Source organism: Microbacterium sp. ARD31, assembly GCF_031844425.1.
Map to the genome: position 1 here is coordinate 1 of NZ_JAUZVE010000018.1, position 54,998 is coordinate 54,998.

Consider the following 54,998-nt stretch of genomic DNA (forward strand, 5'->3'; position numbering starts at 1 on the left):
ACGACGAACGAGCGGGTCACGAGCGCCGCGACACGCGCCGGAGCGAAGCGGAGGCGCCACCTAATACGTCTGGCGGAGCACCAGCACCGAGTGCGCCTGGAGCTCCAGCGACCCGCCCGCGACCACGGGGGTGCCGAGGGCCACGTCGGCGTTGGTGGAGAGCACGACCTCGCCGTGGTGGACCCACTTGTTGGCGGGCAGGGTCAGCTGGACGTCCTCGCCGCCGGCGTTGAGCCAGATCATGAACGACGTGTCGCGCACCTGCTCCCCGCGCGGGCCGGGGGAGCGCAGCGGCGAGCCGTTGAGGAACATCCCGACCGTGCGGCAGCCGTCGTCGTTCCAGTCGTCGGTCGACATCTCCCGGCCGCTCGGGTGCACCCAGACCACGTCCTTGATGCCGCCCTTGATCGTGGGGCGCCCCTCGAACCAGTGCCGCTGCCGCAGCACGGGGTGCTCGCGCCGCAGCCGGAGCGCGGTCTTGGTGATCTCGTAGACGTCGAGCCACGCGTCGTCGGGACGCCAGTCGATCCACGACGTCTCGTTGTCCTGGCCGTAGGCGTTGTTGTTGCCGCGCTGGGTGCGACCGCGCTCGTCACCCGCGGTGAGCATCGGCACGCCGCTGGAGAAGCACAGCGTGGCCATGAGGTTGGCGGCCTGCCGGCGGCGCACGGCGATGATCGCCTCGTCGTCGGTCTCGCCCTCGACGCCGCAGTTCCACGAGCGGTTGTTGTCGGTGCCGTCGCGGTTGTCCTCGCCGTTGGCCTCGTTGTGCTTGTCGTTGTAGGACACGAGGTCGCGCAGCGTGAAGCCGTCGTGGGCGGTGATGAAGTTGACCGAGGCGTACGGCGAACGGCCGTCGTCGGCGTACAGGTCGCTGGAGCCGGCGAGCCGGGTCGCCACGGTGCGCACGCCGTCGGACCGGCCGCGCCAGAAGTCGCGCATGGTGTCGCGGAACTGGTCGTTCCACTCGATCCACGGCGGCGGGAACTCGCCAACCCGGTAGCCGTCCATCGAGGCGTCCCACGGCTCCGCGATGAGCTTCACGTGGCGCAGGATCGGGTCCTGGCCGATGGCGGTGATGAGGTGGCTGCCCATGTCGACGACCTGGTCGGTGCGCGTCAGCGCGCTCATCAGGTCGAAGCGGAAGCCGTCGACGTGCATCTCGGTGACCCAGTAGCGCAGCGAGTCCAGGATCATCCGGAGGCTCTGGGTGTGGGTGGCGTCGACGGTGTTCCCGCAGCCGGTGACGTCCCAGTAGGTGTCGGGCATCGGGTCCTCGCCCGCGTCGGCCACCGGCGCCCGGACGACGCGCTGGTAGTAGCCGAGGTCGTCGAGGCCGCGGAAGCTGAGCGTCGGCCCGAGCGGTCCGGCCTCGGCGGTGTGGTTGTAGACCACGTCGAGGATGACCTCCAGGCCGGCGGCGTGGAAGTCCTTGACCATCTGCTTGAACTCGGTGACCTGCTGGCCGCGGTCGCCGGCATGGGCGTAGCCGTTGTGCGGGGCGAAGAAGGAGATGGAGTTGTAGCCCCAGTAGTTGACCAGCCCGCGCTCGGCCAGCGCCGGCTCGGAGACGAACTGGTGGACGGGGAGGAGCTCGACCGCTGTGATGCCGAGGTCCTTGAGGTAGTCGGTGACGGCCGGCGTGGCGAGGCCGGCGTACGTGCCGCGCAGCTCCTCGGGCACGCGGTCGTGCAGCTGGGTCATGCCCTTGACGTGCAGCTCGTAGATGACGGTGTCGCGCCAGCGGCGGCGCGGCGAGGTGTCCGCGCCCCACTGGAAGTCGTCGTAGACGACCACGCTGCGTGGCACGTACGGCGCCGAGTCGAGCTCGCTGATCGTGTCGGGGTCGCCCTTGGCGTAGCCGAAGATTGCGTCGTCCACGAGCAGGTCGCCCGACACGGCCTTGCCGTAGGGGTCGAGGAGCAGCTTGTTGGCGTTGAACCGCAGGCCGGCGTCGGGGTTCCATGGCCCGTGGGCCCGGTAGCCGTAGCGGGTGCCGGGGGAGACGCCGGGGAGCGCGCCGTGCCACACGCCCAGCGAGTGCTCGGTGAGCAGGTGGCGCACCTCGGTGCCCTCGTCGTCGAACAGGCAGACCCACACCTGCTCGGCCGCCGGGGCGTAGACCGCGAAATTCGTCGACTCGTGCGACCAGGTCGCGCCCAGGGGGTAGTGGCGACCCGGCCAGACCGTCATGGTCTCGCCGTCGTGGTTCCAGACAGAGGTCTCGGGGGGCGGTGTCACGCGGGTCATTGTCGTCGAGCCGGGCGCGCGCGGCACAATGCGGCATCCCACACGTGTGTCGCGCCGCCCACCGGCGCCGACCTGTTCTCGATGATGAGGAGCCACCCATGGAGTTCGTCTCGATCGACGTGACCGACGGGGTCGCGGTCCTGCGCCTCGACCGACCGAAGATGAACGCCATCAGCGTCCAGGTGCAGTCCGACCTGCGCGAGGCGGCCGCCGAGCTCACCGAGCGCGACGACGTGCGTGCCGTGGTCCTGTGGGGTGGTGAGCGGGTCTTCGCCGCTGGCAACGACGTCAAGGAGATGGCCGACCTGTCGTACGCCGACATGGTCAAGGTCTCCGGCTCGGTGAGCTCGGCGACGACCGCCATCGCCCGCATCCCCAAGCCGGTCATCGCCGCCGTCAACGGGTACGCCCTCGGCGGCGGGTGCGAGCTGGCGCTGTCCGCGGACCTCCGATTCGCCGCCGAGGACGCAGTCCTCGGGCAGCCCGAGGTGCTCCTCGGGATCATCCCCGGCGCCGGCGGCACCCAGCGCCTGGCCCGGCTCGTCGGCACCGCCCGCGCGAAGGACATCATCTTCACCGGCCGCTTCGTCAAGGCCGACGAGGCGCTGCGCATCGGCCTGGTGGACCGCGTGGTGCCTGCCGAGAAGGTGCTCGAGGAGTCCGTGGCCTACGCCGCGCAGTTCAGCGGCGCGGCGGCGCTGGCGATCCGGGCGGCCAAGGAGTGCATCGACCGGGGGAGCGAGGTCGACCTCGAGACCGGCCTGGAGATCGAGCGGCAGCAGTTCGCCGCCGTCTTCGCGACCGAGGACCGTACCCGCGGCATGACCTCGTTCGTTGAGAACGGGCCGGGCAAGGCGACCTTCGTGGGGCGCTGACACCGGGTACGCTCCGGCAGCCCGCCCGAGCGACCGCACGTCGCCGTGACGAACCGAAGGAGACCGACCAGTGGACAAGCTCCGGGGAACCCTGGCCCAGATCGTGTGGATCGTGAGCGCCCTCTCGGCGCTGCTGCTCGCCATGGGCGCGCTGCTGATCGCGCTCGAGGCCAACCGGTCCAACGACGCGGTCGACCTGATCCTGCGCGCGGCCAACGTCGTGGACCTCGACGTCTTCTCGCGCAGCGACGGGATCAAGCAGTTCCGCGGGGAGGGCGCCGACACCAAGAACGCGCTGTTCAACTGGGGCCTCGGGGCGATCGCCTGGCTGGTGGCCGGGCGGCTGGTGAGCAAGCTCATCAAGTCCTGAGGACGCGGGCCGGTCGCCCGGTGCGGTGACCGGGCTCGGTGAACATGCGTACCGCATCGTGGGACGGGGTGTACCTCAGTGTGTAACTGGATGTCACAGTTCCCGGGCGACCACCGGACCAGGGAGGGACGGTGGCGCTGACCCGATGTTCCTTGGGAGGGAATACGCATGCACCTGAAGTCCAGCCTCGCCGCACTCGGCATCGCCTCGCTCGTCGCCACCGGCCTCGGCGCCGTCCCCGCGGGCGCGGCCTCCGGCAACCTCGTCTTCGTCTGCAACACCGTGCTTGGTGACAAGGAGTTCATCACCACCGCCGACACCGACCTGCCCGCCACCCTCGCCACCGGTGCTTCCGCGCCCACCAACGTCACGGCGAAGGTGACGATCCCCGACGACGTCCGCAACGCGGTCTACACGATCTTCGGGGCCAGGAAGGTCGCCGGCACGGCCAAGATCAAGGCCACACAGAACGGCGCCGCCCTGCCGGAGATCGCCGCCACGGTGGCGAGCGCCGACCTCCCCGCGTCGGGCCCGGTCACCGTCACCGCGACCGGCGCCGGACCGACGTTCGCCCCGACCGCCGCCGGGACCTACGTCCTCAAGGCCGCCAGCTACACCGCCTCCTTGGTCTTCAAGAAGGAGGACGGGTCCGACGCGTACACCGCCGACGTCAGCTGCACGCCGAAGGCCACGACGCCCGCCCAGGACCTGACGGTCGACACCGTCACGGTCTCCGACACCGGTACGCCGCCGGTGCCCGGGACGCCCGCCGTGCAGGCGACCACCACCAAGGTGAGCGGGAAGTACTCCGCCAAGCAGTCGAAGATCGTGGCCAAGGTCAAGGTCGGCTCGGCCGACAACGCGGCCACCGGCAAGGCGAAGGTCAAGGTCACCCGCGGCACGAAGAAGGTCAAGAGCCTCCGGGTCGAGGTGAAGGCCGGCAAGGCCAAGGTCGTGGTCCCCAAGGTCACCAAGCCGGGCACGTACACGATCACCGTGTCCTACGCCGGTGACGCGACGCACGCGGCGTCGACGGGCAAGGCCAAGGTCAAGGTCCGCTGACGCAGGTCCGCTGACGCGTGACCCCCTGCCCGTGACCTACGCTCCGGGCAGGGGGTCCCACATGTCTCGAGCACTCGTGCGCCCGCGCAAGGCCCACGCGGCCGTCGCGGCTGCCCTCGGCATGGCGGTCGCCGCCGCGACGACGCACCCGGCGTCGGCCGCCCTGCCGTCGAGCACCCCGTCGAGCACCACCCTCGTGCTCGGCACGACCCAGTCGGCCTACGGCGAGCCGGTCACCGCCTCCGCCGCGGTGACCACGGCCTCGGGCCCGGCCCCGGGTGACGTGGTGGTCTCCGTCGACGGCGTCGCCTTCAGGACGACCCTTGGCGCGAACGGCACCGCCGCCCTCGTCCTTCCGCCTGTCGCGGCCGGGGCCCACGCCGTGCAGGCGACGTACCTGCCCCAGGACCCGCTGCTGCACGACGGCAGCACGTCGTCGACGGTGACCTGGCAGGTCACCCAGGCGCGCACCCGGCTCCGGGTGGACGTCACGGGCAAGCGCCGGCGCGCCCCGATCGCGGTCCGGGTGCGGGCCGCGGGCGAGCACGGCACCGCCCCGTCGGGCCGGGTGCGCATCGTCGTACGGCGTGCGGGCCGGACCGTGCGCGTCGCGCGAGGAGAGCTGGACCGCGGCGTCGTCGGCGGCCGGCTGTTCCTGGACCCCGGGCCGTCCCGCGCCGGCCGCTACCGCGTCGAGGTCGCCTACCGCGGCGACGCCGACCACCTGGCCGCCACCCGCAACGTCCGCTTCCGCATCCGCTGACGCGGTGGCCGAGGGAAGCCTCTCCGGCGGCTGCGGACCGTGACAGTGTCACTGTGACTGACCCCACCCGGGCGGCCATTCCGGTCGCGGGTGACCGGCTAGTAGCCTCACGAGCACATCCGAGTGCACAGGAGGGGCCGCGAGGCCACACCACCATGAACATTGTTGTCTGTGTGAAGTACGTGCCGGACGCCACGGCCGACCGCAAGTTCGAGGACGACAACACCGTCGACCGCGTCGGTGTCGACGGGCTGTTGTCCGAGCTGGACGAGTACGCCGTCGAGCAGGCGCTGCAGTTCCGCGAGAAGCGCGAGGGTGAGGAGATCACCGTCACCGCGCTGACCGTCGGGCCGGAGAAGGCCGTCGACGCGGTGCGCAAGGCGCTGCAGATGGGTGCCGACTCCGGCGTCCACGTCGTCGACGACGCGATCGCCGGCTCCGACTACCTCGGCACCTCGCTGGTGCTCGCGAAGGCCGTCGAGAAGATCAAGGCCGACTCCGGCGCCGACCTGGTCGTGTGCGGCATGGCCTCGACCGACGCCGCCGGCTCCGTCGTCCCGGCGATGCTCGCCGAGCGCCTCGGCCTGCCGCAGGTCACGCTCGCCTCCGTCGTGGAGTCGCAGGGCGACCAGGTCCGCATCAAGCGCGACAACGAGGGCTCGACCGAGGTCATCGGCGCGACGCTCCCGATCGTGCTGTCCGTGACCGACCAGTCGGGCGAGGCCCGCTACCCCTCGTTCAAGGGCATCATGGCGGCCAAGAAGAAGCCGCTCGAGACGTGGTCGCTGACCGACCTGGGCCTCGACGCCGACCAGGTCGGCCTCTCCGTGGCCTACACGCAGGTCGAGGAGACCACCGCCCGCCCGCCGCGCACGGCCGGCGAGATCGTCACCGACGAGGACGGCTCGGGCGCCACCGCGCTGGTCGACTTCCTCGCGTCCAAGAAGTTCATCTGAGGAGCCTGCGAGATGTCTGAAGTTCTTGTTGTGGTCGACCACGCCGACGGCGAGGTCAAGAAGCCGACCTACGAGCTGCTCACCATCGCCCGCCGCCTCGGCGAGCCGTCCGCGGTGTTCTTCGGCTCGCCCGAGCAGGGCGACGCCGTGGCCGAGAAGGTGAAGAAGTACGGCGCCGCGAAGGTCTACGTCGTCGACGACGCCCAGATCAAGGGCTTCCTCGTGGCGCCCAAGGCCGAGGCGCTGCAGCAGCTGGCCGAGAAGACCAGCCCCGCCGCGGTGCTGCTGCCCTCCACGTTCGAGAACAAGGAGGTCGCCGGTCGCCTGGCGATCAAGCTGGGCTCGGGCCTGATCACCGACGCCGTCGACGTCGCCGAGGGTGGCGTGACCACCCAGTCGGTCTTCGCCGGCAACTACACCGTGCAGGCGAAGGTCACCACGGGCACGCCGATCATCACCGTGAAGCCGAACTCTGCCGCCCCCGAGGAGGCCGAGGGCGCCGGTGCGGTCGAGGCGTTCGCCGCGACGATCTCCGACGCCGCCAAGGGCGCCCAGGTCGTGGCCACCCAGCCGCGCCAGTCCACCGGCCGCCCCGAGCTCACCGAGGCCGCGATCGTGGTCTCCGGCGGTCGTGGCACGGGCGGCAACTTCGAGCCGGTCGAGGGCTTCGCCGACAGCCTCGGTGCCGCCGTGGGTGCCTCGCGCGCCGCGGTCGACTCGGGCTGGATGCCGCACGCCTTCCAGGTCGGCCAGACCGGCAAGACGGTCTCGCCGCAGCTCTACGTCGCCAACGGCATCTCCGGCGCGATCCAGCACCGCGCCGGCATGCAGACCTCGAAGACGATCGTCGCGGTCAACAAGGACCCCGAGGCGCCGATCTTCGAGCTCGTCGACTTCGGTGTCGTGGGCGACCTCCACACCGTGCTGCCCGCCGCGACCGAGAAGGTCAAGGAGCGCAAGGGCTGACCTGCGCGCCACTCCGTACGACGAACGCCCCCGGCCGCTGCGGCCGGGGGCGTTCTGCCGTGCGGGGCTCAGTAGCGGCTGCGACGCACGGTCCACGCGCCATCGCGCCGGACGATCCGCACCGTGTAGCGGTGGTCGCGGCCGCCGGCGATCTCGAAGCGGTAGGGCAGGTCGTAGGTCGACGCGCGGGCAGCGGTGCAGGTGCGGGGCGGGGTCGGGAGGGACGTCCGGGACAGCCGGTACCACCCGTCGGCCGACGAGTGCTGCAGCACGGTCGGCCAGCCGCGGTGACGACCGGCCGAGGTGAGGAGCACGGCTCCGTTCGGGCCGTCCGGGACGACCACGTCGCAGCGACCGGGAACACCGCCGGCCAGCGTGACCACGCCCCGCTCGGGCGAGATGACGTAGGACCGGTCGCGCGCCGGAAGGGCGACGTACGTCCCGTCGGGCGACAGGCCGCGCCTGTTCCAGTCGCCGCGGACAGCTCGCCAGGTCACGCCGTCCTGCGTGGTGAGCACGACCTTGGCGCGACGACCGCACACGAGGCCGATGGCCAGCACGCCGAGGGGCTCCGCCGTCGAGCGGTCCGACCAGCTGCACCTGGCGCGGGCGGTGAAGATCGTCGACGGCGGACGCCAGGACTGCGACTGCGGCTCGTAGGACTGGGCCTGCACGGTCCGGCGGCTCGTCGACCCGAGGGCGACGAGGGGGAGCCCCGGCGCGCTGATGAGCTCCCGGTCGAGGGCGCGCCACGTCTGGTAGAGCCCCGGTGCGTCGATCGGGGCGACCTCCGTGACGGTCCACGTCGATGCAGCGTCGGGCCGGGAGACGACCGCTCGCCCGGCAGGATCGCCGAGGGTGCCCAACCAGACCGTGTCCGAGTCCACGTTGGCCAGCCCGGCCTCGGTGCAGGAGAAGGGGACCGCGACCTCCTGACGGAGCGGCGCGGCGTCCCCGGTGCGCGACAGCACCACGAGTCGGGACGGCCGACCCGCACACGTGCCGTACGCGAACGACACCTGCTCGCCGTCGGTGATCGTCGCGGTGACGCTGTACTCCTGGCCCTTCGCGCGCAGCGCGTGGTCGCTCCAGCCGGCCGGGGTGCGGGTGGTGTAGCGCTGGTGCATCGGCCACACGGCCTTCTGGCCGTCGGGCGAGATGCCGGGCTCCTCGTGGGCCTCGCCGTCGAGGGTGTACGACGACCACGTGACGCCGTCGGGCGACCACAGCGCCTGCGAGGAGACGGGCGCCGTGTCCTCGGACCAGCCACCGGTGTCGCACAGCGCGATGGCTGCGACGGCGCCGTTGGCGGTGCGCGCGTCGACGCTCCCGCAGCTCAGTTCCTTCTTCCGCACCACGTCGAGGCGCGGCCCCCACGTCCCCGTCGCCGCGTCCCAGCGCCGCGAGTGCACGGCGCGGTGGTCCGTCGCCGCCCAGATCCGCAGCCGGTCACCGTCGGCCATGGCGAGCTCGACGCCGCCCTCGATCTCCTCCGGCAGCTGGGTCGCTGGCGCAGCCAGCGGTGCGGGCTCGGCGCCCACCGTCGAGCCCGACAGGACAGCCGCTGCCGTCGCCAGCGCGACGACCACCCCCGTGATGCGAGACATGGGGCCACCCTAGGCCCGCCGGACCTAGGCTGAGAGGCATGAGCAGCGAGGATGCGGTCCGCGAGGTCGCCGGCCGGGCACGGACGGCGAGCCACGAGCTCGCCACGGCGACCCGGGCGACCAAGGACGCCGCGCTGCGCGCGATGGCCGACGCGCTGGTCGCCTCGGCCCCCGAGATCCTCGCCGCCAACGCCGAGGACGTCGCCCGTGCGGAGAGCGGCGGCACCCCGGCCAACATCGTCGACCGGCTCCGCCTCGACGACGCGCGGCTCGCGGCGATGGCGCAGGGGCTGCGCGACGTGGCCGGCCTTCCCGACCCCGTGGGGGAGGTGCTGCGGGGCAGCACGCTCGCCAACGGGCTCGAGCTGCGACAGGTGCGGGTGCCGTTCGGGGTCGTCGGGATGATCTACGAGGCGCGTCCCAACGTCACCGCCGACGCCGCGGGGATCTGCCTCAAGGCCGGCAACGCGGTCCTGCTGCGTGGGTCCTCCAGCGCCCGGTCGAGCAACGCCGCGATCGTGGCCGCGATGCGCGGCGCGCTGGCCGGCAGCGGCCTGCCGGAGGACGTCGTACAGCTGGTGCCGGGGGAGACGCACGACAGCGTCAAGGCGCTGATGCGGGCCCGGGGCCTCGTCGACGTGCTGATCCCGCGCGGCGGCGCCGGACTGATCCGCAGCGTCGTGGAGGAGTCGACGGTGCCGGTCATCGAGACCGGCGTGGGCAACTGCCACGTCTACGTCGACGCCTCGGCCGACCTCGAGCAGGCGCTCGCGATCGTGCTGAACGCCAAGACCCAGCGCACCAGCGTCTGCAACGCCGCCGAGTCGCTGCTCGTGCACGAGGACGTCGCCGACGAGTTCCTGCCGAGCGTGATCGAGGCGCTGCAGGGGGCCGGCGTCACCATCCACGGCGACCACGCCTTCGCAGAGTACGACGACGTGGTGGCCGCGACCGAGGAGGACCACGGCGCGGAGTTCCTCGCCCTCGAGATCTCCGCGGCGGTCGTGCCGGACGTCGAGGGTGCCATCGAGCACATCCGCCGCTACTCCTCCGGGCACACCGAGGCGATCGTGGCCCGCGACCAGGGGACGATCCGCCGCTTCGTCGCCGCGGTCGACTCCGCGGCGGTCGTCGTCAACGCGTCCACGCGCTTCACCGACGGGGGCGAGTTCGGCTTCGGCGCCGAGATCGGGATCTCCACCCAGAAGCTGCACGCGCGGGGCCCGATGGGCCTGCCCGAGATGACCTCGAGCAAGTACGTCGTCGTCGGAGACGGCCACGTGCGCTGACGCGCGCTGCCAGACGATAGGATCGCGCCCATGCTGAGCACCGTCACCACGCTTGCCGCCGAGACCGCCGAGCACGGCGAGCCTGCGCTCCACCCCTACGTCGTGGGTGGCATCGCGCTGGCCATCCTGCTCGTCCTGCTGCTGGCAGTGATCTCCTTCGGTGGCGGCCGCGAGCACAGCTGATCCCGTGCCGGACCGGAAGGCACCGCGCCGCATCGGCGTGATGGGTGGCACCTTCGACCCCATCCACCACGGACACCTCGTGGCGGCCTCGGAGGTGCAGGCCTGGTTCGACCTCGACGAGGTGCTCTTCGTCCCCACTGGCGACCCCTGGCAGAAGAGCGACCGCCAGGTGACCCCCGCCGAGCACCGCTACCTCATGACCGTCGTCGCGACGGCGGCCAACCCGCGCTTCAACGTCTCCCGCGTCGACATCGACCGCGCGGGCAAGACGTACACCATCGACACCCTCCGCGACCTGAAGGCCGAGATGCCCGACGCGGAGCTGTTCTTCATCACCGGCGCCGACGCGCTCGCCGACATCTTCACCTGGCGCGACGCCGAGGAGCTCTTCGAGCTCGCCAACTTCGTCGGGTGCACCCGGCCCGGCTACGCCATGGACCCCGAGGCGCTCGCGCGGATCCCGGCCGAGCGGGTCACCATGGTCGAGATCCCGGCCCTTGCGATCTCCTCGACCGACTGCCGCGAGCGCAAGCGGCGCGGCGAGCCGGTCTGGTACCTCGTCCCCGACGGCGTGGTCCAGTACATCGCCAAGCACGACCTCTACGCCGCCACCAGCACCACCACCAGCACCACCGCCAGCACCACCGCCAGCAAGGACTCCGCATGACTGCCACCGACCACGCCCTCGAGCTCGTCGCCGTCGCCGCCCAGGCCGCGCACGACAAGAAGGCCGACCAGGTGCTGGCCTTCGACGTGAGCGACCAGCTCGCGATCACCGACGCCTTCGTGCTGGCCAGCGCCAACAACGAGCGGGCCGTCGGCGCGATCGTCGACGAGGTGGAGGAGAAGCTCCGTGACGCCGGCGCCAAGCCGATCCGCCGGGAGGGCCACAAGGAGGGCCGCTGGGTGCTGATCGACTACGGCGAGATCGTCGTGCACGTCCAGCACGAGGAGGAGCGCTCCTTCTACGCCCTCGAGCGCCTGTGGAGCGACTGCCCGCTCATCCCGCTCGACCTGTCGTGAAGCGGCTGGTCCTGCTCCGGCACGGCCGGACCGAGTGGAACGACACGCGGCGCGCCCAGGGGCACGCCGACATCCCACTCGACGAGCAGGGCCGGGCCCAGTCCAAGGCGGTGGCGCCGGTGCTGGCCGCGATGGCGCCCGTCGCGGTGTGGAGCTCGGACCTCTCCCGGGCCGCGCAGACGGCGGCCCACGTCGCCGCGGAGGCGGGCCTCGAGCCCGTCCTCGACCCGCGCCTGCGTGAGTTCGACATCGGCCCGAACCGCACCGGCCTCACCAGCGAGGAGTACGCCGCCGCCCACCCCGAGGAGCACGCCCTGCTGCTCGCCGGCGACGACGCCGCGATCCCCGGCCGGGAGACCGACGACGACGTCCTCGCGCGCTTCCTGCCCGCCCTGACGTCGTACGCCGACGCGCTCGGCGAGGGCGAGACCGGCATCGTCGTCTCCCACGGCGCCGCGCTGCGGGTCTGCGTGCCGGCGTTCCTCGGGCTGGCCGACCCCGGCGAGGCCCTCGGCGTGCTGTCCAACTGCGGCTGGATCGAGCTCGAGCACGCGGCCTCCACCTGGACGGGCGGCGTGGAGCGCTGGCGCCTCACCGCGTGGAACCGCGTGGTGCTGTGAGCGACCGGGCCCGCGAGGTCGACCTGCGGCTCAGCCGGCAGCTGGCCCGGGTGATGGACGACGCGGTGACGGTGCCCGGCACCCGCTTCGGCGTCGGGCTCGATGCCGTGCTCGGCCTGCTGCCCGGCATCGGCGACGCCGTCGGCAGCGCGCTGTCGACCGTCATCGTGCGCGACGCGATCCTGGCCCGGGTGCCGATGACCGTGCTCGCCCGGATGGCGCTCAACCTCGTCGTCGACGCCCTCCTCGGACTGGTCCCAGGGGTGGGCGACCTCCTCGACGTCGCCCACCGCGCCAACCGCAAGAACCTCCACCTGCTGCTCCGCGAGGTCGAGAAGCAGCCGCTGCGCGAGCCCCCCACCGCGGCCTACGTGGCTGGTGCCGTCGCCCTCACGGTCGTCCCCGTGCTCGCGGGCGTGGCCGTCGCGATCCTCTCGATCTGGCTCCTGGTGCGCTGGATCAGCTGAGGGGGGGCCCCGATTTCACGTCGGCAGGACTGTCGGCTAGTGTTCTCGGCTGTTGGGGCTGTGGCGCAGCTGGTAGCGCATCTGCATGGCATGCAGAGGGTCAGGGGTTCGAGTCCCCTCAGCTCCACCAACCAGGAGGCCGGATCCGCGAGGGTCCGGCCTCCTGTCATCTCAGGGTGCGCGCCGCAGCGCCTCCACGACGGCCGCCATGTCGTCGGCGCCGAAGCCGAGGGCGGAGGAGCGGGTGTACAGCTCGTGGCTCTGGCGGGTCATGGGGGCGCGCGCACCTGCCTGCTCGGCGAGGTCGAGGACCAGCCGGCAGTTGCGTGCGACGTCGTCGATCGCGGTCTGCGGCGCGTAGTCGTGCCCGAGCATGGCGGCGAGGCGCAGCCTGGACACGGCGCTGGCCATCGGGCCGGAGTCGAGCACGCGGTGGAGCACCTCGAGGTCGACCCCGCTGCTCTCGGCGAGGTGGACGGACTCGGCGAGGGCAGCGACCAGGCTGACGAGGAAGGCGTTGACCGAGAGCTTGGTGGCGGTGGCGGCCGGCACCGCCCCGCACCGTACGACGTCCCGGCTGGTGGGGGAGAGCAACCGCTCGACGGCGTCGAGGTCGCCGTCGCCCGCCAGCATGACCACCAGCTCGCCGCGCTGGGCTGGCACGCGCGACCCTGACACCGGCGCCTCGACGTAGCGCCCGCCCGCCTCCCGGACCCGCTGGTGGAACGCCACAGCGGCGCTGGTCGAGACCGTGCCGAGGTTGACGATGGTGCGCACCTCGAGGGGATGGGCGAACCCCGTGCCGTCCCAGCCGAGGACCTCCTCCAGGGCGGTCGCGTCCGCGAGCATGAACAGCACCATGTCGCACCGGTCCAGGACCTCCCCGACGTCACCTGCGCCCTCGGCCCCGGCACGCACCAGGTCGGCCACCCGCGCCGGGCGCCGCGTCCACACCACGAGCCGTTCCCCGGCCCCCAGCAGGTTCCGTGCGATCGGCTCACCCATGTGCCCCAGCCCGACGAACCCGACCGGCTTCGCGTCGACCATCGTGTGCCTCCCTCGCAGGTGTCGAGTCGATGACACCAGCACCCGCAGGCGCTTGTCGCTGGCCACCTCGACGACAGTGGCTTCCTCGCTTCGGCGGAAACGACGGGGCGGTGGCACCATGTGCCCATGACCGCGACTGACCTCTCCATCAGCACCACCACGGCCGCCCACATCGAGGCGACCGAGCGCTACGCCGCCCACAACTACCACCCCCTCCCGGTGGTGCTGGCCGAGGGCGACGGCGCGTGGGTCATCGACGTCGACGGCAAGCGCTACCTCGACTGCCTCGCGGGCTACTCCGCGCTCAACTTCGGCCACTCCAACGAGCGCCTCGTCGCGGTCGCGCGCGAGCAGCTCGGCAGGCTGACGCTGACCAGCCGGGCGTTCTTCAACGACAAGCTCAGCGGCTTCGCCGAGGCGCTGTGCCGCCTGACCGGCAAGGACATGATCCTGCCGATGAACTCCGGCGCGGAGGCCGTCGAGACCGCGATCAAGGTGAGCCGCAAGTGGGGCTACGAGGTCAAGGGCGTCCCCGCCGGGCAGGCCTCGATCATCACCATGGAGGGCAACTTCCACGGTCGCACCACCACGATCGTCAGCTTCTCCGACGACGACGTCGCCACCTCCGGCTACGCCCCGTTCACCACGGGCTTCCGCAGCGTGAAGTACGGCGACATCGCCTCGATCGCCGCGGCCATCGACGAGACCACGGTCGCGGTGCTCTTCGAGCCGATCCAGGGCGAGGGCGGCGTGGTCATGCCGCCGAAGGGCTTCCTGCGCGAGCTGCGCGAGCTGTGCACCGAGCGCAACGTGCTGATGGTCGCCGACGAGATCCAGTCCGGGCTGGCCCGCTCCGGGAAGACGTTCGCCTGCGACCACGAGGACGTCGTCCCCGACATCTACATCATGGGCAAGGCCCTGGGCGGCGGCATCTACCCCGTCTCCGCGATCGCGGCCGACCACGCCGTCATGGACGTCATCACGCCCGGCTCGCACGGCTCGACCTTCGGCGGCAACCCGCTCGCCGCGGCCATCGGCACCGAGGTCGTCGCGATGCTCGAGGAGGGCACCTTCCAGGCCCGCTCCGCCGAGATCGGCGTCCTGCTGGATGAGGGCTTCCGCCCGCTCGTCGGCAACGGCCTGTCCGACGTCCGCGTCCGCGGGGCGTGGGCCGGCATCGACATCGACCCGACCCTGATGTCCGGGCGCCAGATGTCCGAGGCCCTCATGGCGCGCGGCATCCTCGCCAAGGACACGCACGGCTCGACCGTCCGCTTCGCCCCGCCGCTGGTGGCCAGCGACGAGGACATCGCCGGGCTGGTCCGCGCGGTCACCGAGATCCTCGCGGGCTGACCCCGCCCGCCACGTGGCCGCCCGCTTCGACCACCTCGTCGTCGCCGTCGAGGACCTCGACGAGGCGGCGGCGCGCTGGCGCGCGGCCGGCCTCTCCGCCGAGCGCGGGGGAGCACACCCCGTCGGGACAGAGAACGTGCTCGTCCGCGGTCCGCGACCGGCGTACGTCGAGCTGATCGCCGCGGGTCGTGAGGAGTCGAACCCCTGGCTGGACCGGGTCCGCGACGCCCGCGGCCTGATCTCGTGGGCGGTCGCGGTCGACGACGTCGAGGCCGCCCGCGCGGCACTCGTCGCGGCCGGCTTCGACCCGGCGCCCGCCGTCCCGGGCTCGCGACGCACGCCCGACGGCCACCTGGTGGAGTGGAAGGTCTGCGACGTCGACGACGGCCCGTACGACGACGGGCTGCCGTTCCTCATCGAGTGGACCGCGCCGATGCCGCCCGGTCCGGCCGACGGTCCGGTCCTCGAGTCGGTGTCCCTGACCCCGCCGGACCCCGACCGGGTGGCCGACCTGCTGGTTGCGCTCGGCTTCATCGCCGACCAGCACTTCCCGCGGCGGGTCTTCTCCGAACCCGGCGGGCTCCTCTCGGTCATGCTGGCGCCGTTGGGTGACCCCGTCCCCGACGAGGGCGTCACGTGGGTGTCCTTCAGCACCGATGCCGTCGCGCAGCCGACCTCGATCAGCTTCTCGACACCCGGTGGTGGGGGCACGGTCGTCCTCGACGGGATGGACGTCTCGACCCGTCCGGACCGGCGCAGGTTCGCCGCGTCGACGCTGCTGCCCGCGGTCGACGAGGCGTTCGCCCGACTGCGCGGCGACCTCGCGGACTGGCCCAACCCCCATCCCGGCGGACGGCAGCCGCTGATGGAGGAGTACTCCCGCTGCCTCGACCCGGAGAAGTACCGGCTCCTCGCGGTCCGCACCGACGCGTGGGTCGAGGCCATCGTCACGGCGGGCCTCGGGACGGCCGAGTCGGTCGAGCCGTCGTCCCTCACGTGGCAGGGCGAGCCCGTGCTCGAACCCACCCGCGTCACGGTGGTGCGTGGCGGGCCCGGGACCCAGCCGGTCGTCGTGGGCGTGGCTGCGTCGCAGTCCGCCGAGGAGGCCTTCGTCCAGGTCGGCGTCGGGGAGCCCGCCGAGGTCCTCGAGCGACAGCCGGACTGCGGCTGCGACGCCTGCGACACCGGGTCGGCCGACCTGCTGGAGACCATCGACGACGCCTTCGTGCTGGCCCTGTCAGGCGGTGTCTACGCCGTGCGGGAGGGCGCGCACGTCGTCAGGCGGCACCTCGACGGCTGGGGCGCCAGCGGCGTGTCCGACGCGGAGCGCTGGTTGGACGAGGCGGCGGACGGACGTCGTACGGACGGGGTCGTCGCGGGCGAGCCCTGGCTCAGCTGAGCCGGTCGACGACCGCCGTCAGGCCCGCTGCGCGGGCCGCCTCCAGCGGCGTCATGCCCTCCAGCGGGGAGACCAGGGTGGGTGACGCCCCACGGTCGAGGAGCAGCACGGCGACCTCGGAGCGCCGCTCCTCGATCGCCGCGACCAGTGCGGTCGACTGGAGCTCGGGGTGCACGAAGTCCACATCGACGCCGGCGTCGAGGTGGTGCTCGACCAGCGCCACGTCGCCGGAACAGGCCGCGGCGAAGAACGCCTTGTAGTCCCCGTGGGACATCAGGCGATGGTGAGGCCGCCGTCGACCGGGATCATCTGCCCCGTGACGTAGCCGGCCGCGTCGGAGGCCAGCCAGACCGCGGTCGCGGCCAGCTCGCGGGGGTCGCCCTTGCGACCGGCCGGCACGCGCTGCATGGCCAGGTCGAGGTAGCCCTCGGGGTAGGTGTCGGTCATCTCGGAGGCGAAGAAGCCCGGGGCGAGCGCGTTGACGCGGATGCCCTTGCGGCCCGTCCACTGCTGCGCCAGGTCGCGGGTCAGGCCGCCGAGGCCGGCCTTCGAGGCGGAGTACGCCGCCTGCGGCAGGCCGCCGGTGGTGATGCCGAGGATCGAGGAGATGTTGATGATGCTCGAGCCGGGCTGCATCACCCGCCCGCACGCCTGCGCCATCCAGTAGCAGCCGTTGAGGTTGACGTCGATGACCGAGCGGAACTGCTCGGGCGTCTCCCGGGTGGCAGGCACGGCGGTCCCGACGCCAGCGTTGTTGACGAGCACGTCGACCCGCCCGAACTTGGTCATCGCCTCGTCCACGAGCCGCTGGCACTGGTCGGGGTCGGCCACGTCGGTCTCGACGGTGTGCACCCGGCGGCCGGTGGAGCGCACGGAGCCGGCCACCCGCTCCAGCTTCTCCACGCGCCGCGCGCCGAGGACGAGATCGGCGCCCGCCTCGGCGAAGCAGTGGGCGAACGCGACGCCCAGCCCGCTGGAGGCTCCGGTGACGATGACGACCTTGTCGTCGAGGCGGAACAGGTCCATGACTCCCATGCGGGGACCCTACGGCGTGGCGCTCGTCACCGACTCGCTCGGGGTGACCGGGACGCGCTGGAGCGCGCGGACCGAGCGGGAGCACAGCACCAGCCCCACGACGACGACGTACGCCACCGCTGAGGCGACCAGGACCTCCTCGAAGCCGAAGGCGAGGGCGAGCGGTCCGAAGGCGAGCTGGCCGAGCGGGAGCGCGATGAACGAGCCGAGCGCGTCGTAGGAGTAGGCGCGCGAGAGCATGGAGTCGTCGATGTTCTCCTGCATGGCGAGGTTCCAGCCCATGCCGAACACCTCCGTGCCGACCCCGGCGAGGAAGGCGGTCACCACGAGTGCGACCACGTGGGGCGACACGCCGAGGACGAGGATGGGCAGGGCCATCATCGCCATCCCCAGCATGCCGAGGAGCAGCGGTCGTTCCAGGCGCACCCGCAGCAGCACCAGGGTCATGACCAGCAGCCCGATCGCCTCCGCGGACAGCACGTAGCCCCACCCCTGGCGGCCGATCGTGTCGTCGGCGACGGCGGGGCCGAGCGTGAACCACGCGCCGGCGTGGATGAAGTTGAGGACGCCGAAGCCGACGACGACCGCCCACAGCCACGGCGTCGCCCAGAAGAAGCTCCAGCCCTCCCGGAGCTCGCGGACCGTGTCGGCGGGCTCCGCGCTCGGCGTCCGCGGCGGCAGGGCGACGGGCAGCAGCAGGAGGGCGGCGACCAGCCACGTGGCCGCGTCGACGGCCAGCGCCCAGCCGGAGCCGACGGTCACGACGAGCAGGGCGCCGGCAGTCGGGCCGAGCACCGCCATGCCGTTGCGGGTCAGCGAGATGAGGGCGTTGGCGGGCTGGAGGTGCTCACGCGGCACCAGCTGCGGCAGGACGCTGGCCATCGCCGGGAACCCGATGCCGGAGACGGCACCGTGGGCGACGCTGAGCACCACGAGCATCCAGATCTCCGCGTGGCCGCCCAGCACCAGCAACGCGATCGCGCCCTGGCTGAGGGCCGAGGCGAAGTTGGAGAACTGCAGCACCAGCGTGCGGGGGAACCGGTCTGCGATGACACCGCCGTAGAGCAGCAGCGCGACCATCGGGATGGTGTGCGCCGCCAGCACCTGGCCCAGGGCCGTGGGGGAGTCGGTGATGTCGAGGACGGCGAAGGCGAGCGCGATGCTCGCCATCATGTTGCCGAGCGTGTTCACGAAGCGCGAGGCGAAGTACCAGGCGAAGTTGCGGTTGCGCAGCGGCGCCAGCGCGTGCTGCCAGGTCATGAGGGCTCCTCGGGGTCCGGGTTCCAGCGGGACGCCTCGCCGGTGAGGCCGCCCGCCATCGTGAAGGCGGTGTGGGTGGCGCTGACGTGCACCGTGTCCGGCGTACCGGCGGGGAGGGCCTCGGCGTGGAGCAGCCGGGAGGCCTCGTGGAGGAGGTCCACGGCGCGCCGCCAGGTCTGCGGGCTGACCCACGTCTCGAGGTCGCTCGAGGTTCCGGCGCCCGGGGCCGCGTCGAGCAGTCGCCGCTCCACCTCGGCCGCGTTGGCCCGGGCGAAGGCGATGCGGTCCTCGACCGCCGGGCCGCGGTCGGCGACCTCGCGGGTGGCGTCGTACCGGTAGCGCTTGGCCACGCCGCCGCGGATCCTCTCCTCGCCCTCCACCACCAGCTTGCCGACGTCGTGCAGGACCCGGAGGTGGTACGACGCGTTGGCGTGCGTGGTGCCGAGGGCGCGCGCCACCTCGGCGGCGCTCATCGCCTCGCCCGTGAGCAGCGAGAGGATCCGCAGCCGCAACGGGTGCGCGGTGGCGCGCAGCCGCGCGACCGCCTCGGCGTCCTCGTCCATCCACCCTCCCGGAGTCGTCGGGAGATCCTGACGCCGGAGCCCGGCCACTGTCAAACACTTCTTGGGGGGTCGCAGGGCGAGGGCTCCCGGAACCGCCCCTGACGCGACCCTGAGTGCACCCCGAACGAGGTGAAATCGCCCCGGCGACGTGCTTGGCTGGTGTCAGCAGAGGCCGCCAGGGCCCGCCGAGGAGTGAGAGAGATGTCCGACCAGTACCCGACCAACCCGCAGGCCGACCCGACGCAGGGCTATCCGGCACCCGGCTACGGGCAGCAGCCCCAGTCCGCCTACCGCGCCGCCCCGGCGACGATGTCGCCCGAGGACGAGCGCACGTGGGGGGCCATCAGCCACGCCGGCGCCGTCGTCGCGATGATCTGCTCGGCCGGCTTCCTGGGCTTCCTCGCCTCGATCGCCGTCTACGTGATCCACAAGGACCGCGGCCCGTTCGTCCGCTCCCACGCCGCCAACTCGATCAACATCCAGATCACCATGTTCATCTGGCTGGTCGTGCTGGGCATCCTCACCATCCCGATCGCCATCTTCACGCTGGGCCTGGGGCTCGTCGTGATGCTGCCGGCCCTCGCCGCCGCCTTCGTGGTGGCGGGCATCCTCCACGTGATCGGGGCCGTGAAGGCCTACAACGGCGAGTGGTGGACCCCGCCGCTCACCCCGCAGTTCGTCAAGTGAGCCTCATCCGCTGAGGTCGCGCAGGACCTCGTCCTGCCACGCGAACGCTGCCCGGGTCCGGACCGCCAGGTCCGGCCCGGGCAGCAGTGCTTCCACCCGCTCCGCCATCCCGGTGGGCAGGTCGGTGCGCAGGTAGCGCAGCCCGAAGTCGTGCCGGGCCGGGCAGTGCTGGATCCGCAGCAGCCGCACCAGGGGCTCCACGGCGAGGCGCAGGTGCAACGACGTCGCCTCGGCCAGGTCGCCGCGCGCGATCGCCCGCTCGACCAGCCAGGCGCCGGTCTGGCGCCGCGCCGCGGCCTGCTCGACCGCCTGTCGCCGCGCGGCCTCCAGCTCCGCCTCGTCGTCGTCCTCGAGCAGCAGGAGGCCGTCGGGGTCGTGCAGCACGATCGGTACGCCGTGGCGGCGGGTGTCCAGGGTGAGCCGCCCGGGCGTCGTCTGGATGACGACGTCGACCAGGCGGGTGGGCCGGCTCAGGTCGGCGGCGTCGGGCTGCAGGTGGATGAAGCACTGCCGGCCGGTGGGCCAGGTGGCCTCGGGGAGCTCCCAGACGTGGTCGACCGCGAACCGCTCGCGCGCGAGCGCCAGCACTGCGTCGTACGTCGGGTCGGCGTCGCCGCGGCACCAGGCCTCGACGTCGAGGTCGGAGTGCTCGTCCCACCCGCCCGTCACGGCGGACCCGTTGACCACCACCACCTGCAGCGCGGGCACCTCGTCGGGGAGGGCGGCGAGGAACGCCAGCCAGTCGTCGTACCTGCTCAGGTCAGCGGCCATGCAGTGCAGTATCGCCGGGGAGTATGATGTCTCCCGTGCACGAGCAGCTCCTTCTTCGACAGCCGCGCTGATCGGGACCTCCCACCCACGGAGACCGACACGCGGCCACCCCTCCATGTGAGGGGTTTTTTCATGCCCGACCCATGTTCGATCCCAGCACCACCCGCACCTGCAGAGGACACGCCATGAGCAGCCCAGACCACGCAGACACCGGAGCCGTCCGGGAGACGGCGGCCGAGCGCGCGACGTACGACATCGCCGCGACCGAGACGAAGTGGCAGCGTGTCTGGGAGGACCTCCAGCCCTTCCGGGCCGACGACGACAGCCCGCGCGAGAAGCGCTACGCACTGACGATGTTCCCCTACCCGAGCGGTGACCTGCACATGGGCCACGCCGAGGTGTTCGCGCTGCACGACGTGGTGGCGCGCTACTGGTGGCAGCGCGGCTACGAGGTGCTGAACCCGATGGGCTTCGACTCCTTCGGCCTGCCCGCGGAGAACGCCGCGATCCGCCACGACGAGCACCCCGACACCTACACGCGTGCCAACATCGCCAAGTCGATCGAGTCGTGCCAGCGCTACGCCGCCTCCTTCGACTGGTCGCGCACCTTCAACACCAGCGACCCGGAGTACTACCGCTGGACGCAGTGGCTGTTCCTGAAGTTCTACGAGCGCGGCCTGGCCTACCGCAAGAACAGCCCCGTCAACTGGTGCCCCAACGACCAGACCGTGCTGGCCAACGAGCAGGTCGTGGGCGGCGTCTGCGACCGGTGCGGGGCGGAGGTGACCAAGAAGGAGCTGACCCAGTGGTACTTCAAGATCACCGACTACGCGCAGGAGCTGCTGGACGGCCTGGACGAGCTGGAGGACACCTGGCCGGACCGCGTCGTCACCGCGCAGCGCAACTGGATCGGCCGCTCCGAGGGCGCCCACGTCACGTTCACCCTGCACACCGCCGGCGGTGAGCGCGACGTCGAGGTCTACACGACCCGCCCCGACACGCTCTACGGCGCGACGTTCATGGTGGTCGCCGCCGACGCAGCGCTGGCGAGCGAGATCGTGCACCCCGACCGCGCGCAGGCGCTGGAGGACTACCTCGTCGAGGTCCGCAAGGCCTCCGACATCGACCGGCTGGCCACCGACCGGCCCAAGACCGGCGTGGACCTGGGCATCACCGCGACCAACCCGGTCTCCGGCGAGGAGATCCCGGTCTGGGCGAGCGACTACGTCCTGGCCGACTACGGCACCGGCGCGATCATGGCCGTGCCCGCGCACGACCAGCGCGACCTGGACTTCGCCCGTGCGATGGGCCTGCCGGTGCGGCGCGTCATCGACGTACCCGGCGAGGACGACCCGGAGGTCTCCGGGGTCGCGACGTCCGGCGACGGGGCCTACGTCAACAGCGGCGACCTGGACGGCCTGGCCGACAAGGCCTCCGGCATCCGGGCGATCATCGAGCGGCTGGAGGCCGACGGGCGCGGCTCGGGGGCGGTGAACTACCGGCTGCGCGACTGGCTGCTGAGCCGTCAGCGCTACTGGGGCGCCCCGATCCCGATCATCCACTGCCCGGTCGACGGCGAGGTCCCGGTGCCCGAGGACCAGCTGCCGGTGACGCTGCCGATGCTGAAGGGCGCGGACCTGAAGCCCAAGGGCACCTCGCCACTGGGCGGGGCGACCGAGTGGGTCGAGGTCGCGTGCCCGCGCTGCGGCGGCCCGGCCACGCGCGACACCGACACCATGGACACCTTCGTGGACTCGTCCTGGTACATGTTCCGCTACTGCTCCCCGCACGAGACCGACCGGCCGTTCGACAGCGCCAAGGTCGACGCGTGGATGCCGGCCAACCTGTACGTCGGAGGCGTCGAGCACGCCGTGCTGCACCTGCTGTACGGCCGGTTCTTCACCAAGGTCCTCAACGACATGGGCTTGGTCGGCTTCCGGGAGCCGTGGTCGGCGCAGCTGAACCAGGGCTTCGTGATCAACCAGGGCAAGAAGATGAGCAAGTCGCTGGGCAACGGCGTCAACCTGGGCGAGCAGCTGGCCGCCTTCGGCGTCGACGCCGTGCGGCTGACCCTGGTCTTCGCGGGGCCGCCGGAGGACGACATCGACTGGGCCAACATGTCGCCCGACGGGTCGCTGCGCTTCCTGCAGCGCGCCTGGCGGCTGTCCGGCGACGTCACCTCGGCGCCGGGGGTGGACGTCTCGACCGGCGACGGGGCCCTGCGGCGTACGACGGCGCGGACGGTGCACGACGCGGCCGAGCTGGTCGAGACCTACCGCTTCAACGTGATGGTCGCGCGGGTGATGGAGCTGGTGAACGCCACCCGCAAGGCCATCGACTCCGGTTGCGGTCCCGACGACCCCGCCGTGCGCGAGGCGACGGAGGCGGTGGCGATCCTGCTGTCGCTGGTCGCGCCCTACACGGCCGAGGAGATGTGGGAGCGGCTGGGCCACGAGCCCACCGTCGTACGTGCCGGGTGGCCCGCGGTCGACGAGGCGCTGCTGGTCGAGGACACCGTCACCGCGGTCGTCCAGGTCAAGGGCAAGGTCCGTGCGCGGCTGGAGGTCTCCCCGGACATCTCGGAGGCCGACCTGGAGGCCGCCGCGATGGCCGACGAGGGCGTCCAGCGGGCGATCGACGGGGCGACGGTGCGCAAGGTTGTCGTGCGTGCGCCCAAGCTCGTGAACATCGTCGTCTGAGCTCGTCCCCGGACAGTAAGGTCCCTCCATGTCCCGCGTCGTCGTGGTCACCGACTCGACCGCGAGCCTGCCCGCCGACGTGGCGGAGGCCCGCGGGATCCGGGTCGTGCCGCTGCAGGTGGTGATCGGCGCGAAGGTGCTCGACGAGGGGCCCGACGGGGCGACGCCGGAGGTGGTGGCGCAGGCGCTGCGCGACTTCGTGCCGGTGAGCACCTCGCGCCCGGCGCCGGCGCTGTTCGCCGAGGTCTACCGCTCGCTGCAGGGCGACGGGGTCGAGGAGATCGTCTCGGTCCACCTCTCCGGGGAGATGAGCGGCACCTTCGAGTCCGCGCAGCTCGCGGCGCTGGAGGTCGACCTGCCCGTGCACGTCGTGGACTCCGGACAGGTCGGCATCGCGACGGGGTACGCAGCGCTGACCGCCGTCGACGTGCTCGAGTCGGGCGGCTCGGCGCAGGAGGCGGCCGAGGCCGCCCTCGCCCGCGGCCGGGCCGCCTCGTCGCTGTTCTACGTCGACACCCTGGAGTACCTCCGACGAGGAGGCCGGATCGGTGCCGCGGCCGCGCTGTTCGGCAGCGCGCTGGCGGTCAAGCCCCTGCTGCAGATCGAGGACGGGCGGGTCGTGCCGCGCGAACGCGTCCGGACCGCCTCGCGCGCGCTCGCGCGGCTGGCCGACCTCGCCGTCGAGATCGCGGGGGAGCAGCAGGTCGACGTGTGCGTCTCCCACCTCGCCAACGCCGACCGCGCCGAGGAGCTGGCGACCATCCTCGCTGAGCGCCTGGCCCCCGGCCTCGACGGCCGCGAGGTGATGTGCGGCGAGCTCGGTGCGGTCCTCGGCGCCCACGTCGGGCCGGGCATGGTCGCTGTCTGCGTCTCGCCGCGACCATAGCCCCACTCGAGCGGACACATGGCCGCCCGGCAGGCCGTACGCCGTCGCCCAGGCGGCCGTATGTCCGCTCGAGTCAGGAGTTGGACGCTGTCCACAGATCGCCCGGCACCCCTGTCGGAGGGCCGTACGCCGTTCCTAGCGTGGAGGCATGCGCCGATCCCCGTCCTCGTCCGAGCACGCCGAGGCGGTCTCGCGACGCCTGGCGACGCTGAGCGCCGAGCTGGCCGCCGTACGCAGCGAGCCCGACGCCTCGACGCACACCCGGGTGCGGCCCACCGAGGAGCCACCCGCTCCGGTCGTGCTGCCGGTGCCGGGGCGGCACGCGTCGCGCCGGCTGCGGATCGGGCGGCTGCAGCTCGGTCCGGTGCACCTGGCCGTCGTCGCCGTGGTGGCCGCCGTCGCCGTGGGCCTCGCGGCGTGGTGGGTGGTGCGCGACCAGGCGGAGGCCGTGCCGCTGACGCCGGTGGAGCCGGCGACGTCGACCCTGGCCGAGCTGCCGGGCGGCGAGGAGCCGGCGTCCTCGCCACCGGGGTCGTCGGAGCCGTCGGGTGACCTCGTCGTCGACGTCGCCGGGAAGGTGCGCCGGCCCGGCATCGCCGTGCTGCCCGCGGGCTCGAGGGTGGTCGACGCGCTCGAGGCGGCCGGGGGTGCGCGTCGCGGCGTCGACCTCACCTCGCTGAACCTCGCGCGCCCCGTGGTCGACGGCGAGCAGATCCTCGTCGGGGTGGCGCCGGCGGCAGGAGTGGCCGGCAGCCTCGGCTCGCCCACCCCCTCGGGGACGACGCTGGTCAACCTCAACACCGCCGACCAGGCCGCGCTGGACACGCTGCCGGGTGTCGGCCCGGTCACCGCCGAGGCGATCCTCGGGTGGCGCAGCGAGCACGGCGGCTTCACCTCGGTCGACGAGCTGCTGGAGGTCGACGGCATCGGTGAGGCCACGCTGGCCGACCTCGCCCCGCTCGTGACGCTCTGAGCGTGCCCGACCTGCGCGCCGTCGCGCTGGGCGTGGGTGCGTGGGCGGGCGCGCTGGTGGTGCTGGTGCTGCCGGGCCGGGTGGCACTGGCGTGCGTGCTCGGCGCGCTCGCCCTCGTGCTGGTCGGTGCGGTCCGCAGATGGTGGTCCGCGGCGTGGCTCGGTCCGCTGGGGGCCCTGGTGGCCGTGGCCGGGGTCGCCGCGCTCCAGCAGGCGGTCGTCGCGACGTCGCCGGTGACGGCGCTGGCCACCGACCGCGCGGTCGCCACGCTCCGGCTCGACCTCACCTCGGACACCCGCGTGGTGGCCGGGCAGCACGGCGACCTGCAGGTGGTCCGGGCCCGGGTGACCCGGGTCGAGGGGCGGGGGAGCGCGTGGGCGCTCGACGTCCCGGTCGTGGTGATGGCCGACGCCGACTGGCCGCGGCACCCGCTCGGGACGACGCTCGACACCGCGGCGCGGCTGGTTCCCGGGGACGGTGACGTGGCGGCGCTCGTCCGTCCGGTCGGCGAGCCGCGGGTGGTTGCCGAGCCGGGCGTCTGGTGGGACGCCGCCGCAGCCGTACGCCGCTCGGTGCGCGCCGCGGTGGCCGACCGTGACGCCGACGCGCGCGAGCTGGTGCCGGCCCTGGTGGTCGGCGACGACGGCGGCCTCGACCCCGACCTCGCCGACGACTTCCGGACGACCGGGCTGACCCACCTGCTCGCGGTGAGCGGGACCAACCTGACCCTGGTCGTGGGGTTCCTGCTGGTCCTGGGGCGCTGGGTCGGCGTACGCGGCCGGTGGCTGCACGTGCTGGCCGGGGTGGGGATCGCGGGCTTCGTCGTCACGGCCCGCGCCGAGCCCAGCGTGGTGCGCGCCGCCGCGATGGGCACCGTCGCGCTCGTCGGGATGGGCGGCAACGGGCGTGCGCGCGGCACCCGCACGCTGGGCGTCGCGGTGCTGCTGCTCCTGCTCGTCTGGCCGCGGCTGGCGGTCACCGCGGGGTTCGCGCTCTCCGTCCTCGCCACGGCCGGCATCCTGCTGCTGGCGCCCGTGTGGCGCGACGCGCTGACGCGGTGGACCCCACGCTGGGTCGCCGAGGCGGTCTCGGTGCCGCTCGCCGCGCAGGTGGCGTGCACGCCGGTCGTCGCGGCGCTGTCCGGGCAGGTCAGCCTGGTCGCAGTCGCGGCCAACCTGCTGGCGGCCCCAGCCGTGGCGCCGGCGACGGTCCTGGGGCTCGCAGGCGGCCTGATCGGGCTGGTGTGGGGTCCTGCGGGCGAGCTGGTCGCTGCGCCTGCGGCGTGGTCGGCGAGCTGGATCATCGCGGTCGCGCGCTGGGGCGCCGGCATCCCGACCGCGGCCGTCGCGTGGGGGACCGGCCCGCTGGCGCTCGCCGTCCTCGTGTCGCTCTGCCTCGCGATGGTCGTGCTCGCCCCGCGGGTGCTGAGGCACCCGGCCACCTCGCTGGCCTGCGCCGGGCTGCTCGTGGTCGTGATGCTCGTCCGGCCGCCGTCCCCGGGATGGCCGCCTGCGGGCTGGGTGCTCGCGATGTGCGACGTGGGTCAGGGGGACGGCCTGGTGCTGCGTGCGGGCGCGCGCGCCGCGGTGGTGGTCGACGCCGGACCGGACCCCATGGCGATCGACGCCTGCCTCGACCGGCTCGAGGTCACCGCGGTGCCGCTGCTGGTGCTCACCCACTTCCACGCCGACCACGTCGACGGCGTCGCCGGCGTGCTCGAGGGCCGGCACGTCGGCGACGTGGAGGGGACGTCGCTCCTCGATCCGGTGGGCGGGGTGCACGCGGTCGGGTCCGCGCTCGGTCGCGCGCCCGCGCCGCCGGCGTACGGCGTCGCCCGGACGGTCGGCGACGTGACGCTCCAGGAGGTCTGGCCGCGACCCGGCGCGTCCCTCGACGGCTCGGGGGAGAGCGCGCCGAACAACGCCAGCGTCGTGGTGCTCGCGCAGGTGCGGGGACTCCGCGTGCTGCTGACCGGTGACGTCGAGCCGTCGGCCCAGTCCGCGCTCCGGCGCGACCTGGCCGGCCTGCAGGTCGACGTGCTCAAGGTGCCGCACCACGGCAGCCGCCACCAGGACCTCGACTGGCTCACCGGTCTCGGTGCCGCCGTCGCGCTGGTGTCGGTGGGGGAGGACAACGACTACGGGCACCCGGCTCCCGACGTGGTCGCCGCGCTCACGGCCGCGGGCGCGCAGGTGTGGCGCACCGACCTCTCCGGCGACGTGGCCGTCGTCGTGCGGGAGGGCGGGGCCGGTGTCGTCGCCCGCGGATAGGATCGCCGCACCATGGCACGCACCCCCTCCGCCGCGCAGGTCCTCGGCCACGTCGTCCTCGTGACCGGCAAGGAGGAGTACCTCTCCTCGCGCACGGTCGCCTCCGTCCGCGAGGCCGTGCGGGCCCACGACCCGGAGGCCGAGCTCGCCGAGTCGGCGGCCGGGGAGCTGACCCTGGCCGCGCTCGGGGAGATGGCGGCGCCGTCGTTGTTCTCGTCCATCCGGTGCGTGATCGTCCGCGGTTTGGAGGACCTGCCCGACGAGTCCGTCGACGGGCTGCTCGACTACTGCGCGAGCCCGGCCGACGACGTCGCGCTGGTGCTGGTGCACTCGGGCGGCCAGAAGGGCAGCGGCGTGCTGACCAAGCTGCGCAAGCTGCCCGCGGTGACCGAGGTGAAGTCCGAGGAGGTCAAGCCGAGCGAGATGCACGGCTTCGTCACCTCGGAGGTGGCCTCCCACGGCGCGCGGATCGACTCCGAGGCGGCGACCTTCCTGGTGCAGGCGGTCGGGACCGACCTGCGCTCGCTGGCGGCTGCCGCCGACCAGCTCACCAACGACTTCCCCGGGGAGCCGCTGACCATCGAGCGCGTCCAGCGCTACTTCGGCGGCCGCGCCGAGGCCAAGTCGTTCACCGTCGCCGACGCCGCCTTCGCGGGCAAGCGGGCGCTCGCGCTGGAGGAGCTGCGCTGGGCGCTCGACTCTGGCACCGCGTCGGTGCTGGTGACCTCGGCGATGGCGGCCTCGGCGCGCAGCATCGCCCGCTACCTCGGCGCCCCGCGTGGCGCTCGCGACGCCGACCTCGCCCGCGACCTCGGAGTGCCGCCGTGGAAGGTGCGCACGGTCCGCGACCAGTCGCGGGCCTGGAGCCCCGAGGCGATCGCCGCCGCGGTCCGCGCCGTGGCGCACGCCGACGCCGACATCAAGGGGCAGGCGCACGACGCGTCGTACACCCTCGAGCGGCTGGTGCTCACCGTCGCCGGCCTGCGCGACGGGCGCTGAGCCGACCCCGAAATGCGAAACACCCGCCACGTGGGCGGGTGCTCAGCAGGAAGGCTGCGCTCAGAGAGCGGCGGTCTTCTTGGCGATCGAGGACTTGCGGTTGGCAGCCTGGTTGGCGTGGATGACGCCCTTCGAGGCGGCCTTGTCGAGCGCCTTCATGGCGTCGCGACCGGCAGCCGTGGCGGCGTCCTTGTCGCCCGCGTCGGCCAGCTCGCGGAACTTGCGGACGGCGGTCTTCAGGCGCGACTTCACGGCCTGGTTGCGCTGACGGCGCAGCTCGTTCTGCTTGTTGCGCTTGATCTGGGACTTGATGTTCGCCACGTGTGGATCCTCGGAGCTAGAACTGGTCTGGAATGGAAGTCTGGTGCTTGTCGGCTGCCTGGCAACCCCGGGTAGAGGGTCGGGTGCCGGACATGCAGGGAGGAACTCTACCGGCAGGCCTCGTGCGCGCCCAAATCGCCTGGGGCCTCGCACACGCCTCAGCGGCCGGTACGGCGAGCCACCGCTCCCAGCATGCGTCGCGACTCCCGGATCCGGAAATCCTTGAGCGTCGGGAGGTTCACGTCGACCGCGAGCACCGAGCGGACGGCGAGGTGGGCGCCGAAGCCGGCCAGGAACGCCGTGACGACCTCGTCGCCGGCCTCGCGGAGGGCCGGGGAGGTGGTGATCGAGTCGTCGAACCACGCCTCGTCGACCCGTTCGAGCCGGGCCAGGAGCGGGTCGGCCCAGGCCGGCCCGCGGGCGGCCGCGCCCCAGTCCACGAAGACGAGGTCCCCGCCCGGCCGGCGCAGCAGGTTGTCCACCCGGATGTCCCAGTGCACGACGTGCGGCATCGGGCGGTCGGCGTGCTCGCGGAGGACGTCGGCCCAGCCGAAGGGGTCCGCGCGCAGCCAGGCGGGGACGGGCGCCTCGGCGGGTGCGTCGTCCAGCGTGGCGAGGCAGTCGGCCCACTTGCGCAGGACGAACGCGACGTCGACGAGGTCGACCGTCTCGGGGACGTCCCGCTCCTGGAGCACGGCGGAGAGCCGGTCGGTCCCGGCGAGCACCGCCTCGAGCTCGGCGGTGTCGGTGAAGTCGGGGTGGCGGCCCTCGACGTCCTCGATCAGCAGGGCGACCCACTCCCCGTCGTCGTACGACGCCAGCAGCCGCGCCCACAGCTCGTGCTCGCCGATGGCGTCGAGCACACCGACCTCGCGCCGGAACAGGCCGGGGGTGTCGGGGTTGAGCCCGGTGCCGACCGCCTTCACGAAGGCACGGGTGCCGTCGGCGCACGTCAGCCGGGTGGCGCAGCCCGGCGACATGCCGCCCACCTGCTCGCTGGTCGCCACGACCGGTGAGCCCAGCTCGTGCTCGACCCAGGCGTGCACGGCCGCGGGCACCGAGCCGTAGGGCAGGCGCACGCCCACCGCGCGAGGCGCGGTCACGACCAGCCGCGGCGCTCGGCGAGCCACTGCCAGCAGACCTCGCCCTGCCAGCGCTGGTGGTCGCGGAGGTAGGGCGAGGTCGGCGGCACCGGGAGCTCCGCCTGGGCGAGGAAGTAGCCGACGTAGAGGGCGAGGTTGATGTCGAAGGTCTCCGGCGGCACGTCGCTGAGCAGCCGGCGCTCGGCCATGACGGCCTCGACGTCGACCCCCTCCCCGCGGGGGGCGATGAGGAGGGCGAAGGAGTCGAACCACGCGGCCCCGCGGACCGGCCAGTTCCAGTCGCAGAGGAGGGCGCGGCCCTCCGGGTCGATGAGCACGTTGTCGGAGCGCACGTCGGTGTGCACGAGCGTGTCGCCGCCGACGACCTCGGCGTAGCGCCGGGCCAGCGCCTCGGCCTCGGCGAGGTGGGCGGGGTCGAGGTCGCTGCGGGACTCGCGGATCCCGGTCCAGCCGTCGAGCAGCGGTGCGAAGTCGTCCTCGGCGGTGTCGAGGTCGAGCTCGGCCGGCGGGGGCGTCAGCGCGTCGGCCGCCTGCTCCAGCGCGTCGAGGGCGGCGTCGAGGTCCTCGCGCTCCCAGGGCCGGCGCGGCGCGCGTGCGGCGACGTACTCGATGCCGAGCACGACCCACTCGTCGTCGAGGTGCCACAGCAGGCGCGGCGCTGGGACCCCGGCCGGGAGCGCGGCGAGCTTGCGGGCCTCCTCACGGTAGGAGTCGGCGAACGTCCGCTGGGCCTTGACCGAGGCGGCCTTCACGAAGTGCCGGGACCCGTCCTCGCAGACCAGGACGGACGCGAAGCCGGGGGTGAAGCCGCTGGTCTGCGAGATCGCCGACACGACGGGCGAGCCGCACTTGCGCTCGATCCAGGCCCGCAGGTTCGGCGGGAGGAACGGCCACTCCAGGCGCCGGGCGGTGTTGTCGTGCGGAGCGGGGTAGGGCGCGACGGGCGCGGTGCGGGACATGGGGCGCATCCTTCCCCACGCGGTCCGCCACCACGAGCGATATCCGAGGTGGGCGGATATCCGATGGAGCGGGCTGCGGGGCCGACGGTACAAATGGGTCATGCCCGAGCTCGTCCTGCCGACCATGTCCGTCCAGCGCTCCTTCCTCGAGGCGATGGACGAGTTCGTCGCCGAGGGCGCCGAGAACACCCAGACCACTGCGTGGATCGAGCACAACGCGCCGGGCTGGACGGACCCCGAGGTGTTCGGACGGTTCGTCGCCGCGGTGCGCGCGGACGCCGAGGAGGACACCCCGCGGCCGGACTTCCACGTGCCGTGCACGACGCTGTGGTGGGTCGACGGCCAGGACTACCTCGGGCGGATCGCGATTCGGCACCGGCTCAACGACTTCCTGCTCGAGGTGGGCGGCCACATCGGGTACGACGTCCGCCCCTCGCGGCGCCGTGAGGGTCACGCGACGGCCATGCTGCAGCACGCCCTGCCGTGGGCGCTCGGCTTGGGGATCGACCCCGCGCTGGTCACGTGCGACGTCGACAACCACGGGTCGATCCGGGTGATCGAGGCCGCCGGGGGCGAGCTCGAGGACGTCCGCGGCGTCAAGCGCCGCTACTGGGTCCCGACCTCGGCGTAGTCCGCTGCTGGGCCGCCGGCGGAGGATCGCTCTCCCGCCGGTCGTGCACCAGGAAGGCAGTTCGGGTCGATCGCTGTCGTCCCCACGCTCAGCGTGGATGCTCCGCACGCGAACTGCCTGCATGGTGCTCGTCACCGGTCGGTGGGACAGGAACGGTCACCGGGCGCGTGCGGGTCGCCGCGCCGACGCCGACGACCGCCACGACCAGCCCCACCAGCTGCGTCGCGGTCAGCGTCTCGTCGAGCACCAGCCACGCCATCACTGCGGTGACGGGCGGGCTGAGGAAGAAGAGGCTGGCGGCGGCGCCGGAGCCGCCGCGAAGCACCAGCAGCGACAGCAGGACCAGTCCGACGATGGAGTTCACGACCGCCAGGAGCAGCACGGACACCACCGCCTGGGACGTGTCCGTGACGGGCCACGGGCCTTCGGTCGCCCAGCCCAGCACCAGCATCGGGGGAGCGGACACCGCGAACTGGACCGCCGCCGACCACAGGAGGTCGGGCTGGGCGCCGATCCACCGCTGGCCGAGGGTGCCGAGGCTGAGGGTGAGCATGCTCAGGCACCCGATGAGGACCGCGACCGGTCCGCCCGCGTGGCCGAGGTCGGACCCGAGGACCAGCAGCACGCCGACCACGCCGACGGCGAACCCGGCGACCTGGAGCACCGAGACGCGCTCGCCGAGGAGGCCGGCCGCGAGGATCGCGGTGAGGACGGGGCTGAGCGCGTGGAAGAGCGAGGCGAGCGTCGCGCCGAGCCCGAGGTCGAAGGCGACGTACATCAGGCCGAACTGCAGGCCGTTCATGACCAGCCCGACGAGCGCCACCCGTCCGACGGTGGCGCGGTCCATCCGGGTGGGTCGGCGCATCGCGAGGGCCAGGCCGGCACCGATCAGGGCGGCCAGCACGAAGCGCCAGCCGAGGACGGTGAACGGGGCGGCAGCGTGCACGGCGGCCGGACCCGAGATGTAGCCCGACGACCAGACGAGGACGAAGGCGGCTGCGGGGAGGAGGGGCAGGTGTCGCACCGATCCGGTCCCGTGGGTCACTGCTGCACGTTAGCGTCCGCCCATGGGCCACGAGACGGGGGTGACGACGGCGCTGCGCCGGACGTGGATCGTGGGCGCGGTCTGCCTGGCCGTCGCCCTGGTCGACTTTCCGCTGCTGCACCTCGGACTCGTGCTCGTGCCGGAGATCGGGCTCCTGCTGCTCGCCGTCGCGGCTGGGACCACCGCGGCCCGGGGCGATGCGGTCGGGCGCGCCTGGTTCGTCCTGGCGCTGGCCGTCCCGGTGCTTCCCCTCGTCGCGGGTCTCGCGGTCCTGGCGTGGCTGACCGAGATTGACGCCGACCCGCTCGCGCTCGTGCTGCTGCTCACGATCGGCGGGTTCGCGGTCCTCTCGGTGTGGGCCGCCTTCGTGATCGCGCTGGTCGTGGATCTGGCCCGGCGGCGCCGTCGCCGGTTCGGCGTGCCCCCGGGTGCGTGGAACAATGACCCGAGCCCGCCGTCGTACTCCTGAAAGCAGTCCGTGAGCCTCAAGAACGCGCCCCAGCCTGGCTCGACCGACCCGTCGATCATCCGCAACTTCTGCATCATCGCGCACATCGACCACGGCAAGTCGACACTGGCCGACCGGATGCTGCAGCTGACCGGTGTGGTCGACGAGCGTGCGGCGCGGGCGCAGTACCTCGACCGGATGGACATCGAGCGCGAGCGCGGCATCACGATCAAGAGCCAGGCCGTGCGGATGCCGTGGACGGTCAAGGACGACAACGCCGCCGGCGCGAAGCCGGGCACCTACGTCCTCAACATGATCGACACGCCGGGTCACGTCGACTTCACCTACGAGGTCTCCCGCAGCCTCGAGGCGTGCGAGGCCGCAATCCTGCTCGTCGACGCCGCCCAGGGCATCGAGGCCCAGACGCTGGCCAACCTCTACCTCGCGATGGGCGCCGACCTCCACATCATCCCGGTGCTCAACAAGATCGACCTGCCGAGCGCCAATGTGGAGAAGTACGCCGCGGAGCTCGCCGGCCTCGTCGGCTGCGAGCCCGAGGAGGTGCTGCTGACCAGCGCCAAGACGGGTGTCGGCGTTGAGGCGCTCCTCGACGAGATCGTCAAGCAGACCCCGCCCCCGGTGGGCGACGCCGACGCACCGGCCCGTGCGCTGATCTTCGACTCGGTCTACGACACCTACCGCGGCGTGGTCACCTACGTCCGGGTGGTCGACGGCAAGCTCAGCCACCGCGACCGGATCAAGATGATGTCGACCAACGCGGTCCACGAGATGCTCGAGGTCGGCGTGATCAGCCCGGAGCCGGTGAAGGCGGGGGAGATCGGCGTCGGCGAGGTCGGCTACCTCATCACGGGCGTGAAGGACGTACGCCAGTCGCGCGTGGGCGACACGGTCACCTCGCAGCACCACGGCGCGACCGAGCCGCTCGGCGGCTACAAGCACCCCAACCCCATGGTCTACGCCGGCCTCTACCCGATCGACGGCGACGACTACCCGGGCCTGCGCGACGCCCTGGAGAAGCTCCAGCTCAACGACGCCGCCCTCACCTACGAGCCGGAGACGTCCGGCGCGCTCGGCTTCGGCTTCCGCTGCGGCTTCCTGGGCCTGCTCCACATGGAGATCACCCGCGACCGCCTCGAGCGGGAGTTCGGCCTCGACCTCATCTCGACCGCGCCCAACGTGGTCTACGAGGTCGTCATGGAGGACGGCCGGCAGATCGAGGTGACCAACCCGAGCGAGTACCCCGACGGCAAGGTCGCCGAGGTCCGCGAGCCGGTGGTCAAGGCGACGATCCTGGCGCCGTCCGACTTCATCGGCACGATCATGGAGCTCTGCCAGACCAAGCGCGGCAGCCTGCAGGGGATGGACTACCTCTCCGAGGACCGCGTCGAGATGCGCTACACGCTGCCGATGGGCGAGATCGTCTTCGACTTCTTCGACCAGCTGAAGTCGCGCACCAAGGGCTACGCCTCGCTCGACTACGAGCGCGCCGGCGAGCAGGCCGCCGACCTCGTCAAGGTCGACATCCTGCTGCAGGGCGAGCCGGTCGACGCGTTCAGCGCGATCGTGCACCGCGAGGCGGCCTACTCCTACGGCGTGATGATGGCCGCGAAGCTCAAGGACCTCATCCCGCGCCAGCAGTTCGAGGTGCCGATCCAGGCCGCGATCGGCGCACGCGTCATCGCCCGCGAGACGATCCGCGCGATCCGCAAGGACGTCCTGGCCAAGTGCTACGGCGGCGACATCAGCCGCAAGCGCAAGCTGCTGGAGAAGCAGAAGGCGGGCAAGAAGCGGATGAAGAACATCGGCTCGGTCGAGGTTCCTCCGGAGGCGTTCGTCGCGGCGCTCGCCACGACGCAGCCCTCGGACAAGTCCGGCAAGAAGTAGCGGGGCGCCGGTGGCGAAGGTCGTGCGGTCCGAGGAGGTCGCGCCACAGCCGTGGGCCAACGGCGGTGGCACGACCCGCGAGCTGCTGGTCGCCGACGACAGCTCCTGGCGGATCAGCCTGGCCGACGTCTCCCGCGGCGGGCCGTTCTCGTCGTTCCCCGGCCGCCGGCGGCTGCTGACCGTCGTCGACGGGCCGGTGCTCGCCCTCGTCGTCGACGGCGTGGACCACGTGGTCGAGCCGCACCGGCCGTTCGCGTTCTCCGGCGACGCCGTCGTCGAGGCCGCGGTGCCGGAGGGGCCGGTGCGCGCGCTCAACGTCGTCGCCGACCCAGCCGTCTCGCCGCACGTGACCGTCCTCGAGCTCGGGCGTACGTCGGCCCTGCCGCTCGCGGACGACCAGGCGGCGTTCGTGCTGAAGGGCGGCTCGGAGGAGGCCGGGGCCGGGAGCCTCGTCGTCGGGCCGGGCGAGGTCACCGGACGGTCGACGGTCGCGGTCGTCTCCCTCGACCGCGGCTAGACCTGCTCGCGGGTGAGGGTCACGTCGGTGACGGTGATCCCGAGCCCGGCCTCGAGCGCCCGGACCGGCGCGTCGAGCTCGGCCTTGCGGGGCTTGCGGGTCCCGGCGAACCACACGACCTCCAGGGGCCGACGTCGAGCGGAGCCGGTGGCGCGCCAGTAGCCGGTGATCCGCCCGTCGACGAGCAGCGGCGGCAGCACCAGTCCGTTGGCGCCCGTCCAGAGCCGGTCCAGGTGGTGCTGGGCGGCGAAGCGGACGCGGGCGGCCGGGTCGTAGCCGCACATCAGCGCGTCGAACTCGGGCAGCAGCCGGACTCCTTCGAGCGTCCGCGGCGCCGGCGCGTTGGGCAGGGAGACGTAGGTCCGGCCGTCGGGGCCGTCATCGCCGACGAGTCCGTCGAGGTCTGCCAGCACCTCGTCGACGACCCGCAGCCCGAGGCCGGACCACCAGGCCAGGTCGTGGCGGGAGGAAGGCCCGTGGCTGCGCAGGTGGACCAGCACGGCGTCGGTCAGTCTGGGCGCCACGACGGGCGGGAGCGTGCGGTACTCCGGCGCGCCCTGCCCGGCCCAGTCCCCGTTGGCCGGCCGCCGCACGAGACCCCCGTGGCCGAAGGCGAGGTAGCGCCCGGCGCCGCTGCCGGTCACGTCGTCGCGGCCCTCGTGCGCGACCAGCCACCGGTGCAGGTGGTCCTGGAGGTCGCCTGGCGTGCGCCAGTCCGCGGCGAAGTCCTCGGTGGCGGACCACAGGTCCTCCAGGGTGGCGTGCTGGAGCCGGAGCAGGCGCTGCCACAGCGTGCGCTGCCCGACCCGGGTCGCGGCGCCGAGGGCGGCGTACTGCTCGGGGGTCGCGGTGTGGACGGTGCCGCGGATCGTGCTGCCCCGCACGATCGCGCCCGACTCGTAGGCCGCGTCGACCTCCGCGCGCGTGGTGCCGGGGAAGCGGGCGGCGAGGGCGAGGAACGGCGAGCGGGCGGTCTGGGCCTGGACCGGCCCGACCTGGGTGAGCCGGCTCGCGACGTCGGGCGCGGGGTCGGGGAACTGCCGCGCCAGCGCTGCGCCGGCGAGGTCGTCCCAGGAGAGCGGCACGCGTCAGCCCCGCATCGGGCCGCCGGGACGGCCGTAGGACTCGGCGACGATCTCCGCCACGACGGAGAGGGCGATCTCGCCCGGGCCCTTCCCGCCCAGGTCGTGGCCCGCCGGGACGTGCAGCGTCGAGACGTCGACGCCCTCGCGGCCCAGCTCCTCGAGCAGGCCGGCCGCCCGACGCCGGCTCGCCATCATCGCGACGTACGACGCCGGCGAGGCCAGAGCCGTGCGCAGCACCGCGGGGGCGTCCGGCGCGTCGTGGTCGCACAGCACGACCGCGTCGCCGGCCGACGGAGACAGCCCCGGCCCGCCGTCGTCGTCGGGCTGGACGACCACGTCGCGACCGACCGCGGCGCCGACCACCGCGATCGCGCGCGCGATCGGGTTGTCCGTGAGGACCAGGATCCGCCCGTGCGACGGCCGGTCGTCGGACCACGGCTGCTCACGCACACGCTCGCCCATGCGCGTCAGCCTAGGCTCGCGGCATGCCCGTCACCATCCCGGAAGGACTGCTGGAGCAGCGGGCGCTGGGGGAGGACTGGGGACGCTGGCTGGACCTGCTGCCGAGGCGGACGGGGGACCTCCTCGACGAGTGGCACCTCACTCCGGTCGCCTCGCCTCTGCACGGCTTCTGCTCCATCGTCGTGCCGGTCACCGACGACGACGGGGTGCGCGCCGCGCTGAAGGTGTCGTTCGACGGCGACGAGGAGTCGCTGCACGAGGGGCTCGTCCTCCAGCGCTGGGGCGGGCGCGGCGCCGTACGGCTGCTGCGGGCCGACCCGCGGCGGCGGGCGCTGCTGCTCGACTGGCTCCCCGGGCCCGACCTGGGTGATGCCTGGGACGTCGAGGCCTGCGAGATCGTCGGCACGCTCTACGGTCGGCTGCACGTCCCGGCCCTGCCGCAGCTGGCCAGCGTGGCGTCGTACGTCGAGCGGTGGCTGCACGAGCTCGACGAGCTCGGCCGTGACCTTCCGGTCCCGCGGCGCTACGTCGAGCAGGCCCTGTCGCTGGGCCGCGACCTCCTGGCGGACGACCGGCCGCAGGTCGTGGTGCACGGCGACCTCCACTACGCCAACGTGATGGCGGACGGGGCGGGCGAGTGGCTGGCCATCGACCCCAAGCCGATGGCCGGCGACCCGCACTACGAGCCGGCGCCGATGCTGTGGAACCGCATGGACGAGCTGAGCGGGCCGCTCGCCGTCGGGTCGGTCCGCGACGGCCTCCGACGCCGCTTCCACGCGCTGGTCGATGCCGCCGGGCTCGACGAGGGCAGGGCCCGCGACTGGGTCGTCGTCCGGATGGTGCTCAACGCCGGCTGGACCGTGCAGGACGCACAGCGTGCCGGTCGCCGGCTCGACGCCGAGGAGCAGGACTGGATCACCCGCTGCATCGCGATCACCAAGGCCGTGCAGGACTGACGCCACGTCCGGCCGGGCGCTGGTGCGACGCTCATCACGGTCCGTGGTCCGGACAACTTGGGCGGTTTGCTACCACCCGGTAAACAGAGTGATCTAGGTTACAGGCCAGTCAGCCTTGCCCCCGCTGCACGGCGCCGCCGCGCCGTGCTCCGACGAATGAGTAGGTAACAGATGCCGATCACCATCGACACGGCCTTTCTCGACACCATGCCGGCCAACGTGGCCGTCCAGTTCTTCGACCGCGTCAGCGCCACCCCGGACGCCGAGGCGTTCCGGTTCCCGCGCGGCGAGGCCTGGGAGTCGGTCACCTGGAAGCAGGCCGGCGACAAGGTCGAGGCCCTCGCGGCCGGACTGATCGCGCTGGGCGTGCAGCCCGAGCAGCGCGTCGGCATCGCCTCCGGCACCCGCTACGAGTGGATCCTGGCCGACCTGGCGATCATGTGCGCCGCCGGGGCGACCACCACCGTCTACCCGACCACCAACGCCGAGGACACGACGTACATCCTCGGCGACTCCGAGAGCCGGGTCGTCTTCGCCGAGGACGACGAGCAGCTCGCCAAGCTCACCGCGCACCGCGCCGAGCTGCCCCACGTCAGCAAGGTGGTGACGTTCGAGGGCAAGGCCGACGGCGACTGGATCATCACCCTCGACGACCTCGCGGCGCTCGGCACGACGCTCCTCGCCGAGCAGCCCGACGTGGTGCGCACGACCTCGCAGGCGATCCGGCCCGACCAGCTCGCCACCCTCATCTACACCTCCGGCACCACCGGCCGCCCCAAGGGCGTGCGGCTGCGCCACTCCTCGTGGGTCTACGAGGGGGAGGCGATCCGCGCGCAGGGCATCCTCGGGCCCGACGACCTCGAGTTCCGCTGGCTGCCGATGGCCCACTCCTTCGGCAAGGTGCTGATGTCGACGCAGATGGCCTGCGGCTTCGCGGCGGCCATCGACGGACGCGTCGAGAAGATCGTCGACAACCTGGGCGTGGTGAAGCCGACCTTCATGGGTGCGGCGCCGCGCATCTTCGAGAAGGCCCACGGTCGCATCGTCACCATGCAGGCGGCCGAGGGCGGCGCCAAGGAGAAGATCTTCAAGAAGGCGTTCGAGGTCGGTCTGGAGGTCGAGCGGCTCAAGCGCGAGGGCAAGTCCGTCCCGCTGGGCCTGAAGGTCCAGCACGGCCTGTTCGACAAGCTCGTCTTCTCCAAGATCCGCGACCGCTTCGGTGGCAACGTCCGCTTCTTCATCTCCGGCGCCGCGGCGCTCAACCGCGACATCGCCGAGTGGTTCGGCGCGGCCGGCATCAAGATCCTCGAGGGCTACGGCCTGACCGAGACCTCCGCCGGCTCGTTCGTCAACCACCCCGACCAGAACAAGTTCGGCACGGTCGGCCCGGTCTTCCCCGGCAGCGAGGTCAAGCTGGGCGAGAACGACGAGATCATGATCAAGGGTCCCGGCGTGATGGACGGCTACCACAACCTGCCCGAGGAGACGGCGCGCACGCTCACCTCCGACGGCTGGCTGCACACCGGCGACAAGGGCGCGCTCGACGAGGACGGTCACCTCGTCATCACCGGCCGCATCAAGGAGCTCTTCAAGACCTCGGGGGGCAAGTACATCGCCCCGCCGGCGATCGAGTCGAAGTTCAAGGCCGTGTGCCCCTACGCCAGCCAGTTCATGGTGTTCGGCAACGAGCGCAACTACTGCGTCGCGCTCGTCACCCTCGACCCGGACGCCATGGCGGGCTGGGCCGAGGAGAACGGCATGAGCGGCGCGTCCTACACCGAGATCGTGCAGTCCGACGCGGTGCACAAGATGGTCGGCGAGTACGTCGACGAGCTCAACAGCCACCTCAACCGCTGGGAGACCATCAAGAAGTGGAAGCTGCTCGACCACGACCTCACCGTCGAGTCCGGTGAGCTGACCCCCTCGATGAAGGTCAAGCGCAACGTCGTCGAGGACAACCACAAGGCCCTCATCGACGAGATGTACGCCTAGCGCGCAGGCGCGCACGAGCACCGACGAACGGGTGCCGGGGGACACCCCGGCACCCGTTCGCCGTCGGTGGGGCCAGGACGCGGCCCGGTGCGTGGTTGGATACCGACGTGTCCCCCGCACAGCCCGACGGCGACGTCGCCCCCGAGGACGGCCTGCTCCCCGAGGAGGCCAGGGCCGAGTTCGGCAGCAAGCCCTTCGGGCTCTACGTCCACGTCCCGTTCTGCAGCGTGCGGTGCGGCTACTGCGACTTCAACACCTACACCGCCCACGAGCTCGGCGACGAGGTCGGCGCCAGCCGGTCGTCGTACGCCGAGGCGGCGATCCGCGAGATCCGCTTCGCCCGCCACGTGCTCGGGCACCGCGACGTGCCGATCGACACGATCTTCTTCGGCGGCGGCACGCCGACGCTGCTGAAGCCGGCGGACCTCGGGGCGATCGTCGCCAGCGCGGCCGCGGAGTTCGGACTGGCCCACGACGTGGAGATCACCACCGAGGCGAACCCCGACAGCGTCGCCGCCTGGGACCTCGAGGAGCTGCGCACGGCCGGCTTCAACCGGATCAGCTTCGGCATGCAGTCCGCGGTCGACCACGTGCTCCGCACCCTCGACCGCACCCACGACCCGATGCGGGTGCCGGCCGTCGTCGACTGGGCCCGCCAGGCCGGGTTCGACGACGTCAGCCTGGACCTGATCTACGGCACGCCGGGGGAGTCGCTCGCCGACTGGGAGACCTCCGTCGACGCGGCCCTCGCCTGCGGGCCCGACCACGTGTCGGCGTACTCCCTCATCGTCGAGGAGGGCACGGCGATGGCCCGACAGGTGTCCCGCGGCGAGCTGCCGATGCCCGACGAGGACGACCTCGCCGACAAGTACCACCTCGCCGACGAGCGCTTCGCCGCAGCCGGGATGAGCTGGTACGAGGTGTCGAACTGGGCCACCTCGCCCGACCACTGGTGCCGGCACAACCTGCTGTACTGGACCGGCGGCCACTGGTGGGGTGTCGGACCGGGCGCCCACTCCCACGTCGGCGGGGTGCGCTGGTGGAACGTCAAGCACCCGGCGGCGTACGCCGAGCGGCTCGGGCGCGGCGTCTCACCCGCCCTCGCGCGCGAGGTGCTCGGCTGGAAGAGCCAGCGGATGGAGCGGATCCTGCTCGAGGTCCGGCTCGTCGAGGGCCTTCCGGTCAGCGCCCTCGAGGCCACCGGCCGTGCCCAGGTCGCGCGCCTGGTCGCCGACGGGCTCGTCGAGCTCGCCGCCGAGCGCCTCGTCCTCACCCAGCGCGGTCGGCTCCTCGCCGATGCGGTCGTGAGAGATCTGGTCGACTAGGCCAGCCCCGGCTGCTGCAGGCTGGGGACGGTGCTGTTGGCGCTCGCTCGCTCGTCAGTCCAGACGCCGTCGGGCGCCTAGCGCCGCGACATGCGAGCGGAGCGAGCAAGTGTCACTGGGTCGTGAAGTCGATGAGCTCCTCGACCCGGCCGAGGAGGGCGGGCTCGAGGTCGGCGTAGGAGGTCACCCGGCCGAGGATGTGCTTCCAGGCGCGGGCGATGTCGGCCTGGTCGCGGTGCGGCCAGCCGAGCTGCTGGCAGGTGCCGGACTTCCAGTCGATGCCCTTGGGGACCGAGGGCCAACGCGGGATGCCGAGTCGGTCGGGCTTGACCGCCTGCCAGATGTCGATGAAGGGGTGGCCGACGACGAGCACGTGCTTGCCGACGGGGGAGCGGGCGATGTTCGCGGCGATGCGCGCCTCCTTCGAGCCGGGCACGAGGTGGTCGACCAGGACGCCGACGCGGCGCTGCGGACCCGGCTTGAAGTCGCGGAGGTGCTCAGCGAGGTCGTCGACACCGCCGAGGTACTCCACGACGACGCCCTCGATGCGCAGGTCGTCGCCCCAGACCTTCTCGACGAGCTCGGCGTCGTGGCGGCCCTCCACGAAGATCCGGCTGGCTCGCGCGACGCGGGCACGGGCGTGGGGCACGGCGACGGAGCCGGACGCCGTACGGGTGGGGGCCGCGGGTGCGCCGCCCCGCACGGGCCGGGTCAGGATCACCGGCTTGCCCTCGAGGAGGAAGCCGGGGCCCAGCGGGAACGTACGCCTCTTGCCGCGGCGGTCCTCCAACGTCAGCGTGTCGATGTCGCGGTCGACGGCGACCACCTCACCGCACCAGTCGGTGGTGACCTCCTCGACGACCATGCCGAGCTCCGTGGGCACCTCGACGGCGCGTCCGTTCCTCGGCGCGCGCCAGTCACCGGAGAGGACGTCGGTTCCGTAGCGATCATGGGGCACCGGCACACGTTAGGCGGGCACGGGCCTGGAGCGGAGGTGGCACGCCGTGGCGAACCGGAACCGCTCAGCCTCCGGTGATGCCGGCGCCCTGCGCGCCTTCGCCACTGTTGGCCTCGGGCTCGTCGGATGCCCCGGATCCCTCGGACCCCTCGGCGTCGTCGTCCGCGTCGCGCTGCGACTCGACCGGTGGGTTGCCCAGGTCCTCCTGGGTGGCGTCCATCTGCAGCTCGTCCTGGTCCTTCGTCGCCTCGTCGTCGGGATCGAGCGGCTCGGCCAGCGGGTTGTCCTCGCCGGGCTGGAGGTCCTCGGGCAGCTGGTCGTCGGAGATGCCGCCCAGCGTCGCCTCGTCGGGCGAGGCCGTGCCTCCGGAGTGGTCCGAGTCGGCCGGGCTGGTGCCGCTACCCGCCTTCGGCGTGTCGGTCGACTCGGTGGTGTCGGTCTGGGACTCGCTGTTCTCGCTCATGCACCAGTCCTACTGGCACCCCGGTGACGCGTCCAGCCCCGAGGGGGTGGGCCGTGCCGGCGGGTGGGGGCGTCAGCAGATGCCTGCGTGCAGGTGTGAGCGCAGGGCCGCGCCGAGCTCCTGCGGCGACGAGACCGTGCGCAGGAAGTCGAGCCGCTGGGTGTGGGCGCCTGCAGCGTCCAGCCACGAGACGTCGACGCCGGACCGGTCGACCCGCAACAGGCTTGCCGCCAGCAGCGACTGGAGGGGCATGCCGAACGTCGCGGCCATCGCCGATCGCAGCTCGAGCTCGTGGGCGTCGTTGGCGTGCTCGGCCGTGCGCTGGAGGTAGCCCTGGTTGAGGACGTGGCGTCGGTCGCGGAACCCGGCGACCTCGACCGGGACGGCGAGGGAGTCGCGGTAGAGCGTCACGGTCGCCGGCTCCAGCGCGACCAGCGACCGCGCGTCGCCGCAGCAGGCGCAGGCGCTGTCCCGCACGACGAGTCGCCCGTCCAGCACCAGGGTCAGGCGTCGCTCACGCGACCCCGGCGCGCCCAGCCCGCTCGTCACCTCCACCACGGCGCCGACCCCGACCCCTGCCGCGGCGAGGAGCGCCGAGCCCTCTGACGCGCTGAAGACCGGGGTGCCGTGGACGTCGCAGGTCACGTCGTGGACCTCGTCGCGCACCTCCTCGTCGGTCTCGCCGACGCGCAGCACGATCGAGGCCGGGCACGAGAGCACGCTGCGCGCGATCAGGGCCGCGTACGACGGGTCCATCGCCCACCTCCGTAGTTAGGTTAGGCAAGCCTAACCGCCGACGGCGGATCAGATCAAAGGCAGCCGCTTCTGGCTGCGGGGGAGGTGCTCATAGCCCAGGCGTACGGCGCTCACCAAGCGCTCGGGGTCCCACGGCCAGTCGCCCTCGGCCAGCGCCTGCGAGACGGGCACCCCGCGGGACGCGAGGTCGCGGATGGTCTCGGCGATGACGCCGAGCTCGGCTCGCTGCTCCTGCACGAACTCCTTGTCGACCACCTGGCCGTGGCCGGGGACGACCACCGTGGAGTCGGTCATCAGGCTGATGACGAGGTCGAGCGTGGTGGGCCACTCCAGCGGCCACGAGTCGTCGCCGATGAACGGCGGGTCGGACTCCTCGACGAGGTCGCCGCCCAGCACGACGTCGGCGTCCGGCACCCGCACCACCAGGTCGCCGGCGGTGTGGCCGCGGCCCGGGTGGATCAGCTCGACCGCGCGGTCGCCGAGGTCGACCTGCACGACCGAGGAGAAGGTGTGCGTGGGCAGCCGGAGGGTCGTGGGGAGGACCTCCTCGCGGCGGGGGTCGTCGGTCGCCTCCTCGTACTGCTCGAAGGTGCGCCCGGCGGACTCCTCCATGTGGTCGCGGGCCCACTCGGTGGCGTGGATCGGCAGCTCGCCGAACTGCTCGACCATCGTGGCGTTGCCGAAGTGGTGGTCCCAGTGCTCGTGGGTGTTGACCAGCCCGGTGAGGGGGCCTGCGCCGAGTCGTCGTACGTCGTCGGCGACCTTGCGCGCCTCGGCCGCGGAGCCGTGCGTGTCGACCATCAGCAGCCCGTCGGACCCGCCGACGAGGGTGATGTTGACGTGCATCCAGTCGTAGTGCGCCACCCAGACCCGCGGCGCCACCTCCTGGAACCTGGGGGTGAAGTCGGGCATGCGCGGGACACTACGGCGTGCTAGTAGAGTTGGCACTCCTGCCGAACGAGTGCCAGCAACCACGACCGACAGCCAGCGAGGAGGGCCCGATGGTCGACGACCGCAAGCTCGACGTGCTGCGCGCGATCGTGGAGGACTACGTCGCCACCGAGGAGCCGGTCGGCTCCAAGGCGCTGGTCGAGCGGCACGGGCTCGGCGTCTCCCCGGCCACCGTCCGCAACGACATGGCGGTGCTGGAGGAGGAGGGCTACATCCACCAGCCCCACACCAGCGCCGGACGGGTGCCGACCGACAAGGGCTACCGGCTCTTCGTCGACAAGCTCGCCACCCTCAAGCCGATGAGCGCTGCCGAGCGCCGGGCGATCGCCACCCTGCTCGACGGTGCCGTCGACCTCGACGACGTCGTGCAGCGCTCCGTGCGGCTGCTGAGCCAGCTCACGCGGCAGGTCGCGATCGTGCAGTACCCCACCCTCTCGCGCTCGACCGTGCGCCACGTCGAGCTCGTGCCGCTGACCCCCACCCGGCTCATGCTGATCCTCATCCTCAGCACCGGCCGGGTCGAGCAGCGGCTCGTCGAGCTCGACGCCGCGCTCGACGAGGCCGACCTCGCGGAGCTCCGCGTGGCGATCAACCAGGCAAGCGCGGGCGTGCAGATCGCCGAGGCCGCGGCCGCGCTCGGCGCCCTGCCCGACGACGTACGACCCGAGCAGGCCGCGTCGGCCCGCGCCGTGGTCACGGTCCTGGCCGACGCGATGTCCGACCACCGCAGCGACGAGCGGGTCGCGGTGAGCGGCACCGCCAACCTCGCGCGCTACGGCGACTTCGACACCGCCGTGCGACCCCTCCTCGAGGCGCTGGAGGAGCACGTCGTGCTCCTCAAGCTGCTGGGGGAGTCGGGCGTCGACGCGGTCACCGTGCGCATCGGCCACGAAGGCCCCTACACCGAGCTCGCCGCGACCAGCGTCGTGGCCACCGGCTACGGCCCGCTCGAGAACCACCTCGGTTCCCTGGGCGTGGTCGGCCCCACCCGCATGGACTACCCCGGATCCATGGCAGCCGTGCGCGCGGTCGCGCGCTACGTCTCGCGGATCCTCGATGAAGGAAACCAGTGACCCAGGACCCCTACGAGATCCTCGGCGTCTCGCGTGACGCCAGCGCCGACGACATCAAGAAGGCCTATCGCCGCCTCGCGCGACAGCTCCACCCCGACGTCAACCCCGACCCGGAGACGCAGGAGCGCTTCAAGGACGTCTCCCGCGCCTACGAGGTGCTCAGCGACCCCGGCAAGCGCGCGGCCTACGACCGTGGCGGCGACGCGTTCAGCCAAGGGTTCGGCGGCGCCGGGCAGGGCTTCTCGTTCACCGACATCATGGACGCATTCTTCGGCGGCGGCGCGGCCACCGGCCAGCAGCGCGGCCCCCGCTCCCGCGCCCGCCGCGGCCAGGACGCCCTGATCCGGCTCGACGTCACCCTCGCGGAGGCGGCGTTCGGCGTCACCAAGGACCTCAAGGTCGACACCGCCCTGCGATGCGAGGCCTGCGAGGGCCAGGGCACGGCGCCCGGGACCTCGCCGACCACGTGCGAGACCTGCCACGGCCAGGGCGAGGTGGCGGTCGTGCAGCGGTCGTTCCTCGGCGAGATCCGCACCCTGCGCCCCTGCGCGGCCTGCCGCGGCTACGGCTCGATCATCCCGGACCCGTGCCGGGAGTGCTCGGGCGACGGCCGGGTGCGCTCGCGACGCACGCTGACCGTGAAGATCCCGGCGGGCGTCGACAACGGCACCCGCGTCCAGCTGACCGGCCAGGGCGAGGTGGGCCCGGGCGGCGGTCCTGCCGGCGACCTCTACGTCGAGATGCACGTCGAGCCGCACAAGACCTTCACCCGCCACGGCAACGACCTACACACCACGATCTCGCTGCCGATGACCGCCGCCGCCCTCGGCACCCACCTCACGCTGCCCCTCCTGGAGGCCGACCTCCCGGCGTCGGAGGACGCCGAGACGCAGACGACCTTCGACCTCGACGTCCGACCTGGCACGCAGTCCGGCAGCGAGCAGGTCATCCGCGGCTTCGGCGTGCCGAGCCTGCGCGGCGGACGCGGCGACCTGGTCGTCAGCGTCGTGGTCGACACCCCGACCCGCCTCGACCCGAGGCAGGAGGAGCTGCTGCGCGAGCTGGCGGCCATCCGCGGCGAGGAGCAGCCCGACGGCCAGGTCGAGGCCCCCCACAAGTCGATGTTCGGCCGGCTGCGCGACGCCTTCCAGGGATGAGCCGGGGCTGATGTCCCTCCCGGTCCACCTGGTCGAGTCCCTCAGCGGGGTCGGCGTCGGCTCCGTGGTGGAGGTGACCGGCGACGAGGCGCACCACGCCGTCGCCGTACGCCGGCTGCGCGAGGGCGAGCAGGTCGTGCTGACCGACGGCCTCGGCACCTCCGTCACGGGCGAGGTGACCTCGACCGGCAAGCGGGTCTTCGCGGTGACGGTCGCATCGGTCTCGCACGACGACCGGCCGTCGCCGGCCATCACCGTCGTGCAGGCCCTGCCCAAGGGCGACCGGGGCGAGCTCGCGGTCGAGGTGCTCACGGAGGTCGGCGTCGACCGCATCGTGCCCTGGGCCGCGTCCCGGTCGGTCGCGGTCTGGAAGGGCGAGCGCGCCACGAAGTCGCACGCGAAGTGGCAGGCGACCGCCCGCGAGGCGGCCAAGCAGTCGCGGCGCTCGTGGCTGCCGACGGTCGCACCGCTCGCGGCGACCGGCGACCTCGCCGCCGTGGTCGCGGAGGCCGACCTCGCGGTGGTGCTCCACGAGGACGCGACCGCCCCGCTCAGCGCCGTCCAGGCGCCCGCCTCGGGGCGGATCGTCGTGGTCGTCGGCCCCGAGGGTGGCATCGCTCCCGACGAGCTGGCGGTGCTCGAGGTCGCCGGGGCCCGGACCGTGCGCCTCGGCTCCGAGGTGCTGCGCACCTCCACCGCCGGCGTGGTCGCGGTCGCGGCCCTGCTCGCCCGGACGCCGCGCTGGTCCTGATCGCCTCGGTGGTTGAGGTGCGAGGAGCGCCAGCGACGAGCCTCGAAACCTGCGATCGGCCTGGTTTCGAGGCTCGCTGCGCTCGCACCTCGACCAGCGGTGGCAGGTCGGTCGACGACCGCGCTGACCGCGATTCCTAGCCGACCTTGACCGTCTTGGTGTCGACGCTCGGCCCGTTGCCCTCGGCGCCGCCGCTGGGGTCGTCGGTCGAGCACCTGACGGTGACCTCGCCCGACGGCGCCTCGGGCGCGGGCAGCACGCCCTCGAAGGGGAACAACCGGTCCTCCATCCAGCCCTCCGCGGTGAAGGCCTTGGTCGCGACCGGCGCCTGGTCGACGAGCAGCTCGCAGACGACGTTGGCCTCGACGGAGTTGGCCACCCCGGTCACGGCGATGCTGTCACCGGGCCTGACCGTGTCGCCCTCGGCGGGCGAGGTGATGTTCACCAGGTTGAGCGTGCGCAGCGGACTCGCCTGCTCGAACGGCGCATCGGTGGACAGGCCGAAGAGACGGGCCGGCGCGCCGCCCCGCGTGACCTGCACCGGCGCCCGCTCCTGCTGCACGCCCTGCAGCGTGTAGACCAGCTGCTGGACCGCCAGCTCCGCACCGCGCTCCGACATGCCGTCGGGTCGCTCGGTGAACGCGTCGGAGGGGATGTCGACGCCGATCACGCCGTCGCCGTAGGTGACGGAGAGGTCGACCTGCGGCCACAGGGTGCGGTAGTCCGGGTCGTCGGGCTGTCCACCTCCGGCCACCAGCCTCGCGGCCTCGGTGAGCGGGTCGCCGGTGACCCGGTGGAACTCCCGGAACAGCGCCGGCGACCCTCCAGGCCCGTCACCGACGTAGTAGACCGGTACGACGGTGGTGCTGGGCTCCGGCGGCGACTCCGAGGTGGGCTGCTGGCTCGGCTCCCGAGTGGGCTCCTGCTCCGACGGTCGCGGCTTCGTGGTGGGCTCCGCGGCCGAGCCGGAGGCCGGCACGGGGTCGTCGGAGGCGCACGCGGCCAGCGTGAGGCTGCCGGTCACGAGCGCGACGGCGCCCGCCCATCGTCGTACGGACAGGGACGTGGGGAAGGTCATGCGACTCACGGTAGTTGGACGCGCGCCCGCGACTTCCGGTTACACGCCGCAGCGCCAGACCCTAGGCTGGAGCGATGAGCGAGACGTCCGACGACTGCATCTTCTGCACCATCGTCGCCGGCGGCATCCCGGCAGAGGTCCTGGGGCGCAACGCCCACGCGATCGCGATCAAGGACCTGCGGCCCCAGGCGCCGTTCCACGCGCTGGTGATCCCGCACGACCACCATGAGAACGCCGCGGCGTCCGCGGCCGCCGACCCGGCGGTCATCGGGCACCTGGTGAGCCTGGCCGACGAGGTCGCCCGGGCGGCGGGCAACGCCGACTACCGCCTCATCGCGAACACCGGCGCGGGCGCCGGCCAGACCGTGTTCCACACCCACCTGCACGTGCTCGGCGGCGAGTCGCGCATGACGGAGTCCCTGATCTGATGCGTCGTCCTCGTGCCCTCGTCGCCCTGCTCGCCGCCGGTGTGCTCACGCTGTCGGCCTGCAGCGGGTCCGGATCGTCCGGCGGGTCCTCCTCCGACGACCGCGCCACCCAGCCGGTCGAGCAGACCTCCCCGGCGGCCGAGGACGGGGCGGACGAAGCAGCCGACGCAGCGACGGATGATGGACACGGCCACTACGCCGAGCCCGCCAAGGCCCGGCCGCTGCGCGCGGGGGAGTCGCGCCGGACGATCGCGATGCCCGGCAGCTACACGGCGTCGGCCCCCTACGGCGCCGGCACCGACGACTACCGCTGCTTCCTGCTCGACCCGGAGCTCGACAAGGACGCCTGGCTCACCGGCACCCACGTCCTGCCCGGCAACCCCGACGTGGTGCACCACGTGATCCTCTTCCGGGTCCCTCCCGAGCAGGTCGCCGCGGCGGAGGCCAAGGACGCCGGCGAGGACGGCGAGGGCTGGACCTGCTTCGGCGGCACCGGCCTCGACGCCTTCCAGAACGTCGACGACGCCGCATGGATCGGCGCGTGGGCGCCCGGCGGCAAGGAGTCGGTCGTCAAGCCCGGCTTCGGCGTACGCCTGGCCAAGGGCAGCCGCGTCGTCATGCAGGTCCACTACAACCTGCTGGCCGGCGTCTCGCCGGACACGTCCGCGGCCCAGCTGCGGCTGGCGCCGGGGAAGCGCCCCTACCAGGCCCTGCACACGATGCTCCTGCCCGCGCCGGTCGAGCTGCCGTGCCGGGCCAAGCACGACGACGGGCCGCTGTGCGAGCGCGACGCTGCACTCGCCGACGTCAAGGAACGTTTCGGCGCCGAGGGCAACACCGCCGACCTGCTGCACGTGCTGTGCGGGAGCAAGCCGCAGCCGGGGGAGGTGCAGTCGTGCGTGCGCACCCTCGCCGAGCCGATGACGATCCACGGCGTCGGCGCGCACATGCACCTGCTCGGTCGCGAGATCAGGATCGAGGTGAACCCCGGGACGCCGCAGGCCGAGACGATCCTCGACATCCCGGTGTGGGACTTCGACGACCAGGGCAGCACTCCGATCCCGCCGATCCGGCTCGAGCCCTTCCAGCAGGTCGAGGTGACCTGCCGCCATGTCCAGTGGCTGCGCGACAAGCTGCCGTCCTTCGAGGGCCAGCCCGACCGCTACGTCGTCTGGGGCGAGGGCACGACCGACGAGATGTGCTTGGGCCTGCTGCAGATCACCCGTCCCTGACCGGGTCCGCTGCTATTGGGTGGGCGCGACACCACCCGCTCGGTAACATGGAGGGGCTCTGCCGCCGACCCGGAAGGCCGCCCGTCACGGGCATCCATGACTGACACATCCCCCCAGGTGCGACCGACCCACACCGTCGTCGTACCCAACAGCATCGACATGGTCTCGGTCCTCGGGCCGGGCGACGAGCACCTCCGGCTGATCGAGCGGGCCTTCCAGGCCGACGTGCACGTCCGGGGCAACCGCATCACGCTGACCGGCGAGTCCGCCGAGGTGGCGATGGCCGAGCGGCTGCTCGACGAGGTGGTCACCCTCGTGCGCACCGGCCAGGGCGTCACCGGTGAGACGGTCGAGCGGATCATCCAGATGCTGCGCACCGAGACGCAGGAGCGCCCGGCCGACGTGCTGAGCCTCAACATCCTGTCCAACCGCGGCCGCACGATCCGTCCGAAGACGCTCAACCAGAAGCGCTACGTCGAGTCGATCGACAAGCACACGATCACCTTCGGCATCGGGCCCGCCGGCACCGGCAAGACCTACCTGGCGATGGCCAAGGCCGTGCAGGCGCTGCAGGCCAAGGAGGTCAACCGCATCATCCTGAGCCGCCCGGCCGTCGAGGCGGGGGAGCGGCTGGGCTTCCTGCCCGGCACGCTCAGCGAGAAGATCGACCCCTACCTGCGCCCGCTCTACGACGCGCTGCACGACATGGTCGACCCCGAGACGATCCCGAAGCTGCTGGCCGCCGGGACCATCGAGGTCGCGCCGCTGGCGTTCCTCCGCGGTCGCTCGCTCAACGACTCCTTCATCATCCTCGACGAGGCGCAGAACACCACGCCCGAGCAGATGAAGATGTTCCTCACCCGCCTCGGCTTCGGCTCGCGCATCGTGGTCACCGGCGACACCAGCCAGGTCGACCTCCCCTCCGGCACCAAGTCCGGCCTGCGGGTGGTCGAGGGCATCCTCGACGGTGTCGAGGACATCTCCTTCTGCCGCCTCACCGGCACCGACGTCGTGCGGCACCGCCTCGTGGGTCGCATCGTGGAGGCCTACGAGGTCTTCGACGCCCAGGCCCAGCACCCCAAGACCGGCCCCACCAAGGCGGCGCCGAGGGGCAAGCGATGAGCATCGAGGTCCTCAACGAGTCCGGCCTCGACCTCGACGTACGTCGCCTCTCCCGGCTCGCCCGGTTCGTGATGGACCAGATGCGGGTCCACCCGCAGGCCGAGCTGTGCATCAAGGCCGTCGACGAGGACACCATCGCCGGGCTCAACGAGCAGTGGATGGAGAAGGAGGGCCCGACCGACGTGCTCGCCTTCCCGATGGACGAGCTGCGGCCCGGCAAGGTCAACGAGGAGCCGGAGGAGGGCGTGCTCGGCGACCTGGTGCTCTCGCCGTCGGTCGCCGAGCGCCAGGGCGTCGAGGCGGGTCACGGGCGCGAGGCCGAGATCGACCTGCTCACCGTGCACGGCATCCTCCACCTCCTCGGCTACGACCACGCCGAGCCGGAGGAGCACCGGGTGATGTTCGGCCTCCAGGACGAGCTGCTCGGGAAGTGGCGCTCGTCCCCGGACCCCTCCTGAGCGGGCCGGACCTGACGTGACCGCCGACATCTGGCAGCTCGCCTCGGCGGCGGTGCTGGTCGTGCTCGCGGGCCTGTTCTCGGCCGCCGACGCCGCCCTCAGCGGCTTCTCCCGCGCGCGTGCCGAGGAGCTCAAGGCCGAGGGCCGACCCGGTGCCGTGCGCCTGGTGATGCTGCTCGCCGACCCGGCGCGCTACCTCAACACCGCGCTGCTGCTGCGCCTGCTGTGCGAGATCAGTGCGATCGTGCTGGTCGCGACCTGGGCCCGCGACGCGTTCCACGGCGACCTGCTCCCGACGGTGCTCACCACCATCGGCGTGATGCTGGTCGTCTCGTTCGTCGTCATCGGCGTCGCCCCGCGCACGGTGGGGCGCCAGCACGACGTCCGTGTCGCGCTGCTGTCCGCCGGCCCGCTCTCGCTGGTGACCACCATCCTCGGGCCGATCCCGGCCCTGCTGATCATGCTCGGCAACGCCATCACCCCCGGCAAGGGGTTCAGCGAGGGACCCTTCTCGACCGAGGTCGAGCTGCGCGAGCTGGTCGACTTCGCGGAGGCGTCCGCCGTCATCGAGTCCGGCGAGCGCAAGATGATCCACTCGGTCTTCGAGCTCGGCGACACGATCACCCGCGAGGTCATGGTCCCGCGGCCCGACGTGGTCTACATCGAACGCCACAAGAACCTGCGCCAGACCCTCTCGCTCTTCCTGCGCAGCGGCTACTCCCGCATCCCCGTGATCGGCGAGAACCTCGACGACATCGTCGGCATGGCCTACCTCAAGGACCTCGTCCGCCGGGACTTCGAGGCGCCCGACGTGGAGTTCACCCAGCGCGTCGACGAGGTGATGCGCCCGGTCCACTACGTCCCGGACTCCAAGCCCGTCGACGCCCTGCTGAGCGAGCTCCAGGCCCGCCGGCAGCACATCGCCGTGGTCGTCGACGAGTACGGCGGCACCGCCGGCCTGATCACCATCGAGGACGTGCTGGAGGAGATCGTCGGGGAGATCACCGACGAGTACGACGCCGAGGAGGTCGAGGTCGAGCACCTCGAGGGCGGCGCCATCCGGGTCTCCTCCCGCTACCCGGTCGACGACCTCGACGAGCTGGTCGGCTTCGACGTCGAGGACGACGACGTCGACAGCGTCGGCGGCCTGATGGCCAAGCACCTCGGCAAGGTCCCGATCCCCGGTTCGGTGGTCGAGTGCCACGGCCTCCGGCTGGAGGCCGAGCGTGCGACCGGCCGCCGGAACAAGATCGAGGCCGTGCTGGTGTCGGTGCTGCCAGGGGAGGACGACGCCGCAGCGAGCGACGCCGTCCCCGGCGTCAGCTCCTCCGGCCGGTGACGAGGACGTGGCGGCCCGGGCGTCGCGGGGCGTGGCGTTCGCTCACTAGGCTGGCGCCATGAACGACCTGTCGGCGGACCTGAGCCCCGAGGACGCCAAGCTGGTGACCCTGGCGCGCGCGACCCGCGCCCGTGCGCGGGCCCGGGAGGGTGCGGCGGTCCGCGACCTCGACGGCCGGACCTACGCCGCCGCGAGCACCAGCCTCACCCACCTGCGCCTGTCCGCCCTCGAGGTCTGCGTCGCGATGGCGATCTCCTCGGGGTCGACGGGACTGGAGGCGGCGGTCGTGCTGACCGACGGCGACCTCACCGACGTCCAGGCGGCGAGCGACTTCGCCGGCGCCGGGGTCCCCGTCCTGGTGGGCGACCCGGCCGGCCGGATCCACACCCGGTCGAGCACCCACGCTCCGCACTGACGCACCCGGGCCCGCGCGTGATGCCCTTCACAAGGCACTCGCGACGGGCGCCCGCGGCGCGCTAGCGTGACGGCGTGGCACAGCCTTTGGGGTGGGACGAGCACCACCGTGGCGTGCGCAGGCTCCGCGACTCCTACGCCGCCCTGCCGCCCGGTGCGCCGGTGCGGCTGGCCAAGCGCACGAGCAACCTCTTCCGTGGGCGCCCGCAGCCCGGCACCGGGCTCGACGTCACCGGCCTGCAGGGCGTGATCGAGGTCGACGGCGACGTCGCCGAGGTGCAGGGGATGTGCACCTACGAGCACCTCGTCGAGGCCACCCTCGCCCACGGCCGCATCCCCTTGGTCGTGCCCCAGCTGAGGACGATCACCCTCGGCGGTGCGGTCAGCGGGCTGGGCATCGAGGCGACGAGCTTCCGCAACGGCCTGCCGCACGAGTCCGTCCTCGAGATGGACGTGCTGACCGGCAGCGGGGAGATCGTGACGACCAAGCCCGGTGACGACCTCTTCGACGCCTTCCCGAACTCCTACGGGTCGCTCGGCTACGCCACGCGCCTGCGCATCGAGCTCGAGGCGGTGCCGGCGTACGCCGCCCTGCGGCACGTCCGCTTCGACGGTGCCGCCACGCTCGCGGAGGCCGTCGCGCGCATCGTGGACGAGCGGACGTGGGACGGCGAGCGCGTGGACGCCGTCGACGGCGTCGCGTTCTCCCCGAGCGAGCTGTACCTCACGCTCGCCCGCTGGACCGACGAGGACGGTCCCACCAGCGACTACACCGGCCATCAGGTCTTCTACCGCTCGCTCCAGCACCGGGCGGGCGACCGGCTCACCGTCCGCGACTACCTCTGGCGCTGGGACACCGACTGGTTCTGGTGCTCGCGGGCGTTCGGGGCGCAGCACCCCCTCGTGCGCCGGGTGTGGCCGCGCCGGCTGCGACGCTCGGACGTCTACTGGAGGCTCGTCGCGCTCGACCGGCGCTTCGGCATCGGCGACCGCCTCGACCGCCGCGCGGGCCGCCCGCAGGGCGAGCGCGTCGTGCAGGACGTGGAGATCCCCGTCGGCAGGCTCGCGGAGTTCCTCGACTGGTTCGACCGTGAGGTCGGCATGCGGCCGGTGTGGCTGTGCCCGCTCCGCCTGCGGCGCGCGGGGGAGGACCGGCCCTGGCCGGGCTACCCGCTCACCAGCGGCACCACCTACGTCAACGTGGGCTTCTGGGGCGTGGTCAACGTCGGCCCGGAGGCACCGCAGTCCCCGCGCAACCGCGCGATCGAGGCCAAGGTCACCGAGCTGGGCGGCCACAAGAGCCTCTACTCGGAGGCCTTCTACGAGCGCGCCGAGTTCGACCGCCTCTACGACGGCGCCCACCTGGCCCGCGTGAAGGCGGTCCACGACCCCGACGACCGACTGACGAACCTCTACGACAAGGTGGTGGGACGACGATGAGCCTGATCTCCGGTGGGAGCCGGACCGCCCCGGCGCGCATGTCCATCGGCGATGCGATGGACCGGCTGGTGCGGGGAGGACTCCCGGTGCGCTTCACGGCGTACGACGGCAGCAGCGCCGGCCCTCCGGACGCACCGTTCGGGCTGGACCTGCGCACCGAGCGCGGCCTGGCCTACCTGATGACCGCGCCCGGCGACCTCGGCATGGCCCGCGCCTACGTCAGCGGAGACCTCGACCTCACCGGCGTCCACCCCGG

57 protein-coding genes and 1 tRNA gene (1 of these 58 running past the window's edge) are annotated in these 54,998 nt (G+C 72.6%); 39 read left to right on the forward strand and 19 right to left on the reverse strand.

Going from position 1 to position 54,998, the window contains the following annotated elements; genetic code table 11:
* Positions 1-60: 60 nt before the first annotated feature.
* Positions 61-2,241: a glycogen debranching protein GlgX gene (gene glgX / locus Q9S36_RS29510; RefSeq protein ID WP_311288401.1), complete on the reverse strand. Its 2,181-nt coding sequence runs from the start codon at positions 2,239-2,241 to the stop codon at positions 61-63.
* 107 nt (positions 2,242-2,348) lie between these two features.
* On the opposite strand from glgX, the gene Q9S36_RS29515 reads away from it, so the two are divergent.
* The 6 genes from Q9S36_RS29515 (at position 2,349) to Q9S36_RS29540 (ending at position 7,242) form a co-directional block, all read left to right on the forward strand.
* A complete protein-coding gene (locus tag Q9S36_RS29515; RefSeq protein WP_311288402.1) occupies positions 2,349-3,125 on the forward strand; it encodes an enoyl-CoA hydratase-related protein in 777 nt (258 codons plus the stop codon).
* A gap of 70 nt (positions 3,126-3,195) precedes the next feature.
* On the forward strand, positions 3,196-3,495 hold the full coding sequence (locus Q9S36_RS29520) for a hypothetical protein (RefSeq protein ID WP_311288403.1): 300 nt from the start codon (positions 3,196-3,198) through the stop codon (positions 3,493-3,495).
* 168 nt (positions 3,496-3,663) lie between these two features.
* Positions 3,664-4,557: a DUF6801 domain-containing protein gene (locus Q9S36_RS29525; protein WP_311288404.1), complete on the forward strand. Its 894-nt coding sequence runs from the start codon at positions 3,664-3,666 to the stop codon at positions 4,555-4,557.
* 61 nt (positions 4,558-4,618) lie between these two features.
* Positions 4,619-5,320 (forward strand): Ig-like domain-containing protein, encoded by a 702-nt coding sequence (locus tag Q9S36_RS29530; RefSeq protein WP_311288405.1) that lies wholly within the window; start codon positions 4,619-4,621, stop codon positions 5,318-5,320.
* Positions 5,321-5,475: 155 nt separating this feature from the next.
* Complete coding sequence (locus Q9S36_RS29535) at positions 5,476-6,276, forward strand: electron transfer flavoprotein subunit beta/FixA family protein (RefSeq protein WP_311288406.1); 801 nt, start codon at positions 5,476-5,478, stop codon at positions 6,274-6,276.
* A gap of 12 nt (positions 6,277-6,288) precedes the next feature.
* Positions 6,289-7,242: an electron transfer flavoprotein subunit alpha/FixB family protein gene (locus Q9S36_RS29540; protein WP_311288407.1), complete on the forward strand. Its 954-nt coding sequence runs from the start codon at positions 6,289-6,291 to the stop codon at positions 7,240-7,242.
* Positions 7,243-7,310: 68 nt separating this feature from the next.
* Here Q9S36_RS29540 and Q9S36_RS29545 read toward each other — a convergent pair whose 3' ends face one another.
* Positions 7,311-8,849 carry a hypothetical protein gene (locus Q9S36_RS29545; RefSeq protein WP_311288408.1) on the reverse strand — a complete coding sequence of 513 codons (1,539 nt, stop codon included), beginning with the start codon at positions 8,847-8,849 and terminating at the stop codon, positions 7,311-7,313.
* A 38-nt stretch (positions 8,850-8,887) separates the two neighbouring features.
* On the opposite strand from Q9S36_RS29545, the gene Q9S36_RS29550 reads away from it, so the two are divergent.
* The 7 genes from Q9S36_RS29550 to Q9S36_RS29580 all read left to right on the forward strand — a co-directional run bounded on the left by Q9S36_RS29550 (position 8,888) and on the right by Q9S36_RS29580 (position 12,561).
* On the forward strand, positions 8,888-10,138 hold the full coding sequence (locus tag Q9S36_RS29550) for a glutamate-5-semialdehyde dehydrogenase (RefSeq protein WP_311288409.1): 1,251 nt from the start codon (positions 8,888-8,890) through the stop codon (positions 10,136-10,138).
* Positions 10,139-10,168: 30 nt separating this feature from the next.
* Positions 10,169-10,321 (forward strand): hypothetical protein, encoded by a 153-nt coding sequence (locus Q9S36_RS29555; RefSeq protein ID WP_311288410.1) that lies wholly within the window; start codon positions 10,169-10,171, stop codon positions 10,319-10,321.
* A 4-nt stretch (positions 10,322-10,325) separates the two neighbouring features.
* On the forward strand, positions 10,326-10,988 hold the full coding sequence (nadD, locus tag Q9S36_RS29560; RefSeq protein WP_311288411.1) for a nicotinate-nucleotide adenylyltransferase: 663 nt from the start codon (positions 10,326-10,328) through the stop codon (positions 10,986-10,988).
* The gene (gene rsfS, locus Q9S36_RS29565; RefSeq protein WP_311288412.1) at positions 10,985-11,344 is read left to right on the forward strand and encodes a ribosome silencing factor; all 360 of its coding nucleotides are present in this window, start codon (positions 10,985-10,987) and stop codon (positions 11,342-11,344) included. The genes nadD and rsfS overlap by 4 nt, the downstream gene beginning before the upstream one ends.
* Positions 11,341-11,964 carry a histidine phosphatase family protein gene (locus Q9S36_RS29570; protein WP_311288413.1) on the forward strand — a complete coding sequence of 208 codons (624 nt, stop codon included), beginning with the start codon at positions 11,341-11,343 and terminating at the stop codon, positions 11,962-11,964. Before rsfS ends, Q9S36_RS29570 begins: the two co-directional genes overlap by 4 nt.
* The gene (locus tag Q9S36_RS29575) at positions 11,961-12,431 is read left to right on the forward strand and encodes a DUF4112 domain-containing protein (protein ID WP_311288414.1); all 471 of its coding nucleotides are present in this window, start codon (positions 11,961-11,963) and stop codon (positions 12,429-12,431) included. Before Q9S36_RS29570 ends, Q9S36_RS29575 begins: the two co-directional genes overlap by 4 nt.
* Before the next feature lie 54 nt (positions 12,432-12,485).
* Positions 12,486-12,561: transfer RNA gene (locus Q9S36_RS29580), tRNA-Ala, on the forward strand.
* A gap of 41 nt (positions 12,562-12,602) precedes the next feature.
* Here the strand turns inward: Q9S36_RS29580 and Q9S36_RS29585 are convergent.
* Positions 12,603-13,478, reverse strand: coding sequence for an NAD(P)-dependent oxidoreductase (locus tag Q9S36_RS29585; RefSeq protein WP_311288415.1), 876 nt, complete (start codon positions 13,476-13,478; stop codon positions 12,603-12,605).
* A 126-nt stretch (positions 13,479-13,604) separates the two neighbouring features.
* On the opposite strand from Q9S36_RS29585, the gene rocD reads away from it, so the two are divergent.
* Positions 13,605-14,831 (forward strand): ornithine--oxo-acid transaminase, encoded by a 1,227-nt coding sequence (gene rocD / locus Q9S36_RS29590; protein ID WP_311288416.1) that lies wholly within the window; start codon positions 13,605-13,607, stop codon positions 14,829-14,831.
* A gap of 13 nt (positions 14,832-14,844) precedes the next feature.
* Positions 14,845-16,230, forward strand: coding sequence for a DUF6226 family protein (locus Q9S36_RS29595; RefSeq protein ID WP_311288417.1), 1,386 nt, complete (start codon positions 14,845-14,847; stop codon positions 16,228-16,230).
* On the opposite strand, the gene Q9S36_RS29600 is transcribed toward Q9S36_RS29595, so the two are convergent.
* From Q9S36_RS29600 to Q9S36_RS29615, 4 genes are read right to left on the reverse strand one after another with little or no spacing between them, the layout of a single operon-like run.
* Positions 16,223-16,504 (reverse strand): ankyrin repeat domain-containing protein, encoded by a 282-nt coding sequence (locus Q9S36_RS29600; protein WP_311288418.1) that lies wholly within the window; start codon positions 16,502-16,504, stop codon positions 16,223-16,225. The two genes, Q9S36_RS29595 and Q9S36_RS29600, sit on opposite strands and share 8 nt — an antisense overlap.
* Entirely contained in the window at positions 16,504-17,265 is a 762-nt protein-coding gene (locus tag Q9S36_RS29605) for an SDR family oxidoreductase (RefSeq protein ID WP_311288419.1), read from the reverse strand. Before Q9S36_RS29605 ends, Q9S36_RS29600 begins: the two co-directional genes overlap by 1 nt.
* Before the next feature lie 9 nt (positions 17,266-17,274).
* Positions 17,275-18,525, reverse strand: coding sequence for an MFS transporter (locus Q9S36_RS29610; protein ID WP_311288420.1), 1,251 nt, complete (start codon positions 18,523-18,525; stop codon positions 17,275-17,277).
* Positions 18,522-19,088, reverse strand: coding sequence for a helix-turn-helix domain-containing protein (locus Q9S36_RS29615; protein ID WP_311288421.1), 567 nt, complete (start codon positions 19,086-19,088; stop codon positions 18,522-18,524). Before Q9S36_RS29615 ends, Q9S36_RS29610 begins: the two co-directional genes overlap by 4 nt.
* 201 nt (positions 19,089-19,289) lie before the next feature.
* Here Q9S36_RS29615 and Q9S36_RS29620 point away from each other — a divergent pair, with 201 nt between their 5' ends.
* Positions 19,290-19,775 carry a DUF4870 domain-containing protein gene (locus Q9S36_RS29620; protein WP_311288422.1) on the forward strand — a complete coding sequence of 162 codons (486 nt, stop codon included), beginning with the start codon at positions 19,290-19,292 and terminating at the stop codon, positions 19,773-19,775.
* A 3-nt stretch (positions 19,776-19,778) separates the two neighbouring features.
* Here Q9S36_RS29620 and Q9S36_RS29625 read toward each other — a convergent pair whose 3' ends face one another.
* Complete coding sequence (locus Q9S36_RS29625; protein ID WP_311288423.1) at positions 19,779-20,546, reverse strand: hypothetical protein; 768 nt, start codon at positions 20,544-20,546, stop codon at positions 19,779-19,781.
* A 185-nt stretch (positions 20,547-20,731) separates the two neighbouring features.
* Here Q9S36_RS29625 and leuS point away from each other — a divergent pair, with 185 nt between their 5' ends.
* From leuS to holA, 5 genes are all read left to right on the forward strand, one after another.
* Positions 20,732-23,245, forward strand: a complete 2,514-nt coding sequence (gene leuS / locus Q9S36_RS29630) for a leucine--tRNA ligase (protein ID WP_311288424.1) — start codon at positions 20,732-20,734, stop codon at positions 23,243-23,245.
* A 28-nt stretch (positions 23,246-23,273) separates the two neighbouring features.
* Positions 23,274-24,131 carry a DegV family protein gene (locus tag Q9S36_RS29635; RefSeq protein WP_311288425.1) on the forward strand — a complete coding sequence of 286 codons (858 nt, stop codon included), beginning with the start codon at positions 23,274-23,276 and terminating at the stop codon, positions 24,129-24,131.
* Positions 24,132-24,279: 148 nt separating this feature from the next.
* The gene (locus Q9S36_RS29640; protein WP_311288426.1) at positions 24,280-25,104 is read left to right on the forward strand and encodes a ComEA family DNA-binding protein; all 825 of its coding nucleotides are present in this window, start codon (positions 24,280-24,282) and stop codon (positions 25,102-25,104) included.
* A 2-nt stretch (positions 25,105-25,106) separates the two neighbouring features.
* The gene (locus Q9S36_RS29645) at positions 25,107-27,374 is read left to right on the forward strand and encodes a ComEC/Rec2 family competence protein (protein WP_311288427.1); all 2,268 of its coding nucleotides are present in this window, start codon (positions 25,107-25,109) and stop codon (positions 27,372-27,374) included.
* A gap of 12 nt (positions 27,375-27,386) precedes the next feature.
* Positions 27,387-28,373: a DNA polymerase III subunit delta gene (holA, locus tag Q9S36_RS29650; RefSeq protein WP_311288428.1), complete on the forward strand. Its 987-nt coding sequence runs from the start codon at positions 27,387-27,389 to the stop codon at positions 28,371-28,373.
* A 60-nt stretch (positions 28,374-28,433) separates the two neighbouring features.
* Here the strand turns inward: holA and rpsT are convergent, their stop codons facing one another.
* From rpsT to Q9S36_RS29665, 3 genes are all read right to left on the reverse strand, one after another.
* Positions 28,434-28,694 (reverse strand): 30S ribosomal protein S20, encoded by a 261-nt coding sequence (gene rpsT / locus Q9S36_RS29655; RefSeq protein WP_311288429.1) that lies wholly within the window; start codon positions 28,692-28,694, stop codon positions 28,434-28,436.
* Positions 28,695-28,852: 158 nt separating this feature from the next.
* On the reverse strand, positions 28,853-29,797 hold the full coding sequence (locus tag Q9S36_RS29660; protein ID WP_311288430.1) for a hypothetical protein: 945 nt from the start codon (positions 29,795-29,797) through the stop codon (positions 28,853-28,855).
* Complete coding sequence (locus Q9S36_RS29665; RefSeq protein ID WP_311288431.1) at positions 29,794-30,756, reverse strand: phosphotransferase; 963 nt, start codon at positions 30,754-30,756, stop codon at positions 29,794-29,796. Before Q9S36_RS29665 ends, Q9S36_RS29660 begins: the two co-directional genes overlap by 4 nt.
* A 100-nt stretch (positions 30,757-30,856) precedes the next feature.
* On the opposite strand from Q9S36_RS29665, the gene Q9S36_RS29670 reads away from it, so the two are divergent.
* Positions 30,857-31,387 (forward strand): GNAT family N-acetyltransferase, encoded by a 531-nt coding sequence (locus Q9S36_RS29670; RefSeq protein WP_311288432.1) that lies wholly within the window; start codon positions 30,857-30,859, stop codon positions 31,385-31,387.
* A gap of 88 nt (positions 31,388-31,475) precedes the next feature.
* Here the strand turns inward: Q9S36_RS29670 and Q9S36_RS29675 are convergent, their stop codons facing one another.
* Complete coding sequence (locus Q9S36_RS29675) at positions 31,476-32,432, reverse strand: DMT family transporter (RefSeq protein ID WP_311288433.1); 957 nt, start codon at positions 32,430-32,432, stop codon at positions 31,476-31,478.
* 22 nt (positions 32,433-32,454) lie between these two features.
* Between Q9S36_RS29675 and Q9S36_RS29680 the strand changes: the two genes are divergently transcribed.
* The 3 genes from Q9S36_RS29680 to Q9S36_RS29690 are packed head-to-tail and all read left to right on the forward strand — an operon-like array spanning position 32,455 to position 35,302.
* Positions 32,455-32,901, forward strand: a complete 447-nt coding sequence (locus Q9S36_RS29680) for a hypothetical protein (RefSeq protein WP_311288434.1) — start codon at positions 32,455-32,457, stop codon at positions 32,899-32,901.
* 9 nt (positions 32,902-32,910) lie between these two features.
* The gene (lepA, locus tag Q9S36_RS29685) at positions 32,911-34,785 is read left to right on the forward strand and encodes a translation elongation factor 4 (protein ID WP_311288435.1); all 1,875 of its coding nucleotides are present in this window, start codon (positions 32,911-32,913) and stop codon (positions 34,783-34,785) included.
* Positions 34,786-34,795: 10 nt separating this feature from the next.
* A complete protein-coding gene (locus Q9S36_RS29690) occupies positions 34,796-35,302 on the forward strand; it encodes a HutD family protein (protein ID WP_311288436.1) in 507 nt (168 codons plus the stop codon).
* Here the strand turns inward: Q9S36_RS29690 and Q9S36_RS29695 are convergent.
* Together Q9S36_RS29695 and Q9S36_RS29700 are read right to left on the reverse strand one after the other, a co-directional pair.
* Complete coding sequence (locus Q9S36_RS29695; RefSeq protein WP_311288437.1) at positions 35,299-36,387, reverse strand: DNA glycosylase AlkZ-like family protein; 1,089 nt, start codon at positions 36,385-36,387, stop codon at positions 35,299-35,301. The genes Q9S36_RS29690 and Q9S36_RS29695 overlap by 4 nt on opposite strands.
* Before the next feature lie 3 nt (positions 36,388-36,390).
* Entirely contained in the window at positions 36,391-36,849 is a 459-nt protein-coding gene (locus tag Q9S36_RS29700) for an XdhC family protein (RefSeq protein ID WP_311288438.1), read from the reverse strand.
* 23 nt (positions 36,850-36,872) lie between these two features.
* Between Q9S36_RS29700 and Q9S36_RS29705 the strand changes: the two genes are divergently transcribed.
* The 3 genes from Q9S36_RS29705 (at position 36,873) to hemW (ending at position 41,122) form a co-directional block, all read left to right on the forward strand.
* Positions 36,873-37,805 (forward strand): aminoglycoside phosphotransferase family protein, encoded by a 933-nt coding sequence (locus Q9S36_RS29705; protein WP_311288439.1) that lies wholly within the window; start codon positions 36,873-36,875, stop codon positions 37,803-37,805.
* Between the two features lie 171 nt (positions 37,806-37,976).
* On the forward strand, positions 37,977-39,797 hold the full coding sequence (locus tag Q9S36_RS29710; RefSeq protein WP_311288440.1) for a long-chain fatty acid--CoA ligase: 1,821 nt from the start codon (positions 37,977-37,979) through the stop codon (positions 39,795-39,797).
* Between the two features lie 107 nt (positions 39,798-39,904).
* Positions 39,905-41,122, forward strand: coding sequence for a radical SAM family heme chaperone HemW (gene hemW, locus Q9S36_RS29715; protein ID WP_311288441.1), 1,218 nt, complete (start codon positions 39,905-39,907; stop codon positions 41,120-41,122).
* A gap of 112 nt (positions 41,123-41,234) precedes the next feature.
* Here the strand turns inward: hemW and Q9S36_RS29720 are convergent, their stop codons facing one another.
* The 4 genes from Q9S36_RS29720 to Q9S36_RS29735 all read right to left on the reverse strand — a co-directional run bounded on the left by Q9S36_RS29720 (position 41,235) and on the right by Q9S36_RS29735 (position 44,211).
* Positions 41,235-42,080, reverse strand: coding sequence for a DUF3097 domain-containing protein (locus tag Q9S36_RS29720; RefSeq protein WP_311288442.1), 846 nt, complete (start codon positions 42,078-42,080; stop codon positions 41,235-41,237).
* 64 nt (positions 42,081-42,144) lie between these two features.
* Entirely contained in the window at positions 42,145-42,543 is a 399-nt protein-coding gene (locus Q9S36_RS29725; RefSeq protein WP_311288443.1) for a hypothetical protein, read from the reverse strand.
* Between the two features lie 72 nt (positions 42,544-42,615).
* On the reverse strand, positions 42,616-43,299 hold the full coding sequence (locus tag Q9S36_RS29730) for a DUF2470 domain-containing protein (RefSeq protein WP_311288444.1): 684 nt from the start codon (positions 43,297-43,299) through the stop codon (positions 42,616-42,618).
* Positions 43,300-43,347: 48 nt separating this feature from the next.
* The gene (locus Q9S36_RS29735; RefSeq protein ID WP_311288445.1) at positions 43,348-44,211 is read right to left on the reverse strand and encodes an MBL fold metallo-hydrolase; all 864 of its coding nucleotides are present in this window, start codon (positions 44,209-44,211) and stop codon (positions 43,348-43,350) included.
* A gap of 89 nt (positions 44,212-44,300) precedes the next feature.
* On the opposite strand from Q9S36_RS29735, the gene hrcA reads away from it, so the two are divergent.
* Genes hrcA through Q9S36_RS29750 form a run of 3 tightly spaced genes read left to right on the forward strand, consistent with a single transcriptional unit; the run spans position 44,301 to position 47,231 of the window.
* The gene (gene hrcA / locus Q9S36_RS29740; protein ID WP_311288446.1) at positions 44,301-45,323 is read left to right on the forward strand and encodes a heat-inducible transcriptional repressor HrcA; all 1,023 of its coding nucleotides are present in this window, start codon (positions 44,301-44,303) and stop codon (positions 45,321-45,323) included.
* Entirely contained in the window at positions 45,320-46,480 is a 1,161-nt protein-coding gene (gene dnaJ, locus Q9S36_RS29745; protein WP_311288447.1) for a molecular chaperone DnaJ, read from the forward strand. Before hrcA ends, dnaJ begins: the two co-directional genes overlap by 4 nt.
* Before the next feature lie 10 nt (positions 46,481-46,490).
* The gene (locus tag Q9S36_RS29750; protein WP_311288448.1) at positions 46,491-47,231 is read left to right on the forward strand and encodes a 16S rRNA (uracil(1498)-N(3))-methyltransferase; all 741 of its coding nucleotides are present in this window, start codon (positions 46,491-46,493) and stop codon (positions 47,229-47,231) included.
* Between the two features lie 136 nt (positions 47,232-47,367).
* Here the strand turns inward: Q9S36_RS29750 and Q9S36_RS29755 are convergent, their stop codons facing one another.
* Entirely contained in the window at positions 47,368-48,309 is a 942-nt protein-coding gene (locus Q9S36_RS29755; protein WP_311288449.1) for a Gmad2 immunoglobulin-like domain-containing protein, read from the reverse strand.
* A 74-nt stretch (positions 48,310-48,383) separates the two neighbouring features.
* On the opposite strand from Q9S36_RS29755, the gene Q9S36_RS29760 reads away from it, so the two are divergent.
* From Q9S36_RS29760 to Q9S36_RS29795, 8 genes are all read left to right on the forward strand, one after another.
* Entirely contained in the window at positions 48,384-48,737 is a 354-nt protein-coding gene (locus Q9S36_RS29760; RefSeq protein ID WP_311288450.1) for an HIT domain-containing protein, read from the forward strand.
* The gene (locus Q9S36_RS29765) at positions 48,737-49,969 is read left to right on the forward strand and encodes a hypothetical protein (RefSeq protein WP_311288451.1); all 1,233 of its coding nucleotides are present in this window, start codon (positions 48,737-48,739) and stop codon (positions 49,967-49,969) included. Before Q9S36_RS29760 ends, Q9S36_RS29765 begins: the two co-directional genes overlap by 1 nt.
* Before the next feature lie 96 nt (positions 49,970-50,065).
* Positions 50,066-51,091: a PhoH family protein gene (locus Q9S36_RS29770; RefSeq protein WP_311288452.1), complete on the forward strand. Its 1,026-nt coding sequence runs from the start codon at positions 50,066-50,068 to the stop codon at positions 51,089-51,091.
* Entirely contained in the window at positions 51,088-51,549 is a 462-nt protein-coding gene (ybeY, locus tag Q9S36_RS29775) for an rRNA maturation RNase YbeY (protein WP_311288453.1), read from the forward strand. The genes Q9S36_RS29770 and ybeY overlap by 4 nt, the downstream gene beginning before the upstream one ends.
* Before the next feature lie 16 nt (positions 51,550-51,565).
* The gene (locus Q9S36_RS29780) at positions 51,566-52,888 is read left to right on the forward strand and encodes a hemolysin family protein (RefSeq protein ID WP_311288454.1); all 1,323 of its coding nucleotides are present in this window, start codon (positions 51,566-51,568) and stop codon (positions 52,886-52,888) included.
* A 58-nt stretch (positions 52,889-52,946) separates the two neighbouring features.
* Complete coding sequence (locus Q9S36_RS29785) at positions 52,947-53,303, forward strand: cytidine deaminase (protein WP_311288455.1); 357 nt, start codon at positions 52,947-52,949, stop codon at positions 53,301-53,303.
* 74 nt (positions 53,304-53,377) lie between these two features.
* Positions 53,378-54,742 carry an FAD-binding oxidoreductase gene (locus Q9S36_RS29790; RefSeq protein ID WP_311288456.1) on the forward strand — a complete coding sequence of 455 codons (1,365 nt, stop codon included), beginning with the start codon at positions 53,378-53,380 and terminating at the stop codon, positions 54,740-54,742.
* Positions 54,739-54,998, forward strand: partial view of a class I SAM-dependent methyltransferase gene (locus Q9S36_RS29795; RefSeq protein WP_311288457.1) — the 5' portion only. 1,042 nt of this gene lie beyond the right edge of the window; only the first 260 of its 1,302 coding nucleotides appear in the window; it begins with the start codon at positions 54,739-54,741; its stop codon lies beyond the right edge, outside the window. The genes Q9S36_RS29790 and Q9S36_RS29795 overlap by 4 nt, the downstream gene beginning before the upstream one ends.

Excerpts from the sequence above, each read along its gene's own strand:
- Q9S36_RS29540 (WP_311288407.1), top strand. The coding sequence starts at position 6,289 with ATGTCTGAAGTTCTTGTTGTGGTCGACCACGCCGACGGCGAGGTCAAG.
- Q9S36_RS29615 (WP_311288421.1), bottom strand. The coding sequence starts at position 19,088 with ATGGACGAGGACGCCGAGGCGGTCGCGCGGCTGCGCGCCACCGCGCAC.
- Q9S36_RS29680 (WP_311288434.1), top strand. The coding sequence starts at position 32,455 with ATGGGCCACGAGACGGGGGTGACGACGGCGCTGCGCCGGACGTGGATC.
- Q9S36_RS29665 (WP_311288431.1), bottom strand. The coding sequence starts at position 30,756 with ATGTCCCGCACCGCGCCCGTCGCGCCCTACCCCGCTCCGCACGACAAC.
- Q9S36_RS29555 (WP_311288410.1), top strand. The coding sequence starts at position 10,169 with ATGCTGAGCACCGTCACCACGCTTGCCGCCGAGACCGCCGAGCACGGC.
- rsfS (WP_311288412.1), top strand. The coding sequence starts at position 10,985 with ATGACTGCCACCGACCACGCCCTCGAGCTCGTCGCCGTCGCCGCCCAG.
- Q9S36_RS29735 (WP_311288445.1), bottom strand. The coding sequence starts at position 44,211 with ATGCCCGACTTCACCCCCAGGTTCCAGGAGGTGGCGCCGCGGGTCTGG.
- Q9S36_RS29545 (WP_311288408.1), bottom strand. The coding sequence starts at position 8,849 with ATGTCTCGCATCACGGGGGTGGTCGTCGCGCTGGCGACGGCAGCGGCT.
- Q9S36_RS29525 (WP_311288404.1), top strand. The coding sequence starts at position 3,664 with ATGCACCTGAAGTCCAGCCTCGCCGCACTCGGCATCGCCTCGCTCGTC.
- hrcA (WP_311288446.1), top strand. The coding sequence starts at position 44,301 with ATGGTCGACGACCGCAAGCTCGACGTGCTGCGCGCGATCGTGGAGGAC.
- Q9S36_RS29770 (WP_311288452.1), top strand. The coding sequence starts at position 50,066 with ATGACTGACACATCCCCCCAGGTGCGACCGACCCACACCGTCGTCGTA.
- Q9S36_RS29625 (WP_311288423.1), bottom strand. The coding sequence starts at position 20,546 with ATGGCCGCTGACCTGAGCAGGTACGACGACTGGCTGGCGTTCCTCGCC.
- Q9S36_RS29700 (WP_311288438.1), bottom strand. The coding sequence starts at position 36,849 with ATGGGCGAGCGTGTGCGTGAGCAGCCGTGGTCCGACGACCGGCCGTCG.
- Q9S36_RS29750 (WP_311288448.1), top strand. The coding sequence starts at position 46,491 with ATGTCCCTCCCGGTCCACCTGGTCGAGTCCCTCAGCGGGGTCGGCGTC.
- Q9S36_RS29705 (WP_311288439.1), top strand. The coding sequence starts at position 36,873 with ATGCCCGTCACCATCCCGGAAGGACTGCTGGAGCAGCGGGCGCTGGGG.
- Q9S36_RS29635 (WP_311288425.1), top strand. The coding sequence starts at position 23,274 with ATGTCCCGCGTCGTCGTGGTCACCGACTCGACCGCGAGCCTGCCCGCC.
- Q9S36_RS29605 (WP_311288419.1), bottom strand. The coding sequence starts at position 17,265 with ATGGGAGTCATGGACCTGTTCCGCCTCGACGACAAGGTCGTCATCGTC.
- Q9S36_RS29585 (WP_311288415.1), bottom strand. The coding sequence starts at position 13,478 with ATGGTCGACGCGAAGCCGGTCGGGTTCGTCGGGCTGGGGCACATGGGT.
- Q9S36_RS29670 (WP_311288432.1), top strand. The coding sequence starts at position 30,857 with ATGCCCGAGCTCGTCCTGCCGACCATGTCCGTCCAGCGCTCCTTCCTC.
- Q9S36_RS29725 (WP_311288443.1), bottom strand. The coding sequence starts at position 42,543 with ATGAGCGAGAACAGCGAGTCCCAGACCGACACCACCGAGTCGACCGAC.
- Q9S36_RS29710 (WP_311288440.1), top strand. The coding sequence starts at position 37,977 with ATGCCGATCACCATCGACACGGCCTTTCTCGACACCATGCCGGCCAAC.
- Q9S36_RS29760 (WP_311288450.1), top strand. The coding sequence starts at position 48,384 with ATGAGCGAGACGTCCGACGACTGCATCTTCTGCACCATCGTCGCCGGC.
- Q9S36_RS29530 (WP_311288405.1), top strand. The coding sequence starts at position 4,619 with ATGTCTCGAGCACTCGTGCGCCCGCGCAAGGCCCACGCGGCCGTCGCG.
- rocD (WP_311288416.1), top strand. The coding sequence starts at position 13,605 with ATGACCGCGACTGACCTCTCCATCAGCACCACCACGGCCGCCCACATC.
- Q9S36_RS29640 (WP_311288426.1), top strand. The coding sequence starts at position 24,280 with ATGCGCCGATCCCCGTCCTCGTCCGAGCACGCCGAGGCGGTCTCGCGA.
- holA (WP_311288428.1), top strand. The coding sequence starts at position 27,387 with ATGGCACGCACCCCCTCCGCCGCGCAGGTCCTCGGCCACGTCGTCCTC.
- Q9S36_RS29755 (WP_311288449.1), bottom strand. The coding sequence starts at position 48,309 with ATGACCTTCCCCACGTCCCTGTCCGTACGACGATGGGCGGGCGCCGTC.
- Q9S36_RS29785 (WP_311288455.1), top strand. The coding sequence starts at position 52,947 with ATGAACGACCTGTCGGCGGACCTGAGCCCCGAGGACGCCAAGCTGGTG.
- leuS (WP_311288424.1), top strand. The coding sequence starts at position 20,732 with ATGAGCAGCCCAGACCACGCAGACACCGGAGCCGTCCGGGAGACGGCG.
- Q9S36_RS29535 (WP_311288406.1), top strand. The coding sequence starts at position 5,476 with ATGAACATTGTTGTCTGTGTGAAGTACGTGCCGGACGCCACGGCCGAC.
- Q9S36_RS29515 (WP_311288402.1), top strand. The coding sequence starts at position 2,349 with ATGGAGTTCGTCTCGATCGACGTGACCGACGGGGTCGCGGTCCTGCGC.
- Q9S36_RS29550 (WP_311288409.1), top strand. The coding sequence starts at position 8,888 with ATGAGCAGCGAGGATGCGGTCCGCGAGGTCGCCGGCCGGGCACGGACG.
- ybeY (WP_311288453.1), top strand. The coding sequence starts at position 51,088 with ATGAGCATCGAGGTCCTCAACGAGTCCGGCCTCGACCTCGACGTACGT.
- Q9S36_RS29610 (WP_311288420.1), bottom strand. The coding sequence starts at position 18,525 with ATGACCTGGCAGCACGCGCTGGCGCCGCTGCGCAACCGCAACTTCGCC.
- Q9S36_RS29765 (WP_311288451.1), top strand. The coding sequence starts at position 48,737 with ATGCGTCGTCCTCGTGCCCTCGTCGCCCTGCTCGCCGCCGGTGTGCTC.
- Q9S36_RS29730 (WP_311288444.1), bottom strand. The coding sequence starts at position 43,299 with ATGGACCCGTCGTACGCGGCCCTGATCGCGCGCAGCGTGCTCTCGTGC.
- Q9S36_RS29600 (WP_311288418.1), bottom strand. The coding sequence starts at position 16,504 with ATGTCCCACGGGGACTACAAGGCGTTCTTCGCCGCGGCCTGTTCCGGC.
- Q9S36_RS29620 (WP_311288422.1), top strand. The coding sequence starts at position 19,290 with ATGTCCGACCAGTACCCGACCAACCCGCAGGCCGACCCGACGCAGGGC.